The 54,353-nt window shown below is 64.4% G+C and carries 59 protein-coding genes and 1 pseudogene (1 of these 60 running past the window's edge); 21 read left to right on the top strand and 39 right to left on the bottom strand.

Going from position 1 to position 54,353, the window contains the following annotated elements; all coding sequences use genetic code 11:
• Together choV and AC3A4H_RS22330 are read left to right on the top strand one after the other, a co-directional pair.
• A protein-coding gene (choV, locus tag AC3A4H_RS22335; RefSeq protein WP_487768675.1) for a choline ABC transporter ATP-binding protein crosses the window boundary here: on the top strand, positions 1-914 show its 3' portion. 271 nt of this gene lie to the left of the window's left edge; 914 of the gene's 1,185 nt are visible here — the last part of the coding sequence; its start codon lies beyond the left edge, outside the window; it ends in the stop codon at positions 912-914.
• A gap of 178 nt (positions 915-1,092) precedes the next feature.
• A complete protein-coding gene (locus AC3A4H_RS22330; RefSeq protein WP_487768674.1) occupies positions 1,093-3,378 on the top strand; it encodes an autotransporter family protein in 2,286 nt (761 codons plus the stop codon).
• A gap of 85 nt (positions 3,379-3,463) precedes the next feature.
• On the opposite strand, the gene AC3A4H_RS22325 is transcribed toward AC3A4H_RS22330, so the two are convergent.
• Genes AC3A4H_RS22325 through AC3A4H_RS22310 form a run of 4 tightly spaced genes read right to left on the bottom strand, consistent with a single transcriptional unit; the run spans position 3,464 to position 10,281 of the window.
• Complete coding sequence (locus AC3A4H_RS22325; protein WP_487768673.1) at positions 3,464-5,533, bottom strand: hypothetical protein; 2,070 nt, start codon at positions 5,531-5,533, stop codon at positions 3,464-3,466.
• Between the two features lies 1 nt (position 5,534).
• The gene (locus AC3A4H_RS22320) at positions 5,535-8,363 is read right to left on the bottom strand and encodes a DUF4159 domain-containing protein (protein WP_487768672.1); all 2,829 of its coding nucleotides are present in this window, start codon (positions 8,361-8,363) and stop codon (positions 5,535-5,537) included.
• On the bottom strand, positions 8,360-9,277 hold the full coding sequence (locus AC3A4H_RS22315) for a DUF58 domain-containing protein (RefSeq protein ID WP_348777691.1): 918 nt from the start codon (positions 9,275-9,277) through the stop codon (positions 8,360-8,362). Before AC3A4H_RS22315 ends, AC3A4H_RS22320 begins: the two co-directional genes overlap by 4 nt.
• Positions 9,277-10,281, bottom strand: a complete 1,005-nt coding sequence (locus AC3A4H_RS22310; RefSeq protein WP_348777690.1) for an AAA family ATPase — start codon at positions 10,279-10,281, stop codon at positions 9,277-9,279. Before AC3A4H_RS22310 ends, AC3A4H_RS22315 begins: the two co-directional genes overlap by 1 nt.
• Positions 10,282-10,418: 137 nt before the next feature.
• Here AC3A4H_RS22310 and AC3A4H_RS22305 point away from each other — a divergent pair, with 137 nt between their 5' ends.
• From AC3A4H_RS22305 to AC3A4H_RS22295, 3 genes are read left to right on the top strand one after another with little or no spacing between them, the layout of a single operon-like run.
• The gene (locus AC3A4H_RS22305; RefSeq protein ID WP_487768680.1) at positions 10,419-11,048 is read left to right on the top strand and encodes a DUF1285 domain-containing protein; all 630 of its coding nucleotides are present in this window, start codon (positions 10,419-10,421) and stop codon (positions 11,046-11,048) included.
• A 3-nt stretch (positions 11,049-11,051) separates the two neighbouring features.
• Positions 11,052-11,684, top strand: a complete 633-nt coding sequence (locus AC3A4H_RS22300) for a CoA pyrophosphatase (RefSeq protein ID WP_487768671.1) — start codon at positions 11,052-11,054, stop codon at positions 11,682-11,684.
• Entirely contained in the window at positions 11,681-12,955 is a 1,275-nt protein-coding gene (locus AC3A4H_RS22295; protein ID WP_487768670.1) for a CCA tRNA nucleotidyltransferase, read from the top strand. Before AC3A4H_RS22300 ends, AC3A4H_RS22295 begins: the two co-directional genes overlap by 4 nt.
• Positions 12,956-12,967: 12 nt before the next feature.
• Here AC3A4H_RS22295 and AC3A4H_RS22290 read toward each other — a convergent pair whose 3' ends face one another.
• The 5 genes from AC3A4H_RS22290 to hemF form a co-directional block, all read right to left on the bottom strand.
• A complete protein-coding gene (locus AC3A4H_RS22290; RefSeq protein ID WP_348777687.1) occupies positions 12,968-13,153 on the bottom strand; it encodes a DUF1059 domain-containing protein in 186 nt (61 codons plus the stop codon).
• A gap of 158 nt (positions 13,154-13,311) precedes the next feature.
• On the bottom strand, positions 13,312-14,214 hold the full coding sequence (locus tag AC3A4H_RS22285) for an alpha/beta hydrolase (RefSeq protein ID WP_487768669.1): 903 nt from the start codon (positions 14,212-14,214) through the stop codon (positions 13,312-13,314).
• A 69-nt stretch (positions 14,215-14,283) separates the two neighbouring features.
• Positions 14,284-14,556, bottom strand: coding sequence for a helix-turn-helix domain-containing protein (locus AC3A4H_RS22280; protein ID WP_487768668.1), 273 nt, complete (start codon positions 14,554-14,556; stop codon positions 14,284-14,286).
• Complete coding sequence (locus tag AC3A4H_RS22275; RefSeq protein ID WP_487768667.1) at positions 14,540-14,782, bottom strand: BrnT family toxin; 243 nt, start codon at positions 14,780-14,782, stop codon at positions 14,540-14,542. The genes AC3A4H_RS22280 and AC3A4H_RS22275 overlap by 17 nt, the downstream gene beginning before the upstream one ends.
• A gap of 111 nt (positions 14,783-14,893) precedes the next feature.
• Positions 14,894-15,811 carry an oxygen-dependent coproporphyrinogen oxidase gene (hemF, locus tag AC3A4H_RS22270; RefSeq protein WP_487768666.1) on the bottom strand — a complete coding sequence of 306 codons (918 nt, stop codon included), beginning with the start codon at positions 15,809-15,811 and terminating at the stop codon, positions 14,894-14,896.
• 114 nt (positions 15,812-15,925) lie between these two features.
• Between hemF and AC3A4H_RS22265 the strand changes: the two genes are divergently transcribed.
• A complete protein-coding gene (locus tag AC3A4H_RS22265) occupies positions 15,926-16,183 on the top strand; it encodes a hypothetical protein (protein WP_348777682.1) in 258 nt (85 codons plus the stop codon).
• Here the strand turns inward: AC3A4H_RS22265 and soxR are convergent.
• Both soxR and AC3A4H_RS22255 read right to left on the bottom strand, forming a co-directional pair.
• A complete protein-coding gene (gene soxR, locus AC3A4H_RS22260; RefSeq protein ID WP_487768665.1) occupies positions 16,152-16,634 on the bottom strand; it encodes a redox-sensitive transcriptional activator SoxR in 483 nt (160 codons plus the stop codon). The genes AC3A4H_RS22265 and soxR overlap by 32 nt on opposite strands.
• Before the next feature lie 170 nt (positions 16,635-16,804).
• Positions 16,805-17,263: a tRNA (cytidine(34)-2'-O)-methyltransferase gene (locus AC3A4H_RS22255; RefSeq protein WP_487768664.1), complete on the bottom strand. Its 459-nt coding sequence runs from the start codon at positions 17,261-17,263 to the stop codon at positions 16,805-16,807.
• A gap of 285 nt (positions 17,264-17,548) precedes the next feature.
• On the opposite strand from AC3A4H_RS22255, the gene AC3A4H_RS22250 reads away from it, so the two are divergent.
• From AC3A4H_RS22250 to AC3A4H_RS22215, 8 genes are all read left to right on the top strand, one after another.
• On the top strand, positions 17,549-18,001 hold the full coding sequence (locus AC3A4H_RS22250; protein ID WP_487768663.1) for a hypothetical protein: 453 nt from the start codon (positions 17,549-17,551) through the stop codon (positions 17,999-18,001).
• A gap of 22 nt (positions 18,002-18,023) precedes the next feature.
• On the top strand, positions 18,024-19,892 hold the full coding sequence (locus tag AC3A4H_RS22245) for an ABC transporter ATP-binding protein (RefSeq protein WP_487768662.1): 1,869 nt from the start codon (positions 18,024-18,026) through the stop codon (positions 19,890-19,892).
• A 140-nt stretch (positions 19,893-20,032) separates the two neighbouring features.
• Complete coding sequence (locus tag AC3A4H_RS22240; protein ID WP_487768661.1) at positions 20,033-21,901, top strand: ABC transporter ATP-binding protein; 1,869 nt, start codon at positions 20,033-20,035, stop codon at positions 21,899-21,901.
• Between the two features lie 10 nt (positions 21,902-21,911).
• Entirely contained in the window at positions 21,912-22,220 is a 309-nt protein-coding gene (locus AC3A4H_RS22235) for a DUF6665 family protein (RefSeq protein ID WP_487768660.1), read from the top strand.
• 288 nt (positions 22,221-22,508) lie between these two features.
• Positions 22,509-23,072, top strand: a complete 564-nt coding sequence (gene petA, locus AC3A4H_RS22230; RefSeq protein WP_348777675.1) for a ubiquinol-cytochrome c reductase iron-sulfur subunit — start codon at positions 22,509-22,511, stop codon at positions 23,070-23,072.
• Positions 23,073-23,093: 21 nt separating this feature from the next.
• The gene (locus AC3A4H_RS22225) at positions 23,094-24,398 is read left to right on the top strand and encodes a cytochrome b (RefSeq protein ID WP_348777674.1); all 1,305 of its coding nucleotides are present in this window, start codon (positions 23,094-23,096) and stop codon (positions 24,396-24,398) included.
• Positions 24,399-24,424: 26 nt separating this feature from the next.
• Positions 24,425-25,288: a cytochrome c1 gene (locus tag AC3A4H_RS22220; protein ID WP_487768659.1), complete on the top strand. Its 864-nt coding sequence runs from the start codon at positions 24,425-24,427 to the stop codon at positions 25,286-25,288.
• Positions 25,289-25,393: 105 nt separating this feature from the next.
• Positions 25,394-25,939 (top strand): adenine phosphoribosyltransferase, encoded by a 546-nt coding sequence (locus AC3A4H_RS22215; protein WP_487768658.1) that lies wholly within the window; start codon positions 25,394-25,396, stop codon positions 25,937-25,939.
• 215 nt (positions 25,940-26,154) lie between these two features.
• Here AC3A4H_RS22215 and AC3A4H_RS22210 read toward each other — a convergent pair whose 3' ends face one another.
• The 17 genes from AC3A4H_RS22210 to AC3A4H_RS22130 form a co-directional block, all read right to left on the bottom strand.
• On the bottom strand, positions 26,155-26,622 hold the full coding sequence (locus AC3A4H_RS22210; protein WP_487768657.1) for a MaoC family dehydratase: 468 nt from the start codon (positions 26,620-26,622) through the stop codon (positions 26,155-26,157).
• The gene (locus AC3A4H_RS22205) at positions 26,619-27,080 is read right to left on the bottom strand and encodes a MaoC family dehydratase (protein ID WP_487768656.1); all 462 of its coding nucleotides are present in this window, start codon (positions 27,078-27,080) and stop codon (positions 26,619-26,621) included. The genes AC3A4H_RS22210 and AC3A4H_RS22205 overlap by 4 nt, the downstream gene beginning before the upstream one ends.
• Positions 27,081-27,173: 93 nt before the next feature.
• A complete protein-coding gene (gene corA, locus AC3A4H_RS22200; protein ID WP_487768655.1) occupies positions 27,174-28,145 on the bottom strand; it encodes a magnesium/cobalt transporter CorA in 972 nt (323 codons plus the stop codon).
• A 123-nt stretch (positions 28,146-28,268) separates the two neighbouring features.
• Positions 28,269-29,372, bottom strand: coding sequence for a redox-regulated ATPase YchF (gene ychF / locus AC3A4H_RS22195; protein WP_487768654.1), 1,104 nt, complete (start codon positions 29,370-29,372; stop codon positions 28,269-28,271).
• A 12-nt stretch (positions 29,373-29,384) separates the two neighbouring features.
• The gene (locus tag AC3A4H_RS22190) at positions 29,385-29,834 is read right to left on the bottom strand and encodes a PIN domain-containing protein (protein ID WP_487768653.1); all 450 of its coding nucleotides are present in this window, start codon (positions 29,832-29,834) and stop codon (positions 29,385-29,387) included.
• Positions 29,821-30,063 (bottom strand): hypothetical protein, encoded by a 243-nt coding sequence (locus AC3A4H_RS22185; RefSeq protein ID WP_487768652.1) that lies wholly within the window; start codon positions 30,061-30,063, stop codon positions 29,821-29,823. Before AC3A4H_RS22185 ends, AC3A4H_RS22190 begins: the two co-directional genes overlap by 14 nt.
• Before the next feature lie 91 nt (positions 30,064-30,154).
• Positions 30,155-30,883 (bottom strand): aminoacyl-tRNA hydrolase, encoded by a 729-nt coding sequence (gene pth, locus AC3A4H_RS22180; protein ID WP_487768651.1) that lies wholly within the window; start codon positions 30,881-30,883, stop codon positions 30,155-30,157.
• A 26-nt stretch (positions 30,884-30,909) separates the two neighbouring features.
• Positions 30,910-31,539: a 50S ribosomal protein L25/general stress protein Ctc gene (locus tag AC3A4H_RS22175; RefSeq protein WP_487768650.1), complete on the bottom strand. Its 630-nt coding sequence runs from the start codon at positions 31,537-31,539 to the stop codon at positions 30,910-30,912.
• Positions 31,540-31,725: 186 nt separating this feature from the next.
• On the bottom strand, positions 31,726-33,510 hold the full coding sequence (locus AC3A4H_RS22170; protein ID WP_487768649.1) for a DEAD/DEAH box helicase: 1,785 nt from the start codon (positions 33,508-33,510) through the stop codon (positions 31,726-31,728).
• A gap of 216 nt (positions 33,511-33,726) precedes the next feature.
• Positions 33,727-34,662, bottom strand: a complete 936-nt coding sequence (locus tag AC3A4H_RS22165; protein ID WP_348777662.1) for a ribose-phosphate pyrophosphokinase — start codon at positions 34,660-34,662, stop codon at positions 33,727-33,729.
• Positions 34,663-34,775: 113 nt separating this feature from the next.
• Positions 34,776-35,282, bottom strand: coding sequence for a hypothetical protein (locus AC3A4H_RS22160; protein ID WP_487768648.1), 507 nt, complete (start codon positions 35,280-35,282; stop codon positions 34,776-34,778).
• A 46-nt stretch (positions 35,283-35,328) separates the two neighbouring features.
• The gene (locus tag AC3A4H_RS22155) at positions 35,329-36,480 is read right to left on the bottom strand and encodes a M24 family metallopeptidase (RefSeq protein ID WP_487768647.1); all 1,152 of its coding nucleotides are present in this window, start codon (positions 36,478-36,480) and stop codon (positions 35,329-35,331) included.
• A complete protein-coding gene (gene pgeF / locus AC3A4H_RS22150) occupies positions 36,480-37,274 on the bottom strand; it encodes a peptidoglycan editing factor PgeF (protein ID WP_487768646.1) in 795 nt (264 codons plus the stop codon). The genes AC3A4H_RS22155 and pgeF overlap by 1 nt, the downstream gene beginning before the upstream one ends.
• Positions 37,275-37,381: 107 nt before the next feature.
• A complete protein-coding gene (locus AC3A4H_RS22145) occupies positions 37,382-38,470 on the bottom strand; it encodes a class I SAM-dependent methyltransferase (RefSeq protein WP_487768645.1) in 1,089 nt (362 codons plus the stop codon).
• Positions 38,467-39,321, bottom strand: coding sequence for a prolipoprotein diacylglyceryl transferase (lgt, locus tag AC3A4H_RS22140; RefSeq protein WP_487768644.1), 855 nt, complete (start codon positions 39,319-39,321; stop codon positions 38,467-38,469). Before lgt ends, AC3A4H_RS22145 begins: the two co-directional genes overlap by 4 nt.
• Before the next feature lie 111 nt (positions 39,322-39,432).
• A complete protein-coding gene (locus AC3A4H_RS22135) occupies positions 39,433-39,729 on the bottom strand; it encodes a type II toxin-antitoxin system RelE/ParE family toxin (RefSeq protein WP_487768643.1) in 297 nt (98 codons plus the stop codon).
• Positions 39,726-39,989, bottom strand: coding sequence for a type II toxin-antitoxin system ParD family antitoxin (locus tag AC3A4H_RS22130; protein WP_487768642.1), 264 nt, complete (start codon positions 39,987-39,989; stop codon positions 39,726-39,728). The genes AC3A4H_RS22135 and AC3A4H_RS22130 overlap by 4 nt, the downstream gene beginning before the upstream one ends.
• 151 nt (positions 39,990-40,140) lie before the next feature.
• Here AC3A4H_RS22130 and AC3A4H_RS22125 point away from each other — a divergent pair, with 151 nt between their 5' ends.
• The 4 genes from AC3A4H_RS22125 (at position 40,141) to AC3A4H_RS22110 (ending at position 42,995) form a co-directional block, all read left to right on the top strand.
• Positions 40,141-40,464, top strand: a complete 324-nt coding sequence (locus AC3A4H_RS22125; protein ID WP_487768641.1) for an accessory factor UbiK family protein — start codon at positions 40,141-40,143, stop codon at positions 40,462-40,464.
• 326 nt (positions 40,465-40,790) lie between these two features.
• A complete protein-coding gene (locus AC3A4H_RS22120; RefSeq protein ID WP_348777654.1) occupies positions 40,791-41,291 on the top strand; it encodes a type III secretion system chaperone family protein in 501 nt (166 codons plus the stop codon).
• Between the two features lie 10 nt (positions 41,292-41,301).
• Complete coding sequence (locus AC3A4H_RS22115) at positions 41,302-41,661, top strand: tRNA-binding protein (RefSeq protein ID WP_487768640.1); 360 nt, start codon at positions 41,302-41,304, stop codon at positions 41,659-41,661.
• A gap of 155 nt (positions 41,662-41,816) precedes the next feature.
• Positions 41,817-42,995 (top strand): TMEM43 family protein, encoded by a 1,179-nt coding sequence (locus AC3A4H_RS22110; RefSeq protein WP_487768639.1) that lies wholly within the window; start codon positions 41,817-41,819, stop codon positions 42,993-42,995.
• A gap of 19 nt (positions 42,996-43,014) precedes the next feature.
• Here AC3A4H_RS22110 and AC3A4H_RS22105 read toward each other — a convergent pair whose 3' ends face one another.
• The 3 genes from AC3A4H_RS22105 to AC3A4H_RS22095 form a co-directional block, all read right to left on the bottom strand.
• Positions 43,015-44,427, bottom strand: a complete 1,413-nt coding sequence (locus tag AC3A4H_RS22105) for an ATP-binding protein (protein ID WP_487768638.1) — start codon at positions 44,425-44,427, stop codon at positions 43,015-43,017.
• Between the two features lie 273 nt (positions 44,428-44,700).
• A complete protein-coding gene (locus AC3A4H_RS22100; protein ID WP_348777650.1) occupies positions 44,701-45,420 on the bottom strand; it encodes a response regulator in 720 nt (239 codons plus the stop codon).
• A complete protein-coding gene (locus AC3A4H_RS22095) occupies positions 45,407-45,940 on the bottom strand; it encodes a MarR family winged helix-turn-helix transcriptional regulator (RefSeq protein WP_348777649.1) in 534 nt (177 codons plus the stop codon). Before AC3A4H_RS22095 ends, AC3A4H_RS22100 begins: the two co-directional genes overlap by 14 nt.
• A 263-nt stretch (positions 45,941-46,203) precedes the next feature.
• Here AC3A4H_RS22095 and AC3A4H_RS22090 point away from each other — a divergent pair, with 263 nt between their 5' ends.
• The 3 genes from AC3A4H_RS22090 to AC3A4H_RS22080 all read left to right on the top strand — a co-directional run bounded on the left by AC3A4H_RS22090 (position 46,204) and on the right by AC3A4H_RS22080 (position 48,354).
• Complete coding sequence (locus AC3A4H_RS22090; RefSeq protein WP_348777648.1) at positions 46,204-47,097, top strand: branched-chain amino acid aminotransferase; 894 nt, start codon at positions 46,204-46,206, stop codon at positions 47,095-47,097.
• A 153-nt stretch (positions 47,098-47,250) separates the two neighbouring features.
• A complete protein-coding gene (locus AC3A4H_RS22085; RefSeq protein ID WP_348777647.1) occupies positions 47,251-47,538 on the top strand; it encodes a hypothetical protein in 288 nt (95 codons plus the stop codon).
• A 174-nt stretch (positions 47,539-47,712) separates the two neighbouring features.
• Positions 47,713-48,354, top strand: a complete 642-nt coding sequence (locus tag AC3A4H_RS22080; RefSeq protein ID WP_487768637.1) for an MBL fold metallo-hydrolase — start codon at positions 47,713-47,715, stop codon at positions 48,352-48,354.
• Positions 48,355-48,382: 28 nt separating this feature from the next.
• Here AC3A4H_RS22080 and pqqE read toward each other — a convergent pair whose 3' ends face one another.
• From pqqE to AC3A4H_RS22040, 8 genes and pseudogenes are all read right to left on the bottom strand, one after another.
• The gene (gene pqqE, locus AC3A4H_RS22075) at positions 48,383-49,504 is read right to left on the bottom strand and encodes a pyrroloquinoline quinone biosynthesis protein PqqE (protein WP_487768636.1); all 1,122 of its coding nucleotides are present in this window, start codon (positions 49,502-49,504) and stop codon (positions 48,383-48,385) included.
• The gene (pqqD, locus tag AC3A4H_RS22070; protein ID WP_348777644.1) at positions 49,501-49,797 is read right to left on the bottom strand and encodes a pyrroloquinoline quinone biosynthesis peptide chaperone PqqD; all 297 of its coding nucleotides are present in this window, start codon (positions 49,795-49,797) and stop codon (positions 49,501-49,503) included. The genes pqqE and pqqD overlap by 4 nt, the downstream gene beginning before the upstream one ends.
• Positions 49,797-50,552: a pyrroloquinoline-quinone synthase PqqC gene (pqqC, locus tag AC3A4H_RS22065; RefSeq protein ID WP_487768635.1), complete on the bottom strand. Its 756-nt coding sequence runs from the start codon at positions 50,550-50,552 to the stop codon at positions 49,797-49,799. Before pqqC ends, pqqD begins: the two co-directional genes overlap by 1 nt.
• On the bottom strand, positions 50,549-51,487 hold the full coding sequence (pqqB, locus tag AC3A4H_RS22060) for a pyrroloquinoline quinone biosynthesis protein PqqB (RefSeq protein ID WP_487768634.1): 939 nt from the start codon (positions 51,485-51,487) through the stop codon (positions 50,549-50,551). Before pqqB ends, pqqC begins: the two co-directional genes overlap by 4 nt.
• A 120-nt stretch (positions 51,488-51,607) precedes the next feature.
• Positions 51,608-51,703, bottom strand: a complete 96-nt coding sequence (locus AC3A4H_RS22055) for a pyrroloquinoline quinone precursor peptide PqqA (protein ID WP_348777641.1) — start codon at positions 51,701-51,703, stop codon at positions 51,608-51,610.
• Between the two features lie 475 nt (positions 51,704-52,178).
• The gene (locus tag AC3A4H_RS22050) at positions 52,179-53,036 is read right to left on the bottom strand and encodes a substrate-binding domain-containing protein (protein WP_487768633.1); all 858 of its coding nucleotides are present in this window, start codon (positions 53,034-53,036) and stop codon (positions 52,179-52,181) included.
• A gap of 8 nt (positions 53,037-53,044) precedes the next feature.
• A complete protein-coding gene (locus AC3A4H_RS22045) occupies positions 53,045-53,569 on the bottom strand; it encodes a c-type cytochrome, methanol metabolism-related (protein WP_348777639.1) in 525 nt (174 codons plus the stop codon).
• Positions 53,570-53,722: 153 nt separating this feature from the next.
• Positions 53,723-54,353 (bottom strand): annotated as a pseudogene (locus tag AC3A4H_RS22040) (PQQ-dependent dehydrogenase, methanol/ethanol family); the annotation flags it as partial.

Genomic DNA, 54,353 nt, shown 5'->3' with positions numbered 1-54,353 from the left:
GCCGGATGGTGGATGTGGCAAGCTGCGATGCCGCCACGCTGCGCCACATTCGGCAGACGCGCGTGGCCATGGTGTTCCAGCAGTTCGGCCTCTTGCCGTGGCGCACGGTGGAGGAGAATGTCGGCTTCGGCCTGGAGCTTTCGGGCGTGCCCGAGGCCGAGCGTAAGGAGCGCGTGAGGAAGCAGCTGGCGCTGGTTGGCCTCGACCAGTGGTCGAAGAAATACGCGCATGAGCTTTCCGGCGGCATGCAGCAGCGCGTGGGCCTGGCGCGGGCCTTCGCCACGGAAGCGCCGATCCTGCTGATGGACGAGCCGTTCTCGGCGCTCGACCCGCTGATCCGCACCAAGCTGCAGGACGAACTGCTGCAGCTGCAGGACAAGCTGAAGAAGACGATCATCTTCGTCAGCCACGACCTGGAAGAGGCGCTGAAGATCGGCACCCACATCTCCATCATGGAGGGCGGGCGCATCGTGCAGACCGGCGCGCCGGAGGACATCGTGCTGCGCCCAGCCAGCGACTATGTCCGCGACTTCATCTCCAACGTGAACCCGCTGTCGGTGCTGACGGCCTGGAACGTGATGCGCGACCGTCGCGACCTGGAGCACGCCGGCGGAGATGGCTGGCTGTGGCTGGATCGCCGCCAGACCACGCGCTTCAAGATCGACAAGGATGGGCTGGTGACTGCGGCCGAACGCAACGGGCAGCCGGCGATCTGGGTTTCCTGCGATGAGGTGGAAACGCTGCCGCCGGACGCGCCGCGCGTGTTCTGGGCGCGGCCGGGCACCACGCTGAAGACGGTGATGCTGGCCATGCACCGCTCGCAGACCTCGCCCGTGGCACTGTTCGACGAACAGTCGCGCTTTGTCGGCGCGATCGGCATCCGTGACGTGCTGTCGGCCGTGTTGCGGCGATAGTAAAGCCAACAACGAACGTTGCATAAATGAAACGCGCCGGAAGATTTACATCTCTTCCGGCGCGTTTCTATCTTGTGGTTTCCACATGAGGCGAAAGCAAAGCTTGAAAAAGAAACGTCGATAGGGTCAAAGTCGATTTCCCGACAGCAATGCGGCGCGCATATATTCGCGAGGTGACATGGCATTGATTCCTGTAGGCATGCAGCGCTCGCTTGCAATTTCCCTCTTCGCAGCGACCGCGTTGGTCTCCTGGCCGGCATTTTCCCAGAGCTTCACGATCCAGCCCGGACAGACGGAAGGGCACCAGGTGATGGGCGACGCCGGCGACACCGGAACGGTGAAGGCGGGCGGCAAGATCGAAACGTCTGGTTTCCAAATAGATGGCGTTGCGATGCGGGATGACCACCAGCGGCTGACCAATGATGGCACAATCGAAACCTCTGGAGAGGAGGCGGCCGGCGCCTACTTCATCGGCGATGGTGCCACCATCGTCAACAACGGCCTCATCCGTTCGACCGGGGTAAACGCATTCGGGATACTCGGCCACGACCTGGGCGCCGCCGATGCGGTGATCCTCAACAATGGAGGGATCGAGGCCACGAGTTTTGGCATCCTGGTGGACGGCCCCCGTGCGCAGGTGCGCAATTCCGGGTCGGGCAATGTCGCGATCTCTGGCGAAAAAGGGGTCGGCATATTTCTGCGTGGTGAGGACTCCAGCGTCGCCAACGATGGACTTATCCGGATCCTGAACAAGGGTTCAACCGGCATCGCGGTGGGCGGGGATCGCAGCACGGTCGGAAACAAGGGGCAAATCGAGACAACGGGCTACGGGACCACGGGCATCGCTGTCGGGGATGCGGTTTTGTCGATATCCACCTCGGATGTTACCGTTTTGAACGACGGTTCCATCCGCACCAGCGGCGAGGCCAGCCATGGCGTTGCGGCAAATGGCGACCGTTTCACCATTTTCAATCGGGGGGCGATTGACAGCAGCGGGGAGGCTTCCGGGGGGATTGTTGTCGGTGGCGACGATGCAAGTATATCGAACACCGGCACGATCAGGGCTTCGGGATCGGTAACAGTAGGAATCGGCGTCGGTATTGGCGCAGGCCCGGGTGTCGGCCTCGGCGACTACGCGGTCATCCACAACAGCGGTTCGATCATCGTCAGCGGCCTCGGCTCCATTGGGGTCGGCACTGACGGGAACAACGCCATCGTCACGAATTCCGGCAAGATCATCAACGACGGCGATGGAGCCATCTTGTTCGGCGGCGACAACGCCAGGCTCAACCTGCTGGCCGGCACGGCTATCCAGGGCGACATCATCTTCGGCGGCGTCGACAACACCGTTACATTCGGCTCCGGGCTGAATGCGATGATGACCTTTTCCGGCATTGTCCCCAACGTGGTGATGGCCGGTGACCGGCCCTTCGTGGTCAGCGGCGACAAGGTGGCGGTGCTGGATACGGCAGGCTTCAGCAGCGCTCACGCGGTGGTGGCAGATCTGACGGGCGATATTGCCGGCGCGGTGGAAGACAGGCTCGCCGTGGCGCGGGGGGAAGGGTTCCGCGGCGTCTTCGGCGTGACCGGCGACCTGCCGTTTGACGCCGACGCCTTGCCTGAGAAGATGGGGCCGGTGTTCTGGGCGACAGCCCTGGGAGGCTATCGCTCGCAGGATGGCTCGGACGACGAGGCGGGCTTCCGCAACTCGCTCGGCGGCGTGATGTTCGGCCTCGAGGGAGAGGTTTCCGACCATTGGCGCGGCGGCGGGTTTATCGGCGCGGCCGGCGGCTCGGCCCGCGTGGACGGCTCGATCCACGACATCGACCACAGCAGCTTCTTCGGCGGCGGCTACCTGGGCTATGCGTCGATCCTGAACTTCGCCGATCTTTCGCTTTCCGTAGGCTCCATGCGCCAGAGCAGCGACCGCCGCATTGCCAACAACACGGTGCAGGGCGGCATCGAGACTGCGCACGCCAGGTTCGACGGCGTCTATGTCAGCCCTTCGGTGGCGGTCGGAACGCGCATGGAGGTTGGCGGCACGGTCGTGGTTCCCAGCCTGCGGCTGCGCTATGCCGGCCTGTTTCTGGATGGCTATGAGGAGAGAGGCGCCGAGGATGCTTTGACGGTGGATTCGCGCAACGTGCATGTCTTCGAGGCGCGCGGCCAGGTCGCCCTGCCGCTGACGCCATGGGCCACCGAGAGCGGCGTCCTGGCCACCAGGCTGAGGGCCGGCGTGGACGGCATCGCACAAAGCCGCGGCAACGTGTCCGCCACGCTTCTGGGGCAGGACATCGTCTTTACCCCGGGCGGAGACAGGGGTGCGATCCGCGGCTTTGCCGGCGCAGACTTCACCTTCGTCAACGCCTCCAGCATGCAGATCAACGGCACCGTCGAGGCAGGCTATGGCAGCGACCAGGCCTTCATCGCCGTGGCGCGCGCGGGGCTGAGCATTGCGTTTTGAGGCTGGCTGAAGCTGCGGGCTTCGATGCCGGCCGAAGCAATAGCGGTCAGCCCCGACCCGAAAAAGCGCTTGTTGGGGGAAACCGCTACCGCCCCTCGCGGTACCACATGGCGCCCAGGGCGGCGAGCAGAAGGCCGAGGCCGAAGAAGCCGGCGAACAGCGGCACGCGGCTCACCGATTTGAGCACGCTGTCGTCGGTAGTCTTCAGGCCGATCCAGTCGCGGCCCGCGGCTTCGGCATTGCCGCGCACCGGAACGATGCTGGGCACTGCGATGCCCGCCCCCTCGGCAAGCCGGCGCGCGCTGCCACCGGTCTTTTCCGCATAGGGCTTCAGTACCGCCTCGGTGGAAACCATGTCGCCGAATTCGGGCGCGTTGATCGGGCCGATATGAGCGAGCGCCGTCAGGTCGCCATTGCCGACCTGGTAGAGGCCGATTTCCTTGGCCACCACGCTGCCGGAGAAGATGCCGGGCTCGGATTGCGTCAGCGGCACGGTCATGGCCTTGCCGGAGGGGGTGATGACCTGTGCGCTGCCGGCGTTGTCCTTCATGGTCTGGCGGCGCACGTCCAGCGTCATGCCGCGGCCGCTGGCGGTAAGGCGTTCCTCCTCGAGCTCGGGCTCCTTCATCAGCCAGTGGGCGATGCGGCGATAGAGCGAGACATGCGGGCCGCCGCCTTCATAGCCGCGCGCCCACAGCCAGCCCTGATCGGACAGGAACATGCCGACGCGGCCTTCGCCCTTGCGGTCGAGCACAAGCAGCGGCCGGTCGTCGGGGCCCTTCATGACGACCTCGCCATCGGGCTGGTTGATGCCGATGATGCGGAACCAGCGGCTCCAATGCGGCGGCTCGGCTGTCGAGCCTTCCAGGCCCCGCGTGACCGGATGGCGTTTGCCGAGATCGGTGAGGCGCGGATAAAACCCCTTCTCCACCACCTCGCCGGTGGGCGTGGCCGGCAGCGCAGGCAGTAGCGGCGTGCGCGCGATGGACTGCTGGCCGGCATATTCGGGCCCGGCGGCGATGAGCAGCGCGCCGCCCTTTTCGACATATTCGGCGATGTAGTCGTAATAGAGGATCGGCAGCACGTCGCGGTGCTGGTAGCGGTCGAAGATAATGAGGTCGAACTCGTTGATCTTGTCCACGAACAACTCGCGCGTCGGGAAGGCGATGAGCGAGAGTTCGTTGATCGGCGTGCCATCCTGCTTTTCGGGCGGACGCAGGATGGTGAAGTGCACGAGGTCGACCGAGGCGTCGGACTTGAGCAGGTTGCGCCAGGTGCGCTCGCCGGCATGCGGCTCGCCGGAGACCAGCAGCACGCGCAGGTTCTCGCGGATGCCGTCGACCAGCGCCACGGCGCGGTTGTTGATGTCGGTGATCTCGCCTTCCTCGCGGTCGACGGCGACCTCGACAATGTTGCGGCCCGCAGCCGGCACGGTGATGCGCAGCGGCATTTCCCGGCCGATGGTCGCGCGCTCGACGGAGACCTGCTGGCCGTTGATAGAAACGCGCACGTTCACATCGCCGGTCTCGCCGCCCGTGGCGATGACGCGATAGCTCATGTCGAGCGGCTTGCCGACGATGCCGAAGCGCGGCGACTTCTCGAAGCGGATGCGGCGGTCCTTCTCGCCTTCCTCGCCGGTGATCAGCGCGTGAAGCGGCGCATGGATGCCCGGCGCGCCGGGCGGCACGTCATGCACCTGGCCGTCGGTGATCATGATGGCGCCGCCGATGCGCGAGGGCGGCACATCGCGGAAGGCGCCGTCGAGTGCGGAGAACAGACGGGTTTCGGTGCGCTCGTCGGCGGCGTCGGCCTTGCCGGCCTCGACCACGCGGACCTCGAACTGCTTGAAGCGGGCGAGCCGTTCCTTGAGCGCCGTCAGGGCCTGGTCGGTCTGGGCGGCGCGGTTGCCGATGTCCTGGCTGGGGCTGCGGTCGACCACCAGGGCCACGACGCTTTGCAGCGGCTCGCGGTCCTCGTCCAGAAGCACCGGGTTGAAGAGGACGGCGGCAAGTGCCGCCAGTGCCGCCAGCCGCAGGAGCGAGCCGCGCCGGCGGAAAAACAGGCCGGCCAGGGTGAGGATGGCGAGCGGCACCAATATGAGGGCCAGCAACTGCCAGCCGAGCAGCGGTTCGAAGGAGAGCGTCCAGTTGCTCATGCTACTGCCCCAGCCTCTCGAGCAGGGCGGGCACATGGACCTGGTCGGACTTGTAGTTGCCCGTCAGCATGTACATGACGATGTTGACCCCGACGCGATAGGCGTAGAGCCGCTGCATCGGATCGGACGGCACGGTGGGGAACATCGGGTCGCCGTTTTCGTCGACGGCCCAGGCGCCGGCGAAATCGTTGGCGGTGATCATGATGGGGGTGACGCCATCGCCGGTTCGCACCGGGCGATGCTCGGGATTGGCGGCTTCAAGCGATGCCTCGACCCAGAGCGGACTGCCGTTGAAGCGGCCGGGAAACTCCGGAAGGATGTAGAAGGATTTGGTCAGCACGTGATCGGACGGCACCGGCTCCAGCGGGGGCACGTTGAGTCCGGCCAGTATGTCGCGCAGCCTTTCCGTGGAAGGGCTGGTGGAATTGGCGTCGATGCCGCTGGCATATTGGTCGCGCGTGTCGAAAAGCACCGTGCCGCCCTGCTGCATATAGGCATCGATGCGCGCGATCGCCTCCTGCGAGGGCAGCGGCGCCTTGGGGTCGATCGGCCAGTAGATCAGCGGATAGAAGGCCAGTTCGTCGCGCGCGATATCGACGCCGGCCGGCTTGCCGGGATCGAGCGCGGTCTTTTCCACCAGGAAGCGGGAAAGGCCGTCGAGGCCAGCGCGGCTGATGGAATCGATGGCGGCGTCGCCGGTGATGACATAGGCAAGCCGCGTCTTCGAAACGGCCTCTATGGCCTGCTCGTCGCCGGGCTTTGAATCGTCGGCGCGCGCATGGGGCGCCGACGCGAAGAACAGCGCGCCCGCCGCAAGAAGCACCATCGCGGCGCCGGCGCCGCGCGCGGCGTTGCGGCTGCGCCGGCCGGCGAACATGCCGCCCAGCCAGAACACGGCCAGCGTGTCCAGAAGCATGAGAGCGAGCGCTGCCGCCACGAGCGGTCCCTTGAGGTCGTGGGATTCGTTCACAGCATAGCGCATTTCGGTGACGGGAGCCGCGATCTGGGGGCGCACGAGCGGCGCAAGCGTTGCGTCGGCGGCCAGCAGATTGTGCGCGACCACGCCGTCCTCGCTGCCATAGAGGCCGGGCGGGTTCTCTATGCTGACCGGTACCGCCCCGCGCCCAACCGTGAGCGGCCGCGCCTCTGCGGGCGGAGGCACCAGCGAACCATCGGCCGCGATCATGCGATATGGCGCCAGCGACGCTACCTGGCCCTCGGCATTGGCGGCAAGGCTGCCCTGGTTGCGCGACATCTGCACCAGGCGGCGCAGCATTTCCACGAAGCTGCCGGAGATGGGCAGGTTGGACCATGTCGCATCCGGCGCGGTGTGGAAAAGAACGATCGTGCCCTTTTCGCGCCGCGCGCCGGTGACCAGCGGCGTGCCGTCGGCAAGGTTGGCCCAGGTGCGCTCGACCAGATCGGCGGTGGGCTCGGCCAGCACCTGCCGGCTGACGGCGACTTCCGACGGCGGGGCGAGATCGGAGAAGGGTCCGGTCTTGGGGAATTCGGTGACCGGCTGCGGCTCGGTCCATGACAGCGCGCCGCCCAGCGAGCGCTCGCCGGTGCGCAGGCGCACCGGCAGCAGGTCGTCGTCATTGCCGGCGGCGGCCAGGCGGGAGCCCGCAAAGCGCACCAGCATTCCGCCATTGTTCACCCATTCCACCAGCTTCTGGCGGGCGGGCTCGGGGACGGTGCCGATGTCGGCCATGACGATCATCGCCGGCTTCTGTTCCAGAAGCTGCGGGATGGCGTCGGCAAGGTCGCGGCTTTGCGGCTCGACCAGATCGGCATAGGGCGAGAGCGCGCGGCGTATGTAATAGAGCGGCGCCAGGAGCGGCTGCGCCTGGTCCGCCTCGGCCTGCGAGATGAGGCCGACGCGGCGACGCTTTGAGCTTTCGTCCAGCACGCGCACTGCACCCGCATGGTTCTCGCCGTCGATGCGGAGCGCGGCGAAATCGTTGCGCAGCTCGAAGGGAACCTTCATCAGTCCGGTGCCGACGGTTTTGCCCGCGCCGAAGGCGATGGCCGCATCGGCGATGCGTCGGCCCTTGTCGTCGAAGGCGCCGGCCCCAACCTGCCGGGGGGCAGGATCGGAGGAAGGACGCACGGCGGTGAGCGCAAAGCCGTCGAGCTGGTTTTCGGCCTTGGTCAGGCCCACTGTGGCGATGCGGTCGGGCACCGCCCAGACGACGCTGGCCGGACCCTTGCCCAGAAGTGTGGCAAAGGCGGCCTCGTCGCCCTTTGCGGCCAGGCCGTCGGCCAGAACGGCAATGCTGGCGCCGGGCATGGCGTCGAGTGCCGCCGCGACGCGGGCATAGACGCCGGGACGATCGGTGGGGATCGGGCGCGGCTTGGCGGCGCGCAGCTTGTCGCGCGCGGCCCGCGCGTCGAATGGGCCGATGTCGGCGTTGGGCTTCTCGGCGGTGAAGGCGAGCAGGATCCGCTGGGCGCCGGCCGCCGCGTCGTCGATCAGGCGCTCGGCGGTGGCGACCCGGCGGTTCCAGTCGGGCGCGGATGCCCAGCCATTGTCGATCACCAGCGCCAGCCCGCTGCCGGCAGCCGGCAGCTTCTCACGCGGGTTGAAGACGGGTTCGGCCAGCGCCATGATCACCAGCGCGGCCATCAGCAGCCGCAGCAGGGTGAGCCACCACGGGCTGCGGCGAGGCGTTTCCTCGCGGCGCAACACCCGCGCCAAAATCTTCAGCGGCGGAAAGACCTCCGTCTCCGGCTTGGGCGGGGTGAGCCTGAGCAGCCACCAGATGACGGGCAGCGCAAGCAGACCCCACAGGATGGCCGGGAAGCCGAAGGAGAGCGGCAGCCAACTCATGCGCGCACCCCGGAGGCGTAGCCGCTTTCGGCGCTCATGGCCATGTGCACCTGCACCAGCGCCTCGGAGGCGAGACGGTCGGTGTGGTTGACGGTGTAGCTCCAGCCCAGGCGCTTGCACCAGGCGGCAAGCTCTTCGCGGCGGGCGGTGTAGAGCAGGCGGTAGTCGGCGCCGAGCTGTTCGGCGCGGCCGGCGGTGAGCTTTTCACCGGTTTCGGGGTCGGTAAATTCGGTGCGGCCGGAATATGGGAAGCTTTCCTCGACCGGGTCGGCGATCTCGATCAGATGCGCGCGGGCGCCGCGCCGGGCGAGCGTGTCGAGCCATTCCTTGGTTTCCTCGACCGGATCGAGGAAATCGCTGGCGATGACGACGTCGGAAAAGCGGCGGACGGCGCTGAGGTCGGGCCGGTGCGGAAGCGCGCCGGCATGGGTGAGGTGGGCCGCCAGCCGCTCGGCGCCGTTGCGGGCAGTGAAGGGATCGGTGAGGCCCGGCCAGGCTATGCGTTCGCCGCCGCGCGACAGAAGCTCGGCCAGCGCGAGTATAAGCACCAGCGCGCGCGAATCCTTGGAAACATGCGCAGCCCTCGATTGGTAGAGCATGGAGGCAGACGGGTCGGCCCACAGCCACACGGTATGGGCTGCCTCCCATTCGCGATCGCGCACATAGATGTGGTCGTCGCGGGCCGAGCGGCGCCAGTCGATGCGCGACAGGCTCTCGCCCTCGACATAGGGGCGGAACTGCCAGAAATTCTCGCCGATGCCGCGCTTGCGGCGGCCGTGCCAGCCGGAAATAACGGTGTTGACGACGCGGCGCGCCTCGATCAGCAGGTCGGGAACGAGAAAAGCGCGCTGCCTTGCGCGGGCAAGGGCGTCTTTCGTACCGACAGGAGGCGAGGCCGCGCCGATGCGTGCCATCAGATTCCCTTCACCAGCCGCGCCACCACGTCGCGCACGCTCATGCCTTCGGCGCGGGCGGCGAAGGTAAGCGCCATGCGGTGCTGCAGAACCGGCTCGGCCAGCGCCTTCACGTCGTCGATCGACGGCGCCAGCCGCCCGTCATAAAGCGCGCGGGCGCGGGTGCAGAGCGTCAGCGCCTGGCTGGCGCGCGGGCCCGGACCCCAGGCCACATGCTTGTCGGTCTCGGCGTCACCCTGGCCCGGCCGCGCCGAGCGCACCAGATCGAGGATCGCCTCGACCACGCTTTCGGGCACCGGCATGCGACGGATGAGCCGCTGGATCTCCTGCAGGCGCGCGGGCGAAAGCACGTTGGCGGCCCTGGCCTCCTCGACGCCGGTGGTTTCCAGAAGGATGCGCCGCTCGGCTTCGATGTCAGGATAGTGGATGTCGATCTGCATCAGGAAGCGGTCGAGCTGGGCTTCCGGGAGCGGATACGTGCCTTCCTGCTCCAGCGGGTTCTGGGTGGCGAGCACGTGGAAGGGGGCAGGCAGGTCGTGGCGCGCGCCAGCGACGGTGACGTGATATTCCTGCATGGACTGCAGCAACGCCGACTGCGTGCGGGGGCTCGCGCGATTGATCTCGTCGGCCATCAGAAGCTGGGCGAAGATCGGGCCCGGAATGAAGCGGAAGGAGCGCTTGCCGCTTTCGTCCTGCTCCATCACCTCGGAGCCGAGAATGTCGGAGGGCATCAGGTCGGGCGTGAACTGGACGCGGCGCGAATCGAGGCCGAGCACGATGCCCAGCGTTTCCACCAGCTTGGTCTTGGCCAGGCCCGGCACGCCGACCAGCAGGGCGTGTCCGCCGGCCAGCAGCGCAACCAGCGTGCGTTCGATCACGCTTTCCTGGCCGAAGATGACCTTGCCGACGCCGTCGCGAATCTTGGAAATGTCGCGCAATGCCTTTTCGGCGTCCGCGATCATTTCCTTTTTGGCGATCGAGGGGTCCTTGATCACTACGCTCATGCCGCTTGGAACCTCACTTGTCCGGGAAGGTGGCTGCCGTTTCGTTGGCCACGATTAGCACTTTTGCCGCGCAGATGAATGAACTTAAATCACGCACCAAGGCTGACAAGCTTAACAACAGTGACTATTTCGTGACCATGACCAAAGACGAAGCACATATTGAAGGCGGGCTCACGAAGGTCGGCGACGCTGCCGGTCTTCAGGCACTTATCTCGCGCGCGACCCGGGCCGGACAAGGGCTTCCGCCCGTGGAACGCTGGAATCCGGACTTCTGTGGCGACCTCGACATGGAGATCCGCCAGGACGGCACCTGGTTCTATCTTGGCACGCCCATCGGGCGCATGCCGCTGGTGCAGCTTTTCTCCACGGTGCTGCGCAAGGACGCCGACGGCAAGACCTATCTGGTGACGCCTGTGGAGAAGGTGGGCATCCGGGTGGTGGATGCTCCTTTCGTTGCCGTGGAGATGACGGTGACGGGCGAGGGCGACGGGCAGGTCATCACCTTCCGCACCAATGTGGGCGACGTGGTGGAAGCCGGGCCGGACCGCCCGATGCGCTTCGTGGACGAGGATGAGACCGGGGGCCTGAAGCCCTACGTGCTGGTGCGCGGCCGGCTGGAAGCGTTGGTGGCGCGGCCGGTGATGTATGAGCTGGTCGAATATGGCGAGGAGATCGAGATCGACGGCGCGCTGATGTTCGCCGTGCGCTCGAAGGGTGAGGTTTTCCCGATCATGACCGCCGAGAAGCTGCGGCGGCTGAGCGCCTGAGCCATGGACAGGTTCGCCCCACCGCTGTTTTCCGCCCGCGATTTTCGCGAGCGCGTGGTGCGCCTGCATCCGGAAGATGTCAGTCACGACTATGGCGACCACTATTTCAATCCGGGCTTCGGCGATCTGATCCGCCGCGAAAACCTGCGCGCGGCGGCGGTGCTGATTCCCGTGGTGGACCATGGCGACGAGGCGAGCCTGATCCTGACCAAGCGGGCGGAGAAGCTGCGCAGCCATTCGGGCCAGGTGGCGTTTCCGGGCGGGCGCATCGACGCCACTGACCCGACGCCGGAATTTGCGGCACTGCGCGAGACGACTGAGGAAATCGGGCTCGGTGCCGACCGCGTCGAGATCATCGGGCGCATGCCCGACTATGTCTCGGGCAGTGGCTACCTCATCGCGCCTGTTCTTGGCATCGTTCGGCCCGACTTTCACCTGACGCTGAACGCGCATGAGGTGGACACCGCCTTCGAGGTGCCGCTGCGCTTCCTGATGGACCCGGCCAACCACCACCAAGGCAGCCGCATGTGGGACAACCGCAAATGGGTCTATTACGACATGCCCTATGGCGGGCAGCGCATCTGGGGCGTGACTGCGGGCATCATCCGCACTCTTTATGAAAGGTTTTATGCATGAGCGGCAGCGTGTCGATTGCCGGCAAGGCGCCCTGGCTGGGCGATGCCGACCTGCAGAAGCTGCTGAAGGCGCTGAGCGCGGATGGCCAGCAGGCGCGGATCGCCGGCGGGGCGGTGCGCAACGCCCTGCTTGGACAGCCGGTGGCCGATGTGGACATCGCCACCACGACCGAGCCGGACGAAACGGCGCGCCGCGCCAAGGCCGCCGGCTTCAAGACGGTGCCGACGGGGGCCGACCACGGCACGATCACCGTGATTGCTGGCGGCAGGCCGTTTGAGGTGACCACGCTGCGCGCCGATGTCGAGACCGACGGCCGCCGCGCCAAGGTGCGCTTCGGCCGCGACTGGAAAGCGGATGCCGAGCGGCGCGACTTCACCATCAACGCGCTCTATGCCGAGGCCGACGGGCAGTTGGTGGATCTGGTCGGGGGGCTTGCCGATCTCGAAAGCCGCATGCTGCGTTTCATCGGCGATCCGGAAGCGCGCATCCGCGAGGACTTTCTGCGCATCCTGCGCTTCTTCCGCTTCTTTGCCTGGTATGGCGCGGGCCGACCTGACGCGGAGGGGCTGAAGGCGTGCGCGCGGCTGAAAGAAGGGCTCGACCAGCTGTCGGCCGAGCGCGTGTGGAGCGAATTGAAGAAGCTGCTTGCCGCGCCCGACCCTTCGCGCGCGCTTCTATGGATGCGGCAGGCCGGCGTGCTGACGCGCATTCTGCCGGAAAGTGAGAAATGGGGCATCGACGCCATCCACGCGCTGGCCCGGACCGAGGCCGATCTGGGCTGGCCGGCCGACCCGATGCTGCGGCTGGAGGCGATCGTGCCGCCGGACGCGGCGCGGTTGGCCGCACTGGCGGAACGGCTCCGGCTTTCCAACGCTGAAGCCGAGCGGCTGGCGCAGTGGGCCGGCGCTTCCGCGCCGGCGCCTGCGATGAGCGAGGGCGCTTTTGCGAAAATGCTCTATCGCGGCGAGCCGGGTGGCATTGTCGACCGCCTGAAGCTGGCGCTCGCTTCGGCGCGCGGCCGCGCGGCCGAGGACGACAAGGCGATGATGGAGGCCGGCGGCTATTCCCGCCTGCTGGGCTTTTCGGCGAAATGGGAAAGGCCGGTGTTTCCGGTCAATGGCGGAGACCTTGCAGCGCTCGGCGTGGCCAAGGGGCCGAAGATGGGCGACATGCTGCGAGCGCTCGAAAGCGCCTGGGTCGATTCTGGTTTTGCGCTGGAACGCGGCGCACTCCTCGAACGCGCCGCAGAGAGCCTGAAGGCGACGACCTGAGCCGGTTCGGGATCAGGCCGCGTCGCGAACCTTCTCGATGCGGGAGCGGATCGCCTCGATCATCGTCTCGCGGATGATGGTTTCGCCATGGGTTTCGCGCATGTGCTCCACCGCGCGGCGCATGACTTCAGCTTCTTCTTCGTGACGGGTATGCCATTGGCAGCCGGGGACGAGCGAGCCGCACTGAAATTCCTTCATCGGTTTCTCCTTTCCTCGCATCGTTGTTCGGACCGCGATGATAGCACGCAAAGCGCCGCCGGGCTGCCCTTATCGGCCTTCGATCAAATCATTCTGATGGGCCAGCCTTGCACGAGGGCCCGGCTCGAACATTCCGCCCCAAGCCTCTGATGGGGAAGCTAGTTCAGCGAAACCGCATTGGAGAGGCCCAGCCACTCGCTGACGATCCTCACGTCCTCGTCGCCGAGGCCGTGGCCGGCTTTGATGGTGCGGGCGTCGAGGCCCGCGCCATGGCCCTTCAAGGTTGCCTCCAGCGCCGGCGCGAAGGGGGCGTAGGTGGTGTCGGAGGCCCCGGCCACCACGAGGAAGCGCGTGCCGGAGAGGCTGACGTCGGGCACCGCATCGAGCACCGGCATCGGCCGCAGCAGAACCGCGCGTTCGATCAGGCCCGGATGCAGCAGCGACAATGCCGCCAGCAGGTTTGCGCCGTTGGAATAGCCAAGGAAGACGGTGTGATCGAGGTTAAGCACCTTTTTCTTCACCGCATCGGCGAGGAAGCTGGCAAAGGCGGCGGCTTCCGAGCGGATGTCGCGCTGGTCGAAGCTGGTCGGGGTCAACCGCCGGTACCAGCGCTTCTTGCCGTCCTGCACGACGCGGCCGCGCACGCCTACCAGCACCGCACGCGGCGCAATGCGCGATGCGAGCGACATCAGCGTGGTCTCGTCGCCGCCGGAACCGTGCAGCAGCACCAGCGTCTCGGCGGAGGCGTTTTCCGGCCGCTTGACCAGAACGGTGAAATTGTCGGCGTGGATGATTGAAGATGCGTTGGCGTCGGCGGGCAGGGCTGTCGTAGCCGAGCCGGGACTTGCAGGCTGCGCGATGTTTTTTTCATCGGCCAACAACTCGGGACAGCCCCGCGGCGAGGGGGCCGACGAGAGCAGGCGTTCCTGAGTGCTCGAAGCCGCCATTCTGGCCTGCGATCCGTTGCGCTCGCATTCAGATAGGTCGCGTGCCCCGGCGGCGCCAGCCGCGCCGAGGGCGAGGAGCAGGGTGAGGGTGCCGGTAAAGGATTTCTTAGCCATGCGCCGAGACTGTCAGCCAAAAGTTAACCAACATTCTAGGCGCCGACCGAGACACGGCCAGTGCGACAGTCAGGCCGCGCTTCTTTTCTCCAGCCGCTTGCGCATTTCGCGGGGGTCGTCCGCGATCAGGTCGATGAGGGTTCTCGCGACCGGGTCGGGATGCGTCCTGCGCTGCTCCCAGTTCTGCAGTGTGGCGACTGGGATGCCGAGGAGATTCGCGAAGTCGCCCTGACTCATCAGGAGAGCGGCTCGGGTCGCCTTCAGCTTGGCCGCTGCGTCAGGCAGGCGAGTGTTGCTTTCGTCCCATTCGGGGCTGTCGGCGAAGTCAGGATCGTCGACCATATCTTTTGATCTCCCTGTCGTTCGCCTTGCGGACGGATATTATGTGCAAGGTATCGCCGCGAACCGTGTAGACGCAAACGAAGAGCCGCTCTTCCACATAGCCAAAGGAGATCAGGCGATCTTCGCCGTAGTCGCGACGATCATCCAATCTCAAGGCTACCTGGTTGCGAATGACATCCACGCCAAGCGCGAGTGAAAATCCACCGCTCGACCCGGGTCTTCTCATCCTTTGCCGGATCGAACGAAATCTTCATCCACAACCCGAGATTTTCCCGGATTATGCGCTCTTAGCGTATGTCGTTCAAGCGTCATGTGCGCGGCTAGCGCATGCAACGCCTCACGGCCACTTCACCGCCGGCGGCATGCTCGACAGGATCGAGTTGACGTTGCCGCCGGTCTTCAGGCCGAAGATGGTGCCGCGGTCGTAGAGCAGGTTGAACTCGACATAGCGGCCGCGGCGGATGAGCTGTTCCTCGCGGTCGGCCTCGGACCATTCGGTGCTGAAATTCTTGCGCACCAGATGCGGATAGACCACCAGGAAGGAGCGGCCGACATCCTGCGTGAAGCGGAAATCGGCATCCCAGCCGCCCATCTCTTCGGGCGAGTGCAGCCAGTCGTAGAAGATGCCGCCAATGCCGCGCGCCTCGTTGCGGTGCGGGAGGAAAAAGTACTCGTCGCACCAGGTCTTGAACTTGGCGTAGTCGGCGACTTCGGGGTGCTTGCCGCAGGTAAAGGCAAAGGTCTTGTGGAAGGCCTGGGTATCGGGATCTTCCTGCGTCCGGCGCCGGTCGAGCACGGGGGTGAGGTCGGCGCCGCCGCCGAACCACTGGCGCGAGGTGACCACCATGCGCGTGTTCATGTGCACGGCCGGCACGTTGGGGTTCCAGGGATGCGCGATGAGCGAGATGCCGCTGGCCCAGAAGCGCGGGTCTTCCTCGGCGCCAGGCATCTGCTTGCGGAACTCGGGCGAGAATTCGCCGTAGACGGTGGAGACGTGGACGCCGACCTTCTCGAAGACGCGGCCATGCATCATCGACATGACGCCGCCGCCGCCCTTGCCTTCCTCGCGCTGCCAAGGCGTGCGCGCGAAGCGGCCGGGGGCCCATGAGGCGGCCTGGGTGGCGGATAGATCGTCTTCCAGTTTCTCGAAGGCGGCGCAGATGCGGTCGCGCAGTTCCTCGAACCAGATGCGGGCAGTTTCCTTCTTGGCTTCGATGTCGGCGGGCAGGCCGGCCGGGATCTCTGGGCGCTCCATGCGGTCTCCACTGGTTCTGGCGATGCCGGCCCTCGGGCGGCATGCTGCACAAATGACTCGTTTTTTCTCGACGTGATCCCTAATCTGTAAATGATCTGGGTCAAGGAGTTCCTCGTGCGTACCCCGACGAGACCGCCGCTGGATGGCCTGAAGAAGAGGCTGGAACAGAGCCGTGCCGAGCGCGCGCGCACGCCGCGCGACGGTTTCCTACGCGAGACATTCGTGCTTCCGCGCGGCGCGGCGCGCGCCAAGGCCAAGGAATGGTTCGAGCGCTGGCCGAAACAGGCCTACTGGACGACAATCGAAAGCTGGTACGAGCGCCCCGGCGACGTGATCGAGTTCACGATACGGCGGCTCCCTTCGTCCGACTAGCCGCCTTTCGCGCCGCGCCCACCAAAAGCCGTCGCGGGCCAGGCCCCTCGGCGCCAAGGCGGTCGCCGGCATTGTGCAGCGGGCAGCGGTCGAGCGACATGCAACCGCAACCGATGCAGCCGGTGAGCCCGTCGCGCAGTCTCTGCAATTGTTCGATGCGGCGGTCGAGGTCTGCTGCCCAACCTTCGGAAAGCACACGCCAATCGTCGCGCGTGGGGGTGCGGCCGTCCGGCAACGTGGCCAGCGCCTCCGCGATGTCGGCAAGCGAGATGCCGACCTCCTGCGCCACGCGGATGATGGCGACGCGGCGCAGCACATCGCCGCCGTAGCGGCGCTGGTTGCCCGCCGTGCGATGGCTGCGGATGAGCCCCTTAGTTTCGTAGAAATGCAGCGCCGAAACCGCGACGCCGCTGCGATGCGCCACCTCGCCGACGGAAAGCTCCTTGACCATCTTCGATTTCCCGCTTGACCTCAAGTTTGGTTGAGGTTGTAGCAAGGCATCCTTCGCCACGCAAACCGAAGGATGCAGTCATGTTCGCAAAGGTGGAAATTGCAGGATGGGTGAGGCTGCGCGGGCGGCGCATCGCGCGCCTGGCGGTGATTGCGGGCGTGGAAGACGTTTCAGCCGAGCTGCCGCATCGCCTCGCCGGCGGCCATGGCCGCGCTGAGCGCCAGGTTCAGGCTGCGGCCACCGCCGCGCATGGGGATGAGCAGCCGCGCGTCGGCGCGTTCGTGCACATGATCGGGTACGCCCGCCGACTCGCGGCCAAACAATATTATGTCGCCATCGGCATAGCGGAATTCGGTGTAGGGCAGGGCGCCCCTGGTGGTGAACAGCAGCAGCCTGCGCCCTTGCGCCATGCGCCACGCGTCGAAGGCCGCGAAATCGACATGGCGCGTCAGGGCGGCCATTTCGAGATAGTCCATTCCGGCCCGGCGCAGGTTTCGGTCGGAGAGATCGAAGCCGGCCGGCTCGATGATGTCGACGGCGAGGCCAAAACACGCGGCCATGCGCAGTATGGTGCCTGTATTGCCGGCGATGTCGGGCTGGTAGAGCGCGATGCGGATGCCTTCGTTCAATATCTTACTCTGCTGATCTGTTGCTTGCAGGCAACTGTTTCATTTTCGTCACCGAAATTTACTTGGCCGGCATGGTGTTTGCCGCCGAAAGGGGCTATAGAGCCCGCATTGTCAACTCGAACCGAGGGAGGAATGCATGCATCCACGTGTCTTCTTGCTCCCAACCCGCGGCCATAAGGCCTGACGGCGGTTTCGGTTCGACGCTTTAGCACCATCTGACATTTCAAAGCAGCATCGTCTCGATTTCCGCCGGAACTTCTTCTCCGTTCCCGAAGGAATCCTGCGATGTTTTATCGGTTTGCCAAGGGGCGCAAGGCCCCGTCTGAACTGCCCTCCCGAATTGCGCGCCGGCTGAGCAGCGGCACCAGCCTGCATGAGCGCAAGCTTGCCGCCTGGGCGCTGGCCATCGGCGCGCGCGTGCCGCTGGAGCTGCCATCCGAAGGGCGGCGACGGCGCGGCAGCCTGCCCGACATCGATTTGTCGGGCGCTGGCCCCGATCCAGGCTATCGCTCGCCGATCCGGCGGCTGATCGACTGGCTGCGTGCCTTTGCCCGGCCGGCTGTGCCGACAGCGACGCCTGACATGACAGTGTCAGGAACGGCGTGCGATGGGGTCGGCGCGAAGGCGCAACCATATTACACTGGTCAGGCCGGAATCGCCGCCCCTGGCGATTCCGCTTCGACCGGCGAAGAGATGCAAGAAGACGCATGCGAGCGCCCGCTGCAGCACGCCGCATGACCCGAACGTGAAGAGAATCAAGATGTTTCGCTGGTTTGAACAGAGACTGGATCCGTTTCCTGCCGACAAGCCGGTCGAGCCGCCGCGCACGCTGGTTGGGTTCTGCTGGCATTTCACCAAGCCGGCCTGGCCCTTCGTGCTTGTCGCGGCGATTACCATGGCGCTGATCGCCATCATGGAAGTCTGGATGTTCGGCTTCCTCGGCAACATCGTTGACTGGCTGTCGGCGCACGACCGCGAGACTTTCCTGCAGACGGAGTGGTGGAAGCTCGCGGGCATGGTGCTGGTCGTCGCCTTCGTCTTGCCGGCGACGGTGGCGCTGTCCTCGCTCAACACCTACCAGACGATGTTCGGCAACTATCCGATGCGCATCCGCTGGCAGGTGCATCGCTACCTGCTCAACCAGTCGATGACCTTCTACCAGGACGAGTTCGCCGGCCGCATCGCCACCAAGCTGATGCAGACGGCGCTGGCGGTGCGCGAAACGGTCATCAAGTTCGTCGAGGTGCTGAACTATGTGACCGTCTATTTCCTGGGCGTGCTGGTGATCGTCGGTTCGGCCGATTGGCGGCTGGTGACGCCGCTGCTGGTGTGGCTGGGCTGCTATCTGGTCGCGCTGCGCTTCTTCGTGCCGCGGCTCGGCAAGGTTGGGGCAGCGCAGGCCGATGCCCGCTCGCTGATGACCGGGCGCATCGTCGACAGCTATACAAACATCCAGACGGTAAAGCTGTTTTCCCACGCCCGGCGCGAGGCCGATTATGCACGCGAGGGCATGAGCGATTTCATGCAGACCGCCTACGCGCAGGGGCGGCTGATCACGCAGTTCTACATAGTCGTCTATGCGCTCAACTCGCTGCTGCTCCTGTCGGTCGGCGCGCTTTCGATCAAGCTGTGGCTCGGCGAGGTCGTCACCATCGGCGCTGTGGCGGTGGCGATCGGCCTGGTGCTGCGGCTGTGGGGCATGTCGCAGTGGATCATGTGGGAGGTGTCCGGCCTGTTCGAGAACATCGGCACGGTGCAGGACGGCATCACCTCCATTTCGTTGCCGCGGCTGGTGGAGGACAAGCCCAATGCGCCCGAGCTCACGGTGCCTAGGGGCGAGATCGAGTTCGACAAGATCGGGTTCCACTACGGCAAGGGCAAGGGCATCATCGAGAACCTGTCGCTGACGATCCGGCCCGGCGAAAAGGTGGGGCTGGTCGGGCGTTCGGGCGCGGGCAAGTCGACGCTGGTCAACCTGCTTCTGCGCTTCTACGACCTCGAAAGCGGCCGCATCACCATCGACGGGCAGGATATTTCCGCGGTGGCGCAGGATTCGCTGCGTGCTGAGATCGGCATGGTCACGCAGGATACCTCGCTGCTGCACCGCTCGGTGCGCGAGAATATCCTCTACGGCCGGCCGGATGCGGGCGACGAGGCCATGCTGGAGGCCGCCCGGCGTGCTTCCGCCGAAGACTTCATCGCGACGCTGGCCGACGCCAAGGGCCGCACGGGCTATGAGGCGCATGTCGGCGAGCGCGGCGTGAAGCTGTCGGGCGGCCAGCGCCAGCGCATCGCGATCGCCCGCGTCATGCTCAAGGATGCGCCGATCCTGATCCTTGACGAGGCGACCTCGGCGCTGGACTCCGAGGTGGAGGCGGCGATCCAGGAAAACCTCTACCGGCTGATGGAGGGCAAGACGGTGATTGCCATTGCCCACCGGCTTTCCACCATCGCGGCCATGGATCGCCTCGTCGTGATGGACAAGGGCCGCATCATCGAGGAAGGCACGCACGAGGAACTTGTCGCGCGCGGCGGGCTTTACGCGCAGTTGTGGATGCGCCAGTCCGGCGGCTTCCTGCCGGAGGAAGTCGACGGAGCGGCGGTCGGAAAGGAACTCGCCGCCGAATGAGGATGCGTTTGCGTCAGCGAGGAAGCATCGTCATTCCGCCCATGTTGGCCGGCATGTTTTCCCGCTGCGAGCACCTATATTGGTGGAGCGGCGCGCGGCATGCACCCGGCGCCGCTTGCGGGGCGGCAAGGCCGGCTTGAATGAAGGAGAACGGGTTGCGCGAGAAGCTGTGGCAACGGGTCGAGGGTTGGATCGACCCGTTTCAGGATACGGACCGCGAGGTCCTGCCCAGCAGCGCCTGGCGCTTCATCCTCTATTTCGCCATGCAGGCGAAGGGGCCGCTGCTGTTGCTTCTGATCGTCGGCGGCCTGGCCGGCGCCGTGGACGCGGCGCTCTACTGGTCGATCGGCTGGCTGATCGACATTCTCGATTCCTCTTCCCCGCAGCGGCTTCTGGCCGACCATTGGCCGCAGCTTGCCGGCCTGTTGCTGCTGCTCGTGGTGGTGCGGACCGCGGTGATGGTGGCCTCGGGCGTGGCCGAGCAGCAGGTGATCGTGCCGGGCTTCTTCTCCATGGTGCGCTGGCAATCCTTCCGCCGCGTCATCGAGCAGCCCTACGGCTTCTACCAGAACGATTTCGCCGGCCGCATCGCCACCAAGATCATGCAGGGCGGCGAGGCGGTGGGCGACTTCATCGTCAACGTGCTGCAGACGATGTGGTCCTTCCTGACCTTCGTGGTGCTGACCACCACGATCCTGATGACGCTGGACCCGTGGATGGGTGTGGTGATCATCGTCTGGTTCGCGGCCTATGTGGCGATCGTGCGCTTCCTGCTGCCGGAGATGCGACAGGCCGGGCGGGCAGCGGCGGACCAGCGCTCCATCTTCAACGGCCGCATGGTCGACGCCTTCACCAACATCGTCGCTGTAAAACTCTATGACAGCGGCCGGCGCGAGCATGCCTTCGTGCGCGAGGGCATGGAGACGCTTTATCGAGCCGTCATCCGGCTCACGCGGGCGATCACCACGGTGCGCGCGGCGGTGGCTATGACCAATGGCGTCATGATGGCCTCCATCGCCGCGCTCTGCATCTATAAATGGACCGGTGGCGGCATCACCTCGGGCGCAATCGCATCCGCACTCGGGCTTGTCTTCCGGCTCAACCAGATGTCGGGCTGGATGATGTTCAACATCAACGGGCTGATCCGCTCCTATGCCACGATCCAGGATGCGACAGGCACCATCTCGGTGAGGCCGGCGATCCGCGACGCGGCCGATGCAATCGCAATGCCGCGCGCCAAGGGCGACATCCGCTTCGAGAACGTTTCGTTCCACTACGGTGCGGACGAGGGGATCATCGACGATCTGAACCTGCATATCCGGCCCGGCGAGCGCGTAGCGCTGGTGGGGCCTTCGGGTGCCGGCAAGACCACAATGGTCAACCTGCTGTTGCGCCTGTTCGATGTCGAGAAGGGGCGCATATTGGTGGATGGCCACGACGTGCGCGAGGTGACGCAGGCTTCGCTGCGCGCGCAGTTCGGCGTGGTCAGCCAGGAGGCGATGCTGATGCACCGCTCCATCCGCGACAATATCGGCTACGGCAGGGAAGGGGCCACCCAGGCCGAGATCGAGGACGCGGCGGAAAGGGCGGCCGCGCATGATTTCATCACCGGCGTTTCCGACCTCAAGGACCGGCGCGGCTATGACGCCCATGTGGGTGAGCGTGGGGTGAAGCTTTCCGGCGGCCAGCGCCAGCGCGTGGCGATTGCGCGGATGATGCTGAAGGACGCGCCGATCCTGGTTCTGGACGAGGCCACTTCGGCGCTCGATTCGGAAGTGGAGGCGGCGATCCAGGACAATCTCTACCGCATGATGGAGGGCAAGACGGTGATCGCCATTGCGCACCGGCTTTCCACCATCGCAGCGCTCGACCGACTGATCGTCATCGATGGCGGCAAGATCGTGGAGGAGGGGACGCACGAGCAACTGCTGGCGCGCGGGGGACTCTATGCGCAGCTCTGGAAGCGCCAGTCGGGCGGTTTCCTGGGCGACCGGGTGGCCGCGGAATAGGACGCCGTCCATGGCACTGCGCCCGCCCAAGCGACTTTCGACCGCGCAGGATCCCGGGCCGAATGTGCTGGACATCGAGTTGTTGGCCGAAATGGCCGTTTCGCTCGGTCGCGCCGGCCGGCGCGCCGAAGAGGCGCTGGAGCGGCTGCGCGAGCACAAGGGCGACGCAGAGGAACGCGCCCGACTGCTCAAGGCCGCGGCCGAATCGGTGCAGGCATATTTCATCCAGCGCGAGCTGTGCGGCCTGCGCCGCCACGATGATGCGATCCGCGACTATGCGATTCCGCGGGAGGTTCTGGTGCGGCTCGGCGCCTCCTGAGGCCGGGTCCACATGAAGGAACAATGCCGGCGAAAACCGGGCTCGCGGGCCCGCCGCGAAGCTAGAAAGTGCGGATTTTCGCCCTCCCCACAGGCTTTTCACAGCCACCCGCGACAATCTGCCCTCTCCCCGTTGTCCTGTCTGGACAAGAGCGGGGTTCACGCATAAACCGATTTCGAATGCCGGAGGACTTCGTCAGCCTGTTCCGCTGTGCGGGCCGGGCTGTCGACAATGAGCGGGGGACAGGCTCTGCCGCCGGTGAGGGTAAGGCGAAAGGATCATATTCCCGTGAGCGCAAACGATACGATCGACCCAACCCGTCGTGACTTTCTCTATGTGGCGACCGGCATGGCCGGTGTCGTGGGTGCGGCGGCTGTCGCCTGGCCCTTTATCGACCAGATGCGTCCCGATGCATCGACGCTTGCCGCGTCGTCCATCGAGGTTGACGTGTCTTCGCTGACGCCGGGCATGTCTCTGACGGTCAAGTGGCGCGGCAAGCCGGTGTTCATCCGCAACCGCACGCCGGAAGAAATCAAGGCCGCGCAGGATGTGCCGCTTGGCGAGCTGAAGGACCCGGTGGCGCGCAACGCCAACCTTCCTTCCGACGCGAAGGCGACCGACGTGGACCGTTCGGCCGGCAAGGAAAAGGAAAACTGGCTGGTCATGGTCGGCGTGTGCACCCATCTGGGCTGCGTGCCGCTCGGCCAGCAGGGCGATTTCGGCGGCTGGTTCTGCCCGTGCCACGGATCGCACTACGACACGGCCGGCCGCATCCGCAAGGGTCCGGCGCCGGAGAACATGGCTGTGCCGGTGTTCTCGTTTATTTCCGACACCACCATCCGCATCGGCTGATGGCATAAGGGGCTTATTTCCATGAGCGGTGGACACTCGACATATTCGCCTAAGACAGGCATCGGACGCTGGGTTGATGCGCGCATGCCCTTGCCGCGCCTCGTTCACGATTCCTTCGTTTCCTATCCGGTTCCGCGCAACCTGAACTACGCCTACACCTTCGGCGGCATTCTTTCGCTGATGCTGGCGGCGCAGATCCTCACCGGCATCGTGCTGGCCATGCACTACGTGTCCGACACGACGCTTGCGTTCCAGTCGGTCGAAAAGATCATGCGCGACGTGAACTCGGGCTGGCTGCTGCGCTATCTGCACGCCAATGGCGCCTCGATGTTCTTCATCGCCGTCTATGTGCACATCATGCGCGGCCTCTATTACGGTTCCTACAAGGCTCCGCGCGAGCTGCTGTGGATCCTCGGCTGCATCATCTATCTGCTGATGATGGCCACGGGCTTCATGGGCTACGTGCTGCCGTGGGGCCAGATGAGCTTCTGGGGCGCGACCGTGATCACCGGTTTCTTCACCGCCATTCCGCTGGTGGGTGACTGGATCCAGCAGTTGCTGCTCGGCGGCTTCGCCGTGGACAACCCGACGCTGAACCGCTTCTTCGCGCTGCACTACCTGCTGCCGTTCATGATCGCCGGCGTCGTGGTGCTGCACGTCTGGGCGCTGCACGTGGTTGGCCAGACCAACCCGACCGGCATCGAGGTGAAGTCGAAGACCGACGTTGTTCCGTTCACGCCCTATGCGACCATCAAGGACGCTTTCGGCATGATCGTGTTCCTGCTCGTGTTCGCCTACTTCGTCTTCTATATCCCGAACTATCTGGGTCACCCGGACAACTACATCCAGGCGAACTCGCTGAAGACGCCGGCCCACATCGTGCCTGAATGGTATTACCTGCCGTTCTACGCGATCCTGCGCGCCATCACCTTCAACATCGGCCCGATCGACTCCAAGCTCGGCGGCGTGCTGGCCATGTTCGGCTCGATCGCGGTGCTGTTCTTCGTGCCGTGGCTCGACACCTCGAAGGTTCGCTCGGCGGCCTATCGCCCCTGGTACAAGCTCTTCTTCTGGATCTTCGTTGCCAACGCCATCTTCCTTGGCTGGCTCGGCTCGCGTCCGGCGGAAGGCGTCTATGTGGCACTGGCCCAGGCGTCGACCCTGTACTACTTCGCGTTCTTCCTGGTCATCATGCCGGTGCTCGGCCTGATCGAGACCCCTCGGCGCCTGCCGAACTCGATCACCGAAGCCGTGCTCGAGAAGAACAAGGGCGGTGCTTCGGTTCACCCCGCAGGTGCGACCGCATCGCCGGAAACCAAAGGCTAAGCGAGAATCTTGAGAGGGATATCCGCATGAAGAAGATTCTCAACGGATTGGCTGCTTTCGGTCTGGTCATGGCCGGCACGTTCGGTGCCGCCCTCGCCGCCGAGGAAGCTCACAACGCGGCAGAGCCGACCCACTTCCCGATCATGAAGCCGACGCAGGAGAAGTGGACCTTCTCCGGTCCGTTCGGCCAGTACGACAAGGCCCAGCTGCAGCGCGGCCTGAAGGTCTACAAGGAAGTCTGCTCGGCCTGTCACTCGATGAACCTGGTCGCGTTCCGCACGCTGCAGGATCTGGGATACACCGAGGCACAGGTGAAAGCCTTCGCCGCCGAATACGAGGTCCAGGACGGCCCGAACGCGGATGGCGAGATGTTCACCCGCAAGGCCACGCCGAACGACCACTTCCCGTCGCCGTTCGCGAACGAGGCCGCTGCGGCTGCTGCCAACAACGGTGCCGCGCCGCCGGACTTCTCGCTCATCGCCAAGGCGCGCGGCGTGGAGCGTGGCTTCCCGACCTTTGTCTTCGACATCTTCACCCAGTATGCCGAAGGCGGTCCGGACTACATCCACGCGCTGCTCACGGGCTACGACCACGAGCCGCCGGCGGGCATGGAAATTGCCGAAGGCACGCACTACAACCCGTTCTTCATCGGCGGCAAGTCGCTGGCCATGGCCAAGCCGATCTCCGACGACCAGGTGACCTACGACGACGGCTCGCCCCAGACCGTGGATCAGTATTCGCGTGACGTATCGGCCTTCCTGATGTGGGCTGCCGAGCCGCACCTGGAGGCGCGCAAGCGGACCGGTTTCCAGGTCATGGTGTTCCTGCTGCTGTTCGGCGCTCTGGTCTATGTGACCAAGCGCAAGGTCTGGGCCAACGTCGCGCACTGACCATGAATGGCCGCTGCGGCGGATTGTTTGAGAAGGGCGCCGCGGCGCCCTTTTCTTTTGACGCGGGCCGCTGCAAAACTAGCTGGTAACGGAAAAAAACGCCCCATGAAGCCTTCCCTCGAAGACACGCTGCTTTCAGCGATCCGCAACATTCCGGACTATCCGAGGCCCGGTGTGATGTTCCGCGATATCACCACGTTGCTGGGCAATGCGCGCGCCTTCCGGCGGGCCATCGACGAGCTGGTGCATCCCTTCGCCGGCTCCAAGATCGACAAGATCGCCGGTATCGAGGCGCGCGGCTTCATCCTCGGCGGGGCGATCGCCCACCAGCTTTCGGCCGGCTTCGTGCCGATCCGCAAGAAAGGCAAGCTGCCGCACGAGACCGTGAGCATCGCCTACAGCCTCGAATACGGGCTGGACGAGATGGAGATGCACAAGGATGCCGTGCAGCCGGGCGAGAAGGTGATCCTTGTGGACGACCTGATCGCCACCGGCGGCACCGCGGAAGGCGCTGCAAAGCTGCTGCGCCAGATGGGGGCGGAGATCGTCGCGGCCTGCTTTATCATCGACCTGCCCGAACTGGGCGGCCGCGCCAAGCTGGAAGCGCTGGACGTGCCAGTGCATACGCTGATCGCCTTCGAGGGGCATTGAAGCGAACGGGAAGCCGGATGTGCCGCTTCCCTGGCCGGCGGCGTCCCATTCGTAGGCCGCACGGACGCAATCCTGGCCAGAATGGTCGGTTACGAATTCCAAGCCGCTTGCAGCTGAGTTTGCCCCGCCGGCCTCTTCACAGCCACCAGGGGGGCCGGGAGCGGGTGAGCGGCATATGGCTGGCCCGCCGCCATTGAGAGCGGCTAGAGGTGCGGTTAGTCGGCCTTGACCAGCACCGCGCTTTCGAATTCCAGCACCTTGTCGCCGGTGGCATCGAAGGCTTCCGCCCGCAGCGTCAGCAATCGCCAGCCGGGGCGGCTGGCGATGGGCCGGTGGCTCAGCCCCGTGCGCGTGAAGGTGATGGTTTCGCCGGCATAGACCGGCTTCAGCCATTTCAGGTTCTTGAAGCCGGGCGAGGGGCCGAATTCAGGCGCGGGGCCGGGGCCCGGCCAGTGCTTTCCGCCTTCCTCCTGCTGAGCAAGGTTGTAGCGCATCCACGTTGCCGTGGTGTGCCAGCCCGAAGCGCAGAGGCGGCCGAAGACGCTGCCGCGCGCCTTCTCCTCATCGAGGTGGAAGGGCTGCGGGTCGTATTTCGCCGCGAATGTCTTGATGGCCTCGGCCGTGAAGGTGTGCGAGCCGAGCGTGACGGTGACGCCGATGTCGAAGAACTCGTCGAGCGTCATGCCGCGCCCTCGCGTGTCAGGAACATGCCGGTGTTTTCCAGTTCAAACACTGCCTCGCCCTTCTGGTTGAAGAGCTCGTGGCGGCAGGTGACGAAGCCGAGCTGAGGCCGCGTTTTGGACAGGCGCTTGCCGACCACTGTGCTGCGGCCGGTCAGCGTGTCGCCGGCGAGCACGGGCTTTTTCCAGCGTACATATTCGATCCCGGGAGCGCCCTGGGAGGTGGAGTCGAGCAGGAAGGCATCGCACATCATCCGCATGAACATCGCGCATGTGTGCCAGCCTGAGGCCGAAAGACCGCCTAGTATGCTGGCCTTGCCGGCCTCCTCGTCCAGATGCATGGGCTGGGCGTCGAACTCGCTGGCAAATTCGATGATTTCGGCGGCCGTGACCTGCTTGGAGCCGAGGGTGATCGAGGCGCCTTCCGCAAAATCCTCATAGGCCCATTTCTTGCCGTTCATGCCAGAATCCTGTTCACGCTTGAACTTCTATTGTGGCCGCTGCATCCGCCCCAGGCAAGGCGCTGGCGGGGAGCCACAGGGCGCTACCGATTGCTACAGCCAGCCACGCCGCTTGAAGTAGAGGTACGGCAGCACGGCCGACAGCACCATCAGGAACAAGGCGAAGGGATAGCCGAAGCTCCATTTCAGCTCGGGCATGATGTCGAAGTTCATGCCGTAGATGGAGGCGACGACCGTGGGCGGCAGGAAGATTACCGCTGCCACGGAAAAGATCTTGATGATGGCGCTCTGCTCGATGTTGACCATGCCGAGCGTGGCGTCGAGCAGGAACACGATCTTGTTGGACAGGAACGAGGCGTGATCGGTGAGCGAGGCGACGTCGCGCGACAGGGTCTTGGTGCGGGCGCGCAGGTCCTTGTTCTTGCTCTGCAACATGACGTTGCCCAGGAAGCCCGACAGGCGCTGCAGGGTCATCAGGCTTTCGCGGATGCTGGAGGTCAGTTCCTCCTTGCGGCCGATGGTCTGGAACACCTTGCGGAAGTCGCGGTCGCGCTTGGACGGTTTGTCGGAACTCGGCTGGAAGATGCTGCGCGAGATGCCGTCAATGTCGTGGCCGATACGTTCCAGGACGTCCGCGAGGCGGTCCACGATCGCCTCCAGCAGGTTGATCAGTATGGCTTCGCCTGTGGTGCAGCCCATGGCGCTCTTCTCGGCGCGCATGGGAAAGGTGAGGAAAGCGCGCGGCTCGTGATAGCGTACCGTGACGAGCCTGTTGCCCGCGAGCACGAAGGTGACCGGCGACATCAAGGGGTGCTCGCCATCGGTCTGGGCGGGCAGCGTCGCGGTCATGAAGATGGCGCCGTCCTCTGTATAGAGGCGCGACGAAATCTCGATCTCTTCCATCTCCTCGCGGGTGGGAACGCTGACGCCGAGCATCTGTTCGATGGCGATCTCCTCCTCCCTGGTGGGGGAGAGGAGGTCGGCCCACACGACGGCAGCCTTGTGATGCTCCAGATCGTCCACCGTGCGCAGCCGGTCGCCGTCGACCACATATGCCTTGATCATCGTCGCTTCTCCGTGATCGAGGAGGGGATGCGCCGGAGGCGCGAAGAGTTCCTATCGCGCTTACCGGCAGCGACTCGGTGCGTCAAGAATGCCGGCCGGAGATGAAGGAGCCGTGTCGCCCGGTCAGGTGTTGAACTTGAACAGCAGCACGTCGCCGTCCTGCACGACGTATTCCTTGCCTTCGTCGCGCGCCTTGCCGGCTTCCTTGGCCGCGACTTCGCCGCCCAGGGTGACGTAGTCGTTGTAGGAAATGGTCTGGGCGCGGATGAAGCCGCGTTCGAAGTCGGTATGGATGACGCCGGCCGCCTGCGGGGCCTTGGTGCCCTTCTGGATGGTCCAGGCGCGGGTTTCCTTGGGGCCGGCGGTGAAATAGGTGATGAGCTGCAGGAGCTCGTAGCCGGCACGGATGAGCTTGTCGAGGCCGGGCTCGTCCAGGCCGAGTGCGTCAAGGAACTCCTTGGCTTCCTCGTCGGGGAGCTGGGCGACCTCGGATTCGATTGCGGCCGAGATGATGACGGTGCGCGCGCCCTGGGCTGCGGCCATCTTTTCTACGGCGGCCGTGTGCTCGTTGCCGGTCGCGGCCTCGCTTTCGGCAACGTTGCAGACATAGAGGACCGGATGCGAGGTGAGCAGGTTCAGGCCGCGCAGGATGGCAAGGTCTTCCGCCGCGATGCCGTTGAGCAGCATCCGCGCCGGCTTGCCGTCCTGCAGCAGCGCCAGCGCCTGCTCCATCATCGGCAGGACGGTCATTGCTTCCTTGTCCTTGCCGGTCGCGCGCTTGCGGATCTGGGCGATGCGGCGCTCGAGGCTTTCCAGGTCGGCGAGCATCAGCTCGGTTTCGACGGTCTCGGCATCGGCCACGGGGTCGATGCGGCCCTCGACATGGGTGATGTCGTCATTCTCGAAGCAGCGCAGCACGTGCACGATGGCGTCGACCTCGCGGATGTTGGCGAGGAACTGGTTGCCCAGGCCTTCGCCCTTGGAGGCGCCGCGCACCAGGCCAGCAATGTCGACGAAGGAAATGCGGGTGGGGATGATCTCCTTGGACTTGGTGGCCTCGGCAATCTTCTTCAGGCGCGCGTCCGGTACGGCCACCTCGCCGGTGTTCGGCTCAATGGTGCAGAAGGGATAGTTGGCGGCCTGCGCCGCCGCGGTGCGCGTCAGGGCGTTGAAGAGCGTGGACTTGCCGACGTTGGGCAGCCCAACGATACCGCATTTGAAACCCATGGTGATCTAGCCTTATCGAGAAGCGAAAACTTGCTGAGGGCTATGGGCGAAAGGGTCGACTATCGTCAAGCCTTCGATGGCCTGCCTGTCCTGCAAATCCTCGGAGAGGAAGAATTCGCAGCCGCGCTCTAGCGCGGAAGCAAGGAGAAGGCAGTCCCACCAGGAGTAGCCGGTCTGCAGCCGGATGCGCCGGGCCGTGATCACGGTTTGCTGATCGACGGGGCTGTCGCCCAGCGCGCGGAGCTCATCCACCTGTGCGAAAACCTCTTGCGCCGAGAGATCGCCTCGCTTGCGAAGCATGACGTTGGTGACTTCGTTCAAGACTTGCAGGTTCGTGCAGGCCAAATTGCGCCCCGCAGCCTCTCGCAGCCAATCGAGTGCTGATTGCGCCTTTTCCGACAGTTTCAGATCGCGGGTATAGAGGAGGACATTGCTATCTACGAAAACCCTAGCGCCGGGCATTGCGTTCCTCGGCCGTGGGCATCCTTCCGTTTTCTGAAATATCCAGCTTGGGGCCCGCGAAAAAGCGCTCAAGGGCCTCCAGTTGCGGGTTCCTGGTCTCCGCCTTTGCCGTGAGGGCCGATTCAACGATGTCCGCGATGAATTCCGACGTGCTTACGCCAGCCTTGGCAGCTTCCGCTTCGGTGAGCTGCAAGAGCTTCTCGTCCAGGGTGATCGTCACGTTTTTCATGGTTGCCTCGTGCCACGAAACGCGAAAGTCCTTTAAGGATAGGCTCGACCACGGGGACATGCAAGGAAGGGCGCGCCCGGCTCACGCAGGCTCATTCCTTGTGGAAAAGCTTCTTCAGCATGGCGGCCATCGGGCCGGTTTCGGGTGCCTTCACGGCCGGCGCCTGCTGGCGCGCCTGGCGGATGTGGCTTTGGGCCTTGGCGGGCTTCTGCTTCGGGGGAGGGGTGTCGTCCTCGCCGGTCGGCTGCAGCTTGTCGCGCAGCGCCAGCGTTACGCGGTTCATGAAGCCGCTGTCGTCGCCCTTGGCGACCAGGTCGGAACTATCCGCGATGGCCTCCAGCAGCGCTTCCAGCCACTCCTTGTCGGCTTTGGCGAAATCGCCCAGCACGTGGCCGTGCACCATTTCCTTGACGCCGGGGTGGCCGATGCCGATGCGCACGCGGCGATATTCCTTGCCGCAATGCTGGTCGATGGAGCGGATGCCGTTGTGGCCGCCTGCGCCGCCGCCGGTCTTCACCCGCACCTTGCCGGCGGCAAGATCGAGCTCGTCGTAGAAGACGGTGAGGTCGGCAGGGGACAGCTTGTAGAAGCGCATGGCCTCGCCGACCGACTGGCCGGAAAGGTTCATGAAGGTCTGTGGCTTCAGAAGGATGACTTTTTCGCCGCCGATCTTGCCTTCGGCGACCTGGCCCTGGAATTTTTTCGTCCAGGGCGAAAAATCATGGCGGCGGGCAATGGCCTCCGCCGCCATGAAGCCGACATTGTGCCGGTTGTTGGCATACTGCGCGCCCGGATTGCCGAGACCTGCAAAAAGCAGCATCGCTGCGACCCTCCAGGCGCTGAGTATTATTCCTCGGTCGCGGCTTCGGCTTCGCCTTCGGCCGCAGCAGCACCTTCCTCGCTCTTGAGGCCGGCCGGAGCGGCAACGGTGGCGATGGTGAAGTCGCGGTCGGCGATGACCGGCTTGGTGCCCTTCGGCAGCTTCACGGCCGAGATGTGGATGGAGTCGTTGATCTCAAGACCGGTGAGGTCGATCTCGATGAACTCCGGAATCGCGTCGGCCGCGCAGTGGAGCTCCACTTCGTGACGCACGATGTTGAGCACGCCGCCGCGCTTGATGCCAGGCGCCTTCTCTTCGTTGATGAAGCGCACGGGCACGTTGACGTTGACTTCGGTGTGCTTGCTGACGCGCAGGAAGTCCACGTGCATCGGGAAGTCACGCACCGGATCGAGCTGGTAGTCCTTGGGCAGGACCTTGATCTTCTGGCCGTCGACGTCGATCGTGGTCACGGTGGTCATGAAGCCGCCGCCGTGAATCTTGTAGAAGATTTCCTTGTAGGGCACGGTGATGGCCAGCGGGGGCTGCTTATCACCGTAGATAACTGCAGGTATCTTGCCGTTGCGGCGAAGTTCCCGGGCGGACCCCTTACCGACCCGTTCGCGTGCCTCGGCCTTGAGCTCGTAAGTATCGCTCATGGCATTTCCTTTCTTGTTGATTGGAGCGCCTGAGAGGGCAAAAGCCAATCTCAAGCGTTGAAAGCGACCGTCGGCCGCCCCCATCCGCGCTGCCTCCAAGGGTGTCTACGCGGGTGGCGGCTCTATAGCGGAAGGTGCCCGCAAGCGCAAGGTTTTGACGCCGGAATGCGGGCCCGCATCGCGCCTTCAGTCCGATGTTTTCTTGGAAAACTTCTTCTTGGGCTTCTTGTGCGCCGGCCCGCCGTCAGGCTTGCCGGGCTTGGTCTTCGGCTTGGGCTTGAACTTGCCCTTCTTTTCGCTGTTCCAGGCAGGCGCCGCGGCCTCGCGGGCCGGCTTTTCGCGGGGCGGCGCCTTGCCTTCCATGCGCTGGATGGTGACGCCCTTTTCGCCAGTGCCGGTTTCCTTCACCGAGGCCCAGAAGGCGTCGGCCTTGTCGCCGGCGATTTCGAAATTGCTGTCGGTGTCGTTGATCTTGATCGAGCCGACCGCGCGCTTGGTGATGTGACCGGCTTTGCAGATCAGCGGCAGAAGCCAGCGCGGCTCGGCGCGGTGCTTGCGGCCGACCGTGACGCGGAACCAGACGCCGTTGTCGAAGTCGCTGCGGTCGCGGGGAGCTTCGTCGCGGGCCTCGCGGCGCGATGCGCGCTCGGCAAAGACCGGTGCTTCCATCAGGTCTTCAGGCGCTGGGCGGGCGGCAAGCTGCAGCCTGAGATAGGCGGCGGCGATGTTTTCGGCGCTGTGCGCTTCCATCAGCTCGCGCACGAAGGCGATCTCGTCCTCGCTCGGTGCAAGGCTCAGCGCCTGATCGTCAAGGATGCGCTGGCGGTTATGGTGCTCGATGTCGCTCGCCGTCGGCGCAGGCACGATGGTGGCGGTGAGCTTTGCCAGCTTCAGCACGCGATTGGCGGCGCCGCGCCGGTGCAGCGGCACGATCAGCGAGCAGATGCCCTTGCGGCCTGCGCGGCCGGTGCGGCCGCTGCGGTGCAGAAGCGTGTCGGGATTGGTCGGCAGATCGGCATGGATGACGAGGCCGAGATTGGGCAGGTCGATGCCGCGCGCGGCGACGTCGGTCGCCACGCAGACGCGGGCGCGGCCGTCGCGCATGGCCTGCAGCGCATTGGTGCGCTCGGCCTGGCTGAGCTCGCCCGACAGCGAGACCACCGCAAAGCCGCGGTTGGACAGGCGGCTGGAGAGGTGCTTCACCGCCTCGCGGGTGTGGCAGAAGATGATCGTGTTCTGCTGGTCGTGGAACAGCAGCGTGTTGATGATGGCGTTCTCGCGGTCGGCCGGCGCGACGAAGATCTGCTGGTAGTCGATGTCGCTGTGCTGGTCGCTCTCGCCCTGGGCGGTGATGCGGTGGGCGTCGCGCTGGAAGCGTTTTGCGAGTTGCGCGATCTGGTTGGGAACAGTAGCCGAAAACAGAAGCGTGCGGCGCTCGGCCGGTGCGGCGGCGAGGATGAATTCCAGATCGTCGCGGAAGCCGAGGTCAAGCATCTCGTCGGCCTCGTCGAGCACGACGGCGCGCAGCTCCGAAATGTCGAGCGAACCGCGGGTGATGTGATCGCGCAGGCGGCCGGGCGTGCCGACTACTATGTGGGCGCCATCGGCCAAGGCACGGCGCTCGCTGCGCATGTCCATGCCGCCGACGCAAGAGCCGATGCGGGCGCCGGTTTCACGGTAGAGCCACTCGAGCTCGCGGCGCACCTGCATGGCGAGCTCGCGCGTGGGTGCCACGATCAGCGCCAGCGGCAGGCCTGGGGCGCCGAGGCGTTCGCGGCCTTCAAGCAGGGTGGGGGCTATGGCGATGCCGAAGGCAACCGTCTTGCCCGAGCCGGTCTGCGCCGAGACCAGAAGGTCGGCTTCGCGCGCCTCCGGTTCCAGCATGGCGCGCTGCACGGGCGTCAGCGTCTCGTAGCCACGCGATGTGAGCGCGGCCGCCAGCGCAGGCGCCATCATGTCGAAATCGGTCATCAAACAGGCTTTCTCGGTCGGCGCGGCGGCGGCTGTTTCTCGTCAGCGGCAGGCAGCGCGGTTCATTTTGTTTAGGGGCTTTCCTAAAGCTTTGCCGTGAAAGCGGCAAGCTGTGGGCGGCTCGTTGCGGCAAAAACCGGCATGGCCCGACCCTGCGGAAAGCAAAAAGCGCCGCGTAGCCGAAGGGCACGCGGCGCTGCAGTCCATTGTGACGGGTCAGTCGAACAGGCTGGAGACGGACTCTTCCGAAGCCGTGCGCGAGATCGCCTCGCCGATGAGGTCACCGATGGAGATGGTGCGGATGTTGTGCGCGGCCTCTACCGCCGAAGTCGGCTGGATGGAATCGGTGATGACCAGTTCCTGCAGCTTCGAGCCGGTGATGCGCGCAGCAGCGCCGCCCGAAAGCACGCCGTGGGTGATGTAGGCGGTAACGCTGGTGGCGCCATTGGCCAACAGCGCGTCGGCCGCGTTGCACAGCGTGCCGCCGGAATCGACGATGTCGTCGATCAGCAGGCAGTCCTTGCCGCGCACGTCGCCGATGACGTTCATGACCTCGGATTCACCGGGGCGCTCGCGGCGCTTGTCGACGATGGCAAGCTGGGCATCGAGGCGCTTGGCCAGCGCGCGGGCGCGCACCACGCCGCCCACGTCCGGCGATACGACCATGACGTTGTTGAGCTGCTTGTACTTGGCCTTCACGTCGCGGGCCATGACCGGCACGGCGAACAGGTTGTCGGTGGGAATGTCGAAGAAGCCCTGGATCTGCCCGGCATGCAGGTCGAGCGTCAGCACGCGATTGGCGCCGGCATGGGCGATCATGTTGGCAACCAGCTTGGCCGAGATCGGGGTGCGGCCCGATGCGCGACGATCCTGGCGTGCATAGCCGAAATAGGGGATGACCGCCGTGATGCGCCGCGCAGACGAGCGCATGAAGGCATCGATCATGATGAGAAGTTCCATCAGGTGATCGTTGGTCGGGAAAGAGGTGGACTGGAGGATGAAGACGTCCTCGCCGCGCACATTTTCCTGGATCTCGACGAAGATCTCCTGGTCCGCGAAGCGACGGACGCTGGCTTTGCCGAGCGGGATATTGAGATAGCGGGCGACAGCTTCTGCCAGCACCCGGTTGGAATTGCCTGCGAAGAGTTTCATGCACCGTTCCTGGTGAAGGATTTCGGGAGGAGGAATTTAGCGGGCTTTTAGCGGGCTGTGCCGCTATTGCAAGCCGAGTCGCGGATTTTTGCCTAATATATCGCCGGCGGAGCCTAGCCAGTGTGGCCCGCCAGCCACGAGGAAAGCTGGTCGATGGTTGAGTCGGCTATGGTCTGCATGGCCGCCGGCGGAACCGTACTCCACCCGTCGCCGCCGGAAATCTGGACCTTCTGCTGCCCGTTGATGCGGTGCAGGCGCGTGCCTTCGGGATCGTAGACATCCCAGACATAGACCACCATGGTTTCCTTGCCTTCGGTCAGCGCCGAGAAATAGCCCTTCAGCACATGGGTCGCGGTGGGGTCGGCGGAGCCGGCCAGGCGAATGCCGCGCTCGCGGGCGCGAACGGCGAGCCTTTCGGTGAGCGGTGTGGCTGCTTCCACGCTGGCGCCGACGATGGGCGCGATCTGGATTCGTGCATTGGTGGAAATCGCACCCGTGGCCGCGCCCGACTGCTGGGCGGCGATGGCCGACGGCTCGAGAACGTCCTGCGTGCTGGTGCAGGCCGAAAGGGCTGCGGCGACGAAAAGCAGTGCCGTGATCCGGCCCGGCAATTGCTTCATCGTTTCAATTCTCCGCATCTGAAGGCTTCGCCGCATTGTGGCGGTTTCACTTCACGATCAAGTCGAGATCATGGCGAGAAAGCGGCCGTGGCTGCGTCTCGGTGGTGAGATAGGTGCGACCAAGCGTCATTGCGGTCTCGGTTTCTGAGTCCATGATGATCATGTGGGCAAACAGCGTCATGTCCGGCGCGATGGGCTCGGGATTGCCCTGGTAGAACATCGGCATGTCCATCCAGGATGGGGCAAAGCGCGCGCCGAGCGAATAGCCGCACGCGTTGAGACGATGCTTGGTCAGGCCATGCGCTTCCATGGTGCGGGCATGCGCCTCGAAGACATCGCCGAAGGTGTTGCCCGGCGTCATCGCCTTTTCCACCGCCAGCAGCGCGTCGCGGGCGGCGTCGAACAGTTCCTGATGCCGTCGCGAGACCTTGCCGGTCAGCACGGTGCGCATCATCGCGGCATGGTAATGATTGTAGACGCCGGCCCATTCCAGCGTGAGCTGGTCGTTCTTGTTGAGCTTGCGGCGGCCGGCCTTGTAGCGGCACAGCAGCGCATCGGCGCCCGACCCGATGATGAATTCGTTGGCCGGGTAGTCGCCGCCGCCCTCGAAGATGGCGCCCTGCATGGCGGCAAGGATGGCGCCTTCGTCGCCGCCCTGCTTGATGAGCGGCAGTGCCGCGTCGAGCGCGTCGTCGGCCAGTGCTGCGGCTTTTTCCACCTTCTGGATCTCCGCCGGGCTCTTGAACAGGCGCAGGCGCGAGACGATCCCCGAGGCATCGGCGATCTGGCCGAAGGTCTGCAGCAGATCGTCGAGGCGGCGGCCATTATAGGCGGTGAGGCCATGGGTGTCGTATTCCACGCCGATGCGCGCGCCCAAAAGGTCGAGATCGTTGAGCAGGTTGCGCAGGTCCAGCGCCGGGTTGGCGCCCTCGCGGTCGGTCCACAAAACGATGTTCTCGATGATCGAGGTGGCGCGGGCCTGGCGCAGGTCGGCCGAGCGGGTGAGCAGCACCATGGAGCCGTCGGCCTTCACGACCAGGCACTGGAAGAAGCAGAAGCCGAAGGTGTCGTAGCCGGTAAGCCAGTACATGCTCTCCTGCGCGAACAGCAGGATCGCATCCAGCTTCTTTTCCGCCATCTCGATAATCAGTCGGTCACGACGTGCGTCATATTCGGTGCGTTCGAAATGCAGCGCCATCAAATGTCCTCCAGAGCAATTGCTGAGATCTGCCGGCCGTAGTCCGCTTCCTTGCGGTGCGTCGAACGGCGGTAGGAATAGAAAACGTCTTCCTCCTCATAGGTGCAGCGGTTGAGGCATTCGGCGGCAACGCCGCATCTGCGCAACCGGTCCACCGTGTAGCTGTTGAGATCGAACATGGCGTGCCCGGCATTCTGCGAGGGCGCGAAATAGCGCTGGTTTTCCGCATCGGCCGCCAGGAAGCGTTCGACGAATTCCGGGCCGACCTCGTAGTTTTTCGGGCCGATGGAGGGGCCGAGCACGGCGACGATGCGCTCGCGCCGCGCGCCGAGCCCTTCCATGGTCGCGATGGTGTTTTCGAGCACGCCGCCGAAGGCGCCTTTCCAGCCGGCATGGGCGGCACCGATCACGCGCGCTTCTGCATCGGCGAACAGAACCGGGCCGCAATCGGCGGTCGAGGCGGCGATGGCGATGCCGGGACGGTCGGTGACGAGGGCATCGCCCCTGGGTCGCGGCCCGTTGAACGGCTCGCGCGCCACGATCACGTCGGCCGAGTGGATCTGGTGGGCGGTGAGCAGCGAATCGACATCGACGCCCATCCACTGGGCAACTCGGCGGCGGTTCTCGCGCACCCGCACCGGGTCGTCATCGGAGCCCGCGCCGATGTTGAGCCCGCGATAGATGCCTTCGGATACTCCACCAAGGCGCGTGAAGTAGCCGTGCCGGATGCCGCGGGCTTCAGCTTCGGCCAAGCGGGCAGAGCGGATTGGATTCAGCGTCGATCGATCTGACATGGCCCGCCTTGTTCTTCGCGAAGGCGGTTGCGTCAAGGCTGAAAATTTCGCTTCAGCCGCCGCCCTCGGTCGCGAGGATGGGACAGTGGGGCAGCCGGTTGGCCAAGTCAATGCGCCTGTTCGAAGGGCGGGACGGCAACTCCCGGCGGCGTGACGGCCAGAACCTTGAACAGATTTCCCATGGCATCCGGGCCGGCCAGGCGCTCAACTTCGCTGTGGATTCTTTCGCGGCCGGCGGTGTCCGCATTGGCGCCCAGCAGACCGGCGCGCTCCAGCAGCCCCATGCCGAGCAGGAAATCGCCCTGGGTGGCGAGGTGCGCGTCGAGGCCATGGCCGCGCGCAGCCTGCGCGAGCGCGTGGAAATCGACATGAGTGGTGAGGTCGGCCAGGCCGGGATTTTCCAGCACGTCCTCGTAGCGGTGCTTTCTCAACGCCTGCAGCGTGTCGCCGACGCCGGGTATCAGGTAGCCGTAGTCGATGAACAGGCCGGCGCCGCCATCGGAGGCAATGCGCCCGGCGATGGTTTCCATGAGTGCGCTGCGTGCCGGCGCGAGTTCGACGATTGCGCCTTCCGCGGCGCCGGCGGCGTCCGGCGGCAGGAGGACTGGATCGAGCGAGCCGGCACCGGCGACGAACTGGAGGTTGCCGGCATCGTCGAGAGCAACGGCGCGCTCGCGCCAGGCATTGCCCGCGCGCACGAACTGGCGCACCGGGATGGCGTCGAACAGCTCGTTGCCGACGATGAGCAGGGGCAGCGGCGCAAGCGCCTCGATGTTTCGGACCCATTCAACCCGCGCAGGCGCGCCAGCCAGCGTAGTCCGCTGCACTTCGGTGAGCCGGGGGCTGGTCTCCACCATGACAACGGAAGCCTGCGCCAGAAATCCAGGATCGAGCTTCGCCAGCGTGCGCAGCATGTCCTTCATCAGCGTGCCGCGGCCGGGGCCGATTTCGGCCAGGATGAAGGGGGAGGGGTGGCCGACCGCTTCCCACGCCGTGCGCAGCCAGACGGCGACAAGTTCGCCGAACATCTGGCTGATCTCGGGGGCGGTGGTGAAATCCCCCGCGATGCCGAAAGGCTCGCGGGTGGTGTAGTAGCCTTCCTGCGGGTCGAACAGGCAAAGCGCCATATACTCGGCGACCGTGACCGGTCCGCCGGTGGCGATCTGGGCTGCTATGCGTTGCTTGAGCTTGCTCATGCCGTGCTGGGCGCCGTGTTGACGGGCTTGGCCCTGAGCATTGCCCAGATGCCGATGAGAACCATGGGGACCGAGAGCACCATGCCCATGGTGAGCCAGCCGCCGAACAGATAGCCGATCTGCTGGTCAGGCTCGCGGAAGAACTCCACGAAGATGCGCGAGGCGCCGTAGCCGGCCACGAAGGCGCCGGAGACGAAGCCAGGCGATTTCAGCTTGAGGAAGCTGTGCGTAAGGATGCGCAGCACCAGGAACAGCACCAGCCCCTCCAGCGCCGCCTCGTAGAGCTGGCTGGGATGGCGGGTGAAGGGACCGCCGGTGGGAAACTCGATGGCCCATGGCACGTCCGTTGGCCGACCCCAGAGTTCGGAATTGATGAAATTGGTGAGGCGCACGAGGCCAAGCGCAACCGGCACGCCGGCGGCGATGACGTCGAACATCGTCCAGACGGAGATGCCGCGCGAGCGCGCGAACAGGATGATCGCCAGCACCGTGCCGAGAAAGCCGCCGTGGAACGACATGCCGCCCTGCCAGACGGCGAAGATGTCGAGCGGGTGCTCCAGGTAGCGAGCCAGATCGTAGAACAGCACGTAGCCGATGCGACCGCCGAGCACCACGCCGGCCGCCGCCCAGACGATGAAGTCGTCGAGATCCTCGGGCTTCATCGGCAACCTGCCGTCGGGCCAAAGCCTCGGGTTGGTGACCAGCCGCTTGCCATACCACCAGGCAAAGAGGATGCCGACAATATAGGCGACGCCATACCAATGGATAGCCAGCGGCCCGATCTGGACGATGACCGGATCGATGTTCGGAAACGGCAGGGCGGCCAGCGGCAGGGCGAGATAGGTGCTCAAGTGAAACTCCCGTTCGGGAAGGGCGGTTCAGGCGCGGACCATGCGGCAGGCTTTTGGCAGGGTCAAGGCAAGCGTGAGGTGAGCCAGGCCGACTCAAGGGCAAATGGTTCACTATTCGGGGAAGAGAAGCCGTTCGTAGTCCATTGCGCCGTGAAGGATGTGAATGATTTGCACCGCGTCGTCCTCTACACGGTAGAAGATCAGATAGTTGCCGTGAACCCGGCGGCGGATGCCTGTTGCTTCGTGATCGGGCAAGAGGGGGTAGGCAAACGGCATGTCGCCGAGTTGCTTGCAGCGATCATAGAGTTCGTCAACGAACGACTCTGCGCGCGATGCATTGTGCTCCTTGATGGCGAGGCCGATGTTGAGCATGTCAGCCCATGCGGTTTCCGTAAGGACGACCCTCATTCGGAAGCGTCGCCTTTCGGAAGATTGAGCCGGGCACGCAGGCGCTCAAAAGCTTCGTCTATGGGGATGACCCGCCCCGCTTCGGCGTCGGCAATGCCTCGCGCAATGGCCGCGTCTAGCGCGGCGAGCTTCGTCTCGCGTTCCTGGATGAGGCGCACGCCTTCGCGCAGCACCTCGCTCTTGGAGTTGTAGCGGCCGCTTTTCACCAGCTGGTTGACGAATTCCTCAAGCGGTGCGCCAAGATCGGCACTGATGGCCATGGCTGGCTCCCTTTGTTGGTAATGCAAATTTAATAACTGTTATCGTTTGCGGCAAGCGATGGAAGCCGGTGTCATCTGTGCTTGCCGGCCAGCGGTCTTGCATTCGCTACGCTGCGGCACTACGTCGAAATTGCAACAACGAGGTGCTGCCATGTCAAACGGTCCGAACCGCATTCTGGATGAATTTGCAAAGCTTGTGACCGACGCTGCTGGCGCGGCGCAAGGGGTGCGCCGAGAGATGGAGACTGCCTTCAAGAGCCAGGCCGAACGCGTGCTGAACAGCATGGACGTGGTGCAGCGCGAGGAGTTCGAAGCCCTGCGCGAGATGACCCTGAAGGTGCGCGCCGAGAACGAAAGGCTTGCCGCCCGCGTTGCGGAACTGGAGGCGAGATTCTCCGCCACTGCCGAAGAGACGTCGGAAACTTCTTCCGAAAGCGTAGCAAAACGCGCCGGAAAGACTTCATCCAAGAAATAATTCGTTAACCTTATCCACAACGCGCTGTTCGGAAAAAGCGCTTTCGGCTGAATCATTTATCCGGCTTCCATAAGTTTTTGATTCAGCCGCTTTCCACACCCTTGTGGCGCGTCCGGCAAAAAGGGGCTGGTAACGCGACTCTGCATCAATACACTGAATTTGTTGCATGATTCGAAGCCGTCTCATGCGCCGGGCGGTGGGGGTCCGGTTCAAGTGTTCCTGTGTTGATCTATCCTGCCGACTGATTTCTAGAAAATAGCATGTGTTCGCGTGTGCCCGTCCCGCGGAGCCATCAGTTGTGCTCCGAAAACGTCAGGAAGCATTTTATGGAACTTGTCGAACTGGAATTCGCACGCGATATCCACCCGGTGGATGTGATCGAGCAGGTCGCGAACAACAACGAATGGTCGTTCGAGCGCACCGGTGACGACGAGATCGCCATCTCGGTGACCGGCACGTGGACCGACTACCACGTCTCCTTCTCGTGGATGGAGGATTTCGAGGCGCTGCATCTGGCCTGCGCCTTCGACATCAAGGTGCCCGAAACCCGGGCCGTCGAGATCATGCGGCTCTTGTCGCTTATCAACGAGCAGTTGTTGTTCGGCCATTTCGACCTGTGGGAGCAGGAAGGCGCGATCATGTTCCGCCAGTCGCTGCTGCTTGCGGGCGGCGTCGAGCCCACCAGCCAGCAGGTCGAGGTGCTGCTTTCCTCGGCGCTCGAGGCCTGCGAATGCTATTTCCAGGCGTTCCAGTTCGTGGTCTGGTCGGGCACATCCGCGCGGGACGCGCTGGCGGGCGTTCTGTTCGAGACCCGCGGCAACGCCTGAGCGGATTGCGATGACTGCGCACGGCGAAAGAAAGCCCGAGATCACCTTTGCGGATTTCGACCGGGTGGACATCCGCGCCGGCACCATCGTCGAGGCCGAGCCGTTTCCGGAGGCCCGCAAGCCGGCGTTCAAGCTGAAAATCGATTTCGGCCCTGAAATTGGCGTTAAGAAGTCCTCCGCCCAGATCACCGAGCACTATTCGCTCGAGACGCTGGTGGGACGCCAGGTATTCGCGGTTGTGAATTTCCCGCCGCGCCAGATCGGCAAGTTCATGTCCGAGGTTCTCACGCTCGGTTTTCCGGATGAGCAGGGCGACGTCGTCCTCGGCGCCATCGAGCGGCCCGTGGCGAACGGCAGCCGCCTTTTCTGAGCAGAATGAGGCGGCTTCGATACGCCGCCATTGCTGCATTCACACTTCCTAAAAAGCCTTGAGGCTACCGAATTGCCGCCGGGTCGAAGTACAGGCGGCAGTGGCAAGTAATCGAGGCGGCCATTTGCCTGCCTCTTGCTGTTTGGGGGAAGCAGGTGAGCGACAGCATTGTAAAGACGACCTCGGTTTCGTGGTTCGAGCGCATCAAGCAGTCGGTGCTGGGTGCGTTGATAGGTTTCATTCTGGTTCTGGGTGCGGTGGTGCTGCTGTTCTGGAACGAGGGGCGCACAGTCACCACCGCACGCTCGCTGGCCGAAGGCGCCAGCGCCGTGGTGACGGTTCCGAGCGCGGAGATAAACGCCGCCAATGAGGGCAAGCTTGTCCATATCTCCGGCACGGTGACGACCGACGAAATATTGGCCGACGAGGAGTTCGGCATAGAGGTCGAGGGTATCCGGCTGGTGCGGACGGTGGAGATGTATCAGTGGCACGAGAGCACCAGCGAGGAGACCAAGAAGACGCTGGGGGGCGGCGAGGAAACCGTCACGACCTACAGCTATTCGAAGGCATGGTCGGACGAGCCGATCGATTCATCGCGGTTCGAACAGCCGGCGGGGCACGACAACCCTTCGATGGAACTCGAGTCCGACGTGTTCCAGGTCTCCGAGGCTCGGATCGACGCCTTTGCCCTGGATGACACGGTTCTGGACGAGATCGGCGGCGGCCAGGCGCTGAAGCTGTCTTCGGACCAGCAGCGCGCGATTGAGGCGGCCTGGTCGGGTTATGAAAAGGTGACGTTTGCCGATGGCGGCATCTATCTGGGCGACAACCCGAAGAAGCCGGCCGTGGGCGACTACCGCGTCCGCTTCGAACTGGTTCCGCTCGGTCCTGTCAGCGTGGTCGGCAAGCAAACCGGCAATGCATTCCAAGCTTACCAGACCAAAGCGGGAGACAGGCTGCTGCTGGTGGAGAGCGGATCCGTTGCGGCGGACACCATGTTCGCCAATGCCGCCAGCGAGAACAAGCTGCTGAGCTGGATCATCCGCGCGGTCGGGCTGGTCGTGCTGATGATCGGCTTCGCGATGATGATGCAGCCGCTCGGTGTGATTGCCGATGTCATTCCGCTGCTTGGCGACGTGGTGCGGCTGGGAACGGGGCTTGCGGCCTTCCTGTTCACCATAATCGTCGGCACCGCGACGATCGCCATTGCGTGGTTCTACTATCGTCCGTTGCTCGCGCTGGGCGTCCTGGTCGTGGTCGCTGCGATAACGGTTGCTCTCGTGCGCTTCTTCAAGGCTCGCAAGAAACCGGCGGCCGCGCCGGGCGTCGCGTAGGAAGGGCAGGGTGCCGGACTTACGCCGGCACCCGGATGATGACGCGCAGGCCGCCCAGCGGACTGCCATCCAGCAGTATGTCGCCGCCATGGCTACGGGCTATGTCGCGGGCGATCGAAAGGCCGAGCCCGGTGCCGGTGGCGTCGAGGTTGCGGGCTTCGTCCAGTCGAACGAATGGCTTGAAGACCTCTTCGCGCTGCTCGGGCGGGATGCCGGGGCCGTTGTCGTCGACAACTATGGTCAGCGAGCCGCGCGTGTGGGTGGCGTTGACGCGCACCTGGCTGGCATAGCGGAAGGCGTTGCCGACCACATTGGAAAGCAGGCGCGTGAAGGCGTTGGCTCGCACGAGCACGACGCTCTCGCCGGTCAGCGAAGTCGAAAGCTCTCGCTCGCGCAGCTTGGCTTCCTCGCCGAGCTTGGCGAAATAGACTTCGAGGTCGAAACGACCCGGGGCCTCGGAAGCCTCGCCGCGGGCGAATTCCAGATAGCCCTCCAGCATCGACTGCATGTCGTCGATGTCCTGGTTCAGCGCCTTCAGGTCGGGCTTCTTGCCGGAAAGCGCCAGCTGCAGCTTGAAGCGAGTGAGGATGGTGCGCAGATCGTGGCTGACCCCCGTCAGCATCGCCGTGCGCTGCTCGATCTGGCGTTCGATGCGTTCTCGCATCTGGATGAAGGCGAAACCGGCGCGCCGCACCTCGTCGGCGCCGCGCGGGCGGAAGTCGCGCGGCATCGGCCGGCCCTTGCCGAAGCTTTCGGCCGCCTCGGCAAGCTGCAGGATCGGCTTGATCTGGTTCCTGAGGAAGGGGATGGCGATCATCAGCAGCACCAGCGACGTGCCCACCATCCAGATCAGGAAGATATGGGTGTTGGACGCATAGGCCTGGCTGCGGCGCACGAAGACCCTCAGCACCTTGTCCTTGAGCTGTACGCGCACCTCCACGATGTTGGAGTTGCCCACCGTGTCGATCCAGAAGGGACGGTTGATCTGCTTGGTGATCTCCGACGACAGGATCTGGTCGAGGATGGAGAAGAACGGCTTTGGGCCGGGCGGCGGCAGCGGGTCGGGCGGCAAGAGGTCGATCTTCAGCGCCAGCCGGTCCTGGGCGATGCGGATGACGTTGGCGTAGTCGTCGTCATGCGGAAAAGTCTCGATCATGTCGATGATGGCCGCGATGTCGCGGGTGACCGCCTGCGACAGGCGCAGCGTCACCGTCTGCCAGTGGCGCTCCATGAAGACGAAGGCCACCACCGACTGCAGCAGGATCATCGGCGTGATGATGATGATGAGGGAGCGAGGGTACAGGCGCTTGGGCAGATAGAGCGACACCAGGCGCCAGAACCTGTGCCAGTGCCTGCGCATGGAAACCGCCGCGCGGTGGGTGCGGGCGCGGTAGCTGTCGTTTTCCGGATCGTTCAATTCCGATGTCGCCATCTGCTCTTCCGTCGCCTGCCCTGGCGCGGGCGCGTTTCGGTGGAATGCTCCATGCGGTATACGCTGAACGGACGACCTACAAGCAAAACAGTCGCCTTGGGGAGCCGAGGAGGGTCGTTGCCCTTCTTTTCGATCGCGCCGCCGCGCGACACGCTTCATGCTGCGCCCGCGAAGGGTTCTATATAGTCCGCAAGCCTGTTGCTCCAAGCGGCAAATGGAGCATTTTGTCGGCGGTGGCCGGGGCGAGGCCCCGCCTCGCCAGGCCGACGGCTGCTATTCGACGCTCAGGCGATAGCCGATGCCGCGCACCGTCTGGAGCCAGACCGGGTTGGAGGGGTCGCGCTCGATCTTGCGCCGCAGGCGGTTGATCTGCACGTCGATGGTGCGCTCGCCCACTTCGGACTCCTCGCCCACCAGTTCGTGGCGCGGAATGGTCTCGCCGGCGCGCTCGGCGAAAATCGCCAAAATCTCCTGCTCGCGGTCGGTGAGCTTCAGAAGCTCGCCGCCCTTCTTCAATTCGCGCCGCGCGATCTGGAAGGTGTAGGGCCCGAAGACGATCTGCTCGAGCTTCGGCGTGGTCTGCGGCCCGCCCCGGCGCAAGATGTTGTTGATGCGCAGGATGAGTTCGCGCGGGTCGAATGGCTTGGGCAGGTAGTCGTCGGCGCCGGCCTCCAGCCCGGTTATGCGGCTGTCGGTCTCGGAAAGCGCCGTCAGCATGAGGATAGGAACTTCCTTTTCCTCACGCAGCGCCTTGGTGAGCTCGACACCGGTTTCGCCCGGCATCATGACATCGAGGACAATCAGGTCGAAATCGAGCCCGGCGAGCTTGCGCCGCGCTTCTGCCGCATTTCCGGCAACGGTGATGCGGAAACCGTTTTCGGTGAGATACTGCTTCAGCAGGTTGCGAATGCGAGTATCGTCATCGACAACCAGAAGGTGCGGGGCGTCATCGTCCGGCACCGTCGGCGTTTCGGAAATCTCATTCGTCTCCATGGCCTTTTCCTGACGTATTTCCAGGCAGATTGTCAATCTGCGCTCTCAATTCGGGGTTGACCATCGCTTTAAGAAACCGCTCGATCCCCTCGCGCTCGGTCGCTGAAGACTCGCCCAATGCCGCAAGGATGCGGCGTGACTGTGGCCGCGCCAGATCCAGCATCAGGGCGCGGCCCTTCTCGGTGGGATAAAGTTCGCGCTGGCGCCGGTCGCGCGGGCCCGGAACCTGCACGATATGCCCGGTGTCGATCAGCTGCTTCAGCACGCGGGCAAGGCTTTGCTTGGTGATCTTCAGCACGTCCAGCAGCTCGGCCACGGTCAGGCCGGGCATGCGGTTGACGAAGTGCAGAACGCGGTGATGGGCGCGGCCGAAGCCGTATTCCGCCAGCATCTGGTCGGGATCGGAGGTGAAATCGCGATAGGCGAAGAAGAGCAGCTCGATGATGGCCAAATCTACGCCGTCCTCGTTGGTGAGGGCGGTTCTGATGGGGATGGCATTCGAGCCTTTACGATCCGTCATGGCAATTCCTGCAAGACACTCTCAAATTTATGTCAGCCTTGTTGACATATTTTAGGGCCGATGGTAATTTTTGCCAAGCTTTACGGCCGATTGCGAACGAAAAGGCAAGCCGCAGCCGCTTCAGGCGGAATTTCGTGCATTTGCCTATCCGGTCTTATCGGCCTACGCTTCAAACTACTAGCGGCCCATGGGGCAGGACCCCTGGCGGCTGACGAATTTCGAACAGTGAAACGGGTGCGGGCGAGGCCCGCCGGAGGTTTATTATGGCATCAGTTCCCTTTGATCAGCTTGACGGCTTCATCTGGATGGATGGTGAGTTCGTCAAATGGGCCGACGCCAAGATTCACGTACTTACGCACGGTCTGCACTATGCCAGCGCCGTGTTCGAAGGCGAGCGCGCTTATGGCGGCGAGATCTTCAAGCTGACCGAGCACACCGAGCGCCTGCATGAATCGGCCCGTGTACTGGGCTTCACCATACCTTATTCCGTGGCCGAGATCGACGAAGCCTGCCGCCAGCTGTTGAAGAAGCAGGGCTTCAAGGACGCCTATGTGCGCCCGATCGCCTGGCGCGGCAGCGACTCGCTCGGCGTCTCGGCCCAGCACAACCGCATCCATTGCGCGATCGCCATCTGGCAGTGGCCGAGCTATTTCGACCCGGCGCAGAAGCTGAAGGGCATCCGCCTCGACATGGCCGAATATCGCCGCCCCGACCCGCGCACCGCGCCCTCGCATGCCAAGGCCTCGGGCCTCTACATGATCTGCACGCTTTCCAAGCATGCCGCCGAGGCCAAGGGCTATGCCGACGCGATGATGCTCGACTGGCGCGGCCGTGTGGCCGAAGCCACCGGCGCCAACATCTTCTTCGTCAAGGACGGCAAGATCCACACGCCGGAAGCCGACTGCTTCCTCAATGGCATTACCCGCCGGACGGTGATCGGCCTGGCCCGCGCCCGCGGCTTCGAGGTGATCGAACGCGCCATCATGCCGGAAGAGCTGGAGGGCTTCGAGCAGTGCTTCCTGACCGGCACCGCCGCAGAAGTTACGCCCGTTTCGGAAATCGGGCCTTACAATTTCCAGGTCGGCGAAATCTGCAAGACCTTGATGGAAGACTACTCGGCAGCAGTCCAGCCGAAGCAGGCCATGGCGGCGGAATAAGAGTATATTCGCGCCAAATCGCGAGAAGTGAAGACGGGCGGCCTCAAGGTCGCCCGTTTTATTTTGGCGCAGCCTATTTGAATTTCCCCCGATTGAGCGTCTGATGAGCAGGTCGGGTCGAGCGAGTCGGCCTTACTGTGGGAGGGAATGTCTATGGAAGCACTTCTTCCGATCATCATACAGTTGGTAACCGGCGCCATTGGCGGGCTTGGCGTTGGTGCTGGGCTGAAACAGGTAGCGATGAGTGCGGCAGTAAAGGTCATCTCCGGTGCCGTGGGCGGCGTGGTCGGCGGCCAGCTCGTCACCAAGGTGCTTTCCGATCCGAATATTGCAGGCGCGATGTCGGGCGCGCTTGGCGATGCGGTCGGCGGGCTTGTCGGCGGCGGCGTGCTGACGGCGATCGTAGGCATGGTGATGTCCACGATGAACAAGCGGGCCTGAGCAGCCGGAACAACACTCGTTTCAAGCAGGCGAAACGCGCTCCCGCTTTGGAGCTCTTCGATGGACGGCCCTGGTGCCGTCCATTTTTCGTTGGCGGCGGCTGATTGAAGCCCCGGCGGTGGACGCTGCGGCTGTTCGTGCCTAAATGAGCACCGCACAGACGAAAGGAATGCCATGGGCCAGCTCAACGCCGGGATCGTGCCTGTCACGCCCTTCCAGCAGAACTGCACGATACTGTTCGACGCCGACGACAAGTCCGGCGTGGTGGTGGACCCGGGCGGCGACGTCGACAGGATTCTCGCCGCGATCAAGGACAACGGCATCAATGTCACCGCGATCTGGCTGACGCATGGCCATATCGACCATGCCGGCGGGGCAATGGACCTGAAGGACGCTCTGGGCGTCGAAATTGTCGGGCCGCACGAGGCAGACCGCATGCTGCTGGACAATCTGGAGACGCAGGCGGTGCGTTTCGGGCTGACGGGTGCCGTGCGCAACTGCGTTCCGGACCGGTTCCTGACCGAAGGCGAGACGGTTTCCTTCGGGGAACATCAGTTCGAGGTGCTGCATTGCCCCGGCCATGCGCCCGGCCACGTCGTCTACTACAATCGCGCGGCGAAGTTCGCGCATGTCGGCGACGTCCTGTTCCACGGCTCCATCGGCCGCACCGACCTTCCGGGCGGCGACCATGACGCGCTGATCCGCTCGATCAAGGAAAAGCTGCTACCGCTGGGCGACGACATCGGCTTCATCTGCGGGCATGGGCCCGGCGGCCGCTTCGGCGAGGAGCGCCGCGGCAATCCGTTCCTGGTCTGAACTGCAATTTCTTCTCGCGCGGCCTGCCTCACACCGGTTCGCGGACAGGGGCGATGCGCCGATACACGAAGGTAGTGTTGGTGCTGTCCGACCCCGCGGTCGCCAGCGCTTCCTCGACCAGCTGCGCCATTCTGGCATGAAGCGGCGACTTCACGCAGGCCGGGTCGGTTGCGGCGGCATCGCCGGCGATCGCCATGGCCTGGCAGCGGCAACCGCCCCAGTCTATCTCGCGCCGCTCGCAGCTGCGGCAGGGCTGCTGCATCCAGTCGGTGCCGCGAAACGCGTTGAAAGCCGCTGAATCGTTCCAGATCTCGCGCAAGGTGCGGTCGCCGAAGCGCTCGAAGCTCAGCCAGGGAATGGTCTGCGCCGCGTGGCAGGGCAGCACCGTGCCGTCCGGCGCCACCATGAAGGCGTCGCGCGCCCAGCCGCCCATGCAGGGCTTGGGATAAATGGCGAAGTAGTCGGGCGTGACATAGTCGATGTTCATGATGCCGCGCAGTCGCTCGCGCGCCGCCTCGACGATCTCGGTCTGCCGGTCCACGGCCTCGCGGCTGGGCATCAGCGCGTTTCGGTTGAGAAGCGCCCAGCCGGAATATTGCACATTGGCGATTTCCAAGCGCTCGGCGTCGAGCGACAGGGCGAGCTCGATGAACTCGCCGACCTGATCGATGTTGTGCCGGTGGATGGGCGCATTGATGGTCAGCGGCAGGCCGGCGGCGCGCACGAGCCTGGCCGTCTCCAGCTTCTTCTCATGCGCGCCGCGATAGTTGCTGATGCGCTGGGTGGTTTCGGGCCGGGCCCCCTGGATGCTGAGCTGCACGTGGTCCAGCCCCGCCTCAGCCAGCGCGCGGATGCGGCCTTCGGCAATGAGGACGCCGGCGGTGATGAGATTGGTGTAGACGCCGCGCGAAGCAAGCCGCGCGACCATCTCTTCGAGGTCAGGGCGCAAAGTCGGCTCGCCGCCGGAGAGGTGAACCTGCAGCACGCCCAGATCGGCGGCTTCGTCGAACAGGCGCAGCCAGGTCTGCGTGTCGAGTTCCCGGTTGGCCTTGAGGAGCTCGAGCGGGTTCGAGCAATAGGGACATTGCAGCGGACAGCGATGCGTCAATTCGGCGAGCATGCTGACGGGGGGGAAATACGTGGCATTCATGGCGTCACCAGAAGGTTGTCGGTCCACTCCTGCAGGAAGGCGATGACATCGGCGGCCAGTTCTTCCTCTTCAGCGTCATATTCGAGGGCCAGTGCCTCGATGATGGCGCCGACAGTGGTCTTCCCATCGCATCGCCGCAAAATGTCGAGGCTGGCATCGTTGGGCCAGTATATCCGCTCCGGCGAGAGCAGGGCCCAGGCTTGCCGCACAGGGTCAAACCGCAAATGCACGTGGTGCGGCAGTGATGGCATCGACTGGACCGATATAGTGTTTCGTTGGTGCATGGCCAGCATCAGACTGTCTCCGGCCTGAAGGCGCCGGGCGGGATATGGCCCGGCTCGACATAGGCGTGCATGAGCGCGTCGAGCATCGCCCACAGGACGTCGCATTTGAATACAAGGGCGTCTATCGCCGCCTGCTGCCGCTCGGGCGTGTCGGCATGCTTCAGCACATAGGCTAGCGCGAAGTCGGAATCGCGCGACGCCTGCTCCGGCCTCTTGTCGAAATAGGACAGGATGTCCTTCGTTACGTAGTCATAGCGCGCCAGCATTGCCGGCACGCGCTCGCCGATGATGACGGGCGAAAACAGCTCGGTGAGCGAAGAGGCGACCGCCTCCAGCAAGGTGCGGTTGGCGCAGAAGGTCAGATAGGCGCCCACGGCAAAGCGCGTGGCGGCCAGCGCCAGCCTTTCGCTCTTGACCGCCTCGGCGGGGAGGCCGAGCCCGGTGGCCAGCTTGAGCCAGCGGGCGATGCCGCCGCTCCAGCCGTCCTCGCCGTCGTGATCCTCGATGCGCTTGCGCCACTCGGCGCGGAAGGCCGGGTCCTCGGCGCGCGCAAGGATCGCGGCGTCCTTGCGCGGGATCACCGCCTGGTAGCAGTAGCGGTTGAGCGCCCATGCCTGCATCTGGGCCTTGGTCAGCAGGCCGGCGGTCATGAGGTGATGGAAGGGATGCAGGTTGTGATAGCGCTCCGCGCCGACCTGGCGCAGCACTGTCTCAAGCTCGCGGGCGCTTAGGCCGCCCCTGGCCACATTGCTGAAATCGTTCACAGGCGGATCTCCATGCCGTCGCAGCCGATTTCCCACCCGGCGGCGCGAACCAGCTCGTACTCGACCGAGCTTTCGTCCAGCACCGGGTTGGTGTTGTTGATATGGACAAATATGCGTCGCCCGATCGGGACGCCGGCGAGCTGGCTGATGGAGCCGTCCTCGCCGGACATGGCGAGATGCCCCATGCGGCCGCCGGTCTTCGGGCCGACGCCGGCGACCAGCATCTCGTCATCCGTGTAGAGCGTGCCGTCGAAAAGCAGGCATGTTGCCCCGGCAAGCCTCGTGCGCAGCTCGGGATCGATCCGCGCGCAGCCTGGAATGTAGAACAGCGAGCCGGAATTGTTGCTTGCGGCGAGGCGCACGGCGACGGTGTCGCCTGCTTCAGAACCGTAGTTATCTTCGGGGCGGCTCGGATCCTCCAGGTAAAGCGCGACCTTGCCCGGCACTGAAAAGGCCTGGACATAGAGGCCGGTCTCCCGCCCTTCGGCGTCCCTGATTTCGAATTCCTCACCTTCCTGAAGTTCGCGGCGAGGGACGAGAGCGGGATCGAGCACGTTGAAGACCGGATTGTCGCGAAGGGCGGCCAATACCCGCCCGGTGGCGTATATGGCGAAGGGCTGGCGCTCGCGCAGGCTGAGGAGCCCGGCTATGTGATCGACATCGCCATTCGTGAGCACGACGGCGCTGATCGGGGTCGAGCGCGGGCCGTTGCCTGCCTGGGGCTGGAGTTCAGGCGTGTCGGCGATCTGCTGGCGAATGTCGGGCGATGCGTTGAACAGAACCCAACGCTTGCCGTCGGCCGAGGCCGCCAGGCTGGACTGGGTGCGAGGCCTGACGCCCACGACGCCCGCCCGCGCGGCGCGGCTGAGATAGTGGTTGCAATTCCACTGCGGAAATCCTCCGCCCGCTGCCGATCCGACGATCTTCACGCGCATCGCAAAAATCCCGTTTTTGAGGGGCTGTGGCCAGACGATACCGGAGGTGTTGCAGCTGAGGGCCGGGCCGGACTGAACTTGGCGCGTGCCCACCGGCTGGCGGGCACGCGCCCTCGCTGCTTACTTCTTCGGAGTGATCTCAGCCGGCAGATAGCGAGAGATTTCCATGCCTGCCGCTACCTGGCACATGCTCGGCTTTGTCCAACTCTTCTTCATGATCTTCTCCTTTTCATCGACCCTTTCAAGGAGGGCCGTCTCCTTCCCTTGGCCAATGCCGTGGCACCGTAGTGCATTGGCCATGTCCATCGTGGAAATGGACAAATGAACGAGGTGGTCATGAAATGATAATCAAAACAACGATTTACGCGTCTATCGGCCAATCGCGCCGATGCGATGGCGGCGTGCGCCTGTTACAGGCCGCCCGACGCCGAGGCACAAAAGCAAACCGTCATATCCGCTTAAATATAGTGCACTCGCCGCGTTTTTCAGCATTCGCAACCTTATAATTGCGGAAATAATTCGCTGCGCGGGGTTCCTGGGGCGTTCTCCAGAGCGCTTGCCATCTCCGTGGCCTTCTGCGCGCGACGGAAACACGGTTGATGCGTGAATGCCGACGCGGCCCGAAACAATCATTTTCTTTCGTCGCCTCCCTGTTGTTGCCAGCCGAGAGGGGCCTGGCCTTTCCTGAAAATCATTGCGTGATCAAATTGTCGCGTTCATCAAGCAGGGGCACCTGGTACTCGAGCAAGAGCTTGTTGATCTCGCCCTGGTTCTCCTGGATGAAGCGGTTGAGCGAGCGTTTCCACTCCTGGTCGGACGGGCGCACGCCCATGGTGATGCGATAGGTCATGCGCGAACCGTTTTTCTCCTTGACCAGCGGAACCACGACGAGATCGGCGTTGGCCTTGTGGGCGAAGTAGCCGGCCATGGGCCCCCAGAGGATTGCGACATCGATCGTTCCGGCCACGAGGTCCTGGATCATGGTTTCGCCCACGGGCGGCGTCGAGCGCGAGTCCACCACCAGCGGGTAGGCCTTGGCAGCATCCATCAGCTTGGCGGCGGCCATGTTGGTGGAAGGCGGCGTGCCGCCGACGACGCCGATCTTCTTGCCGGCGAGCCTCGGGTCCTCGATCGTTTCGACGCCCTCAAGCCCGCTGCCCTTCTTGAACACGAGCGAGTAGGTGGAGCGATAATAGGGGTTGGTGTTCTGCACCAGCACGTCGCCCTGGGCATAGCCGATGATGACGTCGCAGCGATTGGCCCGCAACGTGTTGCGCACGAAGCCGGTGGCCATGGGATACCAGGTGTAGCGGACCGACTTGCGTCCCAGTTTCGGCGCCATCATTTCGGCGAGCTTGTTTTCGAAGCCTTCGCCGGACTGGTTCGAGAAGGGCATGTTGGAAGGATCGGCGCAGACGCGCAGTACCTCCGGATCGACCAGTTCGCCGGCCGCGCCGAGGCCTGCGCCCTGCGCAAGCGCTGCCGCGGGCAAGCTGCATGCGAGCATCAGAGCCGCGGTGATCTTTCGGAGCCCCAAAATCCTGCCCATGACCATGCTCACCCACCCATGCACGAGTCTTCGTGTTCCGTTGCGCTCTTGGGCTTGGGGGCCTTCTTTTCGGGGCGGCCACGCGGCAGGTCGCCCACTGCGCGCGCGCGAAGATAGATGTAGAGGTCGTCTATGTAGCAATAGACGTTCTTGTTGTCGCCAAAGGCCGGCATGACGCTTTCCTGGCCGCCGCTGACGTTCCTGCGCCCCTCGGCGACCGTCGCGATGAAGGTGCCGTAGTCCATCGTCTTCAGTGAATCGGCCAGCGCCGGCGCGTAGGACGAACCGACGCCATCAGGCCCATGACAGACGTGGCAATCGGAATGATAGCGGCGATAGCCGCTGAAAGTGTACCAATCGACGGTGCCGTCGGGCTGAATCTTGAAGGTCGGGTTTCCATCCGCGTCGAAATATTTTCCGTCTTCCTCGGACACCGCTGCTGCCTTTTTTGCATCGTCTGCCAGCGCCGGGCGGAGGCAGGCCAAAGGCAGAACGGACAATGTCAGGATCGAAAGGGCGATGCGAGCAAACATTCAGAACCTCGTGTCGTGGCGCGCTGCGACGCAGGATGCTTCGATTTCAATGCATGATGGAGAAGAGACATGGAGAGCCCGGAGCCAAACGTTCCGGGCTCTCATTTCCGCATCCTGCTTGGGCAAGATGCTCACTAGCACTTTCCGGGCCTATCAGTCCGGAAGACCGAAGACGGTCAGCTGGCCGCCCAGTGCGGTGTAATCGGCCAGTCCAGCATAGCCGCCGACGGCGCCGAGGCCGGCCGTGTTGACGGCCTCTTTCTCGGTGCCTTGTGCGCGGCCCTGGTCGACTGCGCCGTGCCAGGCCTTGGCGTTCTCGGGCGACAGGAGACCGCCCGCCAGACCTATGCCGGCCCAGCCGCCGACACCCGAGTACACGGCAATGTACTGCTTGCCCTTGTGCTCGTAGGTGGTGACGTTGCCGATGATGCCGGACGGCGTCTTGAACTTGTAAAGTTCCTTGCCGTTCTTATCGACCGCCTTCAGGTAGCCTTCCAGCGTGCCGTAGAAGATGACATCGCCGGCAGTGGAGAGCGCACCCGACCAGACCGAGAACTGCTCAGGCTTCGACCAGACGATCTCGCCCTTTGCAGCATCCCAGGCAATGAAGTTGCCCATGCCGCCATGCTCGCCGGGACCCGGATACATCGACACGGTTGCGCCGACATAGGGCTGACCGGCAGTGTAGCTCACCCGGTAGGGCTCATAGTCCATGCAGACATGGTTGGTCGGCACGAAGAAGAGCTTGTCCTTGGGCGAGTAGGTGGCCGGCTGCTGGTCCTTG

The organism is Pseudaminobacter sp. Soil_N_29 (assembly GCF_057656055.1).
This window is presented reverse-complemented; position numbering and strand designations above follow the sequence as displayed.

Excerpts from the sequence above, each read along its gene's own strand:
- AC3A4H_RS22330 (WP_487768674.1), top strand. The coding sequence starts at position 1,093 with ATGGCATTGATTCCTGTAGGCATGCAGCGCTCGCTTGCAATTTCCCTC.
- AC3A4H_RS22325 (WP_487768673.1), bottom strand. The coding sequence starts at position 5,533 with ATGAGCAACTGGACGCTCTCCTTCGAACCGCTGCTCGGCTGGCAGTTG.
- AC3A4H_RS22320 (WP_487768672.1), bottom strand. The coding sequence starts at position 8,363 with ATGAGTTGGCTGCCGCTCTCCTTCGGCTTCCCGGCCATCCTGTGGGGT.
- AC3A4H_RS22315 (WP_348777691.1), bottom strand. The coding sequence starts at position 9,277 with ATGGCACGCATCGGCGCGGCCTCGCCTCCTGTCGGTACGAAAGACGCC.
- AC3A4H_RS22310 (WP_348777690.1), bottom strand. The coding sequence starts at position 10,281 with ATGAGCGTAGTGATCAAGGACCCCTCGATCGCCAAAAAGGAAATGATC.
- AC3A4H_RS22305 (WP_487768680.1), top strand. The coding sequence starts at position 10,419 with ATGACCAAAGACGAAGCACATATTGAAGGCGGGCTCACGAAGGTCGGC.
- AC3A4H_RS22300 (WP_487768671.1), top strand. The coding sequence starts at position 11,052 with ATGGACAGGTTCGCCCCACCGCTGTTTTCCGCCCGCGATTTTCGCGAG.
- AC3A4H_RS22295 (WP_487768670.1), top strand. The coding sequence starts at position 11,681 with ATGAGCGGCAGCGTGTCGATTGCCGGCAAGGCGCCCTGGCTGGGCGAT.
- AC3A4H_RS22290 (WP_348777687.1), bottom strand. The coding sequence starts at position 13,153 with ATGAAGGAATTTCAGTGCGGCTCGCTCGTCCCCGGCTGCCAATGGCAT.
- AC3A4H_RS22285 (WP_487768669.1), bottom strand. The coding sequence starts at position 14,214 with ATGGCTAAGAAATCCTTTACCGGCACCCTCACCCTGCTCCTCGCCCTC.
- AC3A4H_RS22280 (WP_487768668.1), bottom strand. The coding sequence starts at position 14,556 with ATGGTCGACGATCCTGACTTCGCCGACAGCCCCGAATGGGACGAAAGC.
- AC3A4H_RS22275 (WP_487768667.1), bottom strand. The coding sequence starts at position 14,782 with ATGAGAAGACCCGGGTCGAGCGGTGGATTTTCACTCGCGCTTGGCGTG.
- hemF (WP_487768666.1), bottom strand. The coding sequence starts at position 15,811 with ATGGAGCGCCCAGAGATCCCGGCCGGCCTGCCCGCCGACATCGAAGCC.
- soxR (WP_487768665.1), bottom strand. The coding sequence starts at position 16,634 with ATGGTCAAGGAGCTTTCCGTCGGCGAGGTGGCGCATCGCAGCGGCGTC.
- AC3A4H_RS22250 (WP_487768663.1), top strand. The coding sequence starts at position 17,549 with ATGTTTTATCGGTTTGCCAAGGGGCGCAAGGCCCCGTCTGAACTGCCC.
- AC3A4H_RS22245 (WP_487768662.1), top strand. The coding sequence starts at position 18,024 with ATGTTTCGCTGGTTTGAACAGAGACTGGATCCGTTTCCTGCCGACAAG.
- AC3A4H_RS22240 (WP_487768661.1), top strand. The coding sequence starts at position 20,033 with ATGAAGGAGAACGGGTTGCGCGAGAAGCTGTGGCAACGGGTCGAGGGT.
- AC3A4H_RS22235 (WP_487768660.1), top strand. The coding sequence starts at position 21,912 with ATGGCACTGCGCCCGCCCAAGCGACTTTCGACCGCGCAGGATCCCGGG.
- AC3A4H_RS22225 (WP_348777674.1), top strand. The coding sequence starts at position 23,094 with ATGAGCGGTGGACACTCGACATATTCGCCTAAGACAGGCATCGGACGC.
- AC3A4H_RS22220 (WP_487768659.1), top strand. The coding sequence starts at position 24,425 with ATGAAGAAGATTCTCAACGGATTGGCTGCTTTCGGTCTGGTCATGGCC.
- AC3A4H_RS22215 (WP_487768658.1), top strand. The coding sequence starts at position 25,394 with ATGAAGCCTTCCCTCGAAGACACGCTGCTTTCAGCGATCCGCAACATT.
- AC3A4H_RS22210 (WP_487768657.1), bottom strand. The coding sequence starts at position 26,622 with ATGACGCTCGACGAGTTCTTCGACATCGGCGTCACCGTCACGCTCGGC.
- AC3A4H_RS22205 (WP_487768656.1), bottom strand. The coding sequence starts at position 27,080 with ATGAACGGCAAGAAATGGGCCTATGAGGATTTTGCGGAAGGCGCCTCG.
- corA (WP_487768655.1), bottom strand. The coding sequence starts at position 28,145 with ATGATCAAGGCATATGTGGTCGACGGCGACCGGCTGCGCACGGTGGAC.
- ychF (WP_487768654.1), bottom strand. The coding sequence starts at position 29,372 with ATGGGTTTCAAATGCGGTATCGTTGGGCTGCCCAACGTCGGCAAGTCC.
- AC3A4H_RS22190 (WP_487768653.1), bottom strand. The coding sequence starts at position 29,834 with ATGCCCGGCGCTAGGGTTTTCGTAGATAGCAATGTCCTCCTCTATACC.
- AC3A4H_RS22185 (WP_487768652.1), bottom strand. The coding sequence starts at position 30,063 with ATGAAAAACGTGACGATCACCCTGGACGAGAAGCTCTTGCAGCTCACC.
- pth (WP_487768651.1), bottom strand. The coding sequence starts at position 30,883 with ATGCTGCTTTTTGCAGGTCTCGGCAATCCGGGCGCGCAGTATGCCAAC.
- AC3A4H_RS22175 (WP_487768650.1), bottom strand. The coding sequence starts at position 31,539 with ATGAGCGATACTTACGAGCTCAAGGCCGAGGCACGCGAACGGGTCGGT.
- AC3A4H_RS22170 (WP_487768649.1), bottom strand. The coding sequence starts at position 33,510 with ATGACCGATTTCGACATGATGGCGCCTGCGCTGGCGGCCGCGCTCACA.
- AC3A4H_RS22165 (WP_348777662.1), bottom strand. The coding sequence starts at position 34,662 with ATGAAACTCTTCGCAGGCAATTCCAACCGGGTGCTGGCAGAAGCTGTC.
- AC3A4H_RS22160 (WP_487768648.1), bottom strand. The coding sequence starts at position 35,282 with ATGAAGCAATTGCCGGGCCGGATCACGGCACTGCTTTTCGTCGCCGCA.
- AC3A4H_RS22155 (WP_487768647.1), bottom strand. The coding sequence starts at position 36,480 with ATGGCGCTGCATTTCGAACGCACCGAATATGACGCACGTCGTGACCGA.
- pgeF (WP_487768646.1), bottom strand. The coding sequence starts at position 37,274 with ATGTCAGATCGATCGACGCTGAATCCAATCCGCTCTGCCCGCTTGGCC.
- AC3A4H_RS22145 (WP_487768645.1), bottom strand. The coding sequence starts at position 38,470 with ATGAGCAAGCTCAAGCAACGCATAGCAGCCCAGATCGCCACCGGCGGA.
- AC3A4H_RS22135 (WP_487768643.1), bottom strand. The coding sequence starts at position 39,729 with ATGAGGGTCGTCCTTACGGAAACCGCATGGGCTGACATGCTCAACATC.
- AC3A4H_RS22130 (WP_487768642.1), bottom strand. The coding sequence starts at position 39,989 with ATGGCCATCAGTGCCGATCTTGGCGCACCGCTTGAGGAATTCGTCAAC.
- AC3A4H_RS22125 (WP_487768641.1), top strand. The coding sequence starts at position 40,141 with ATGTCAAACGGTCCGAACCGCATTCTGGATGAATTTGCAAAGCTTGTG.
- AC3A4H_RS22120 (WP_348777654.1), top strand. The coding sequence starts at position 40,791 with ATGGAACTTGTCGAACTGGAATTCGCACGCGATATCCACCCGGTGGAT.
- AC3A4H_RS22115 (WP_487768640.1), top strand. The coding sequence starts at position 41,302 with ATGACTGCGCACGGCGAAAGAAAGCCCGAGATCACCTTTGCGGATTTC.
- AC3A4H_RS22105 (WP_487768638.1), bottom strand. The coding sequence starts at position 44,427 with ATGGCGACATCGGAATTGAACGATCCGGAAAACGACAGCTACCGCGCC.
- AC3A4H_RS22100 (WP_348777650.1), bottom strand. The coding sequence starts at position 45,420 with ATGGAGACGAATGAGATTTCCGAAACGCCGACGGTGCCGGACGATGAC.
- AC3A4H_RS22095 (WP_348777649.1), bottom strand. The coding sequence starts at position 45,940 with ATGACGGATCGTAAAGGCTCGAATGCCATCCCCATCAGAACCGCCCTC.
- AC3A4H_RS22090 (WP_348777648.1), top strand. The coding sequence starts at position 46,204 with ATGGCATCAGTTCCCTTTGATCAGCTTGACGGCTTCATCTGGATGGAT.
- AC3A4H_RS22085 (WP_348777647.1), top strand. The coding sequence starts at position 47,251 with ATGGAAGCACTTCTTCCGATCATCATACAGTTGGTAACCGGCGCCATT.
- AC3A4H_RS22080 (WP_487768637.1), top strand. The coding sequence starts at position 47,713 with ATGGGCCAGCTCAACGCCGGGATCGTGCCTGTCACGCCCTTCCAGCAG.
- pqqE (WP_487768636.1), bottom strand. The coding sequence starts at position 49,504 with ATGAATGCCACGTATTTCCCCCCCGTCAGCATGCTCGCCGAATTGACG.
- pqqD (WP_348777644.1), bottom strand. The coding sequence starts at position 49,797 with ATGCTGGCCATGCACCAACGAAACACTATATCGGTCCAGTCGATGCCA.
- pqqB (WP_487768634.1), bottom strand. The coding sequence starts at position 51,487 with ATGCGCGTGAAGATCGTCGGATCGGCAGCGGGCGGAGGATTTCCGCAG.
- AC3A4H_RS22055 (WP_348777641.1), bottom strand. The coding sequence starts at position 51,703 with ATGAAGAAGAGTTGGACAAAGCCGAGCATGTGCCAGGTAGCGGCAGGC.
- AC3A4H_RS22050 (WP_487768633.1), bottom strand. The coding sequence starts at position 53,036 with ATGGGCAGGATTTTGGGGCTCCGAAAGATCACCGCGGCTCTGATGCTC.
- AC3A4H_RS22045 (WP_348777639.1), bottom strand. The coding sequence starts at position 53,569 with ATGTTTGCTCGCATCGCCCTTTCGATCCTGACATTGTCCGTTCTGCCT.